Source organism: Streptomyces sp. CS113, from assembly GCF_002188365.1.
Lineage (GTDB): Bacteria > Actinomycetota > Actinomycetes > Streptomycetales > Streptomycetaceae > Streptomyces > Streptomyces tendae.
Genome location: NZ_KZ195574.1, coordinates 5,155,641 through 5,210,861, shown reverse-complemented (window position 1 = coordinate 5,210,861; position 55,221 = coordinate 5,155,641). Strand labels below are relative to the sequence as shown.

Below are 55,221 nucleotides of genomic sequence, written 5' to 3'. Positions count from 1 at the left end.
GGCGGGCGTACGGCCGGTGGGGTTCGGCACGGTGTGGACCCGGGGGTCCTCGCGGACGAGTTCGGCGGCGATCTCTTCCGTACGGTCCGTGGAGGGACCGACGGCGATCACGACCTCCATCTCGCCGGCGTACTCCTGGGCGAGGATGGCGCGGACGGCGCCGCGCAGGTGCCGCTCCTCGTTGAGGACGGGCATGATCACGGAAACGGCGGGCAGCCGCACGTCGGACTTGGCGTTCATCGGTGCTCACGTTACCGCGAACGGGGGACACGGGTGCGCGCCGCGGGGGTCACAGCCCCGGGCAGCAGATCGTATGGGCCTACGGTGCTCACGAATCCCACGTACGGCCTCACGCTCCACGCCCAGGGCCCCGTCCCCGCGGAGGTGTTCCCTTGCCCACGCCGCCCCGCTCGTCCCGGGTCCCGGCCTCGACCGACCGGGGCGGCCCCCCGCCGCAGCGCGGCGGCGCTCGTCCGTCCGGGCGCTTGCCGAGGCCCCCCGTACGGCGGAGGAAGCCGCGCTGGGCCATGCGGACGGTGACCGCGCTGTCGGTGGTGGTGCTCGCCTCGGCCGGGATCGGGCACGCGGTGCTCTCGGGTCTGGACTCGGACATCTCGCGGTTCGACGCGTTCAAGGACATGAAGAACCGGCCGCGGGCGGGCGACGGCATGAACGTCCTGATGGTCGGCACCGACGGCCGGGACGAGATCACCGAGGAGGAGCGGCGCAAGTACCGGCTGGGCGGCGCCCCCTGCCACTGCACCGACACCATCATGATCGTGCACATCTCGGAGGACCGGGAGCGCGCGAGCGTGGTCAGCCTGCCGCGCGACTCGTACGCCGAGACGCCCGGCCACACCGACCGCACCACCGGTGAGCACCACAAGGGGCACCCGCTCAAGCTGAACGCGGCCTACGCCGAGGGCGGCGCGCAGTTGACGATCCGCACCGTGGAGAACATGACCCGGGTGAAGATCGACCACTATCTGGAGGTCGACTTCACCAGCTTCATGAAGACCGTGGACATCCTCGGCGGTGTGAAAATCTGCACGGTCCAGCCGCTCAAGGACAGCTACACCGGACTCGACCTGCCGGCCGGCACCCACACCCTGAAGGGCGGGCAGGCGTTGCAGTACGTGCGGGCCCGGCACCTCGACGGCGCCTCGGACCTGAGCCGGATGAAGCGCCAGCAGCGCTTCCTGGCCGCCCTGATCGAGCGGGCCACCTCCTCGGGGATCCTGCTGAATCCGCTGAAGTTCCGCGACGTCACCCGGGCCGTGCTCGGCTCGGTCCGGGCCGACCAGGGCTTCGGCACCGACGAGCTGCTGACGCTCGGGCGGGCGATGCGGAACTTCTCGCCGTCGTCCTCCGAGTTCACCACCGTGCCGATCGGGCAGATGGGCTACGCGGTCAAGGGCGTCGGTTCGACCCTGAAGTGGGACCCGGCGAAGTCCGAGCGGCTCTTCGACGCCCTGCGCGAGGACAAGCCGCTGGCCGCGCCGAAACCGAGGCCGAAGGGCCCGGCGCCGGTGCGGGTCCCGGTGGACCCGAAGCAGATCCGCGTGCAGGTGGAGAACGGCACCCGCACCTCCGGGCTCGGCAAGCGGGTGGACGACGCGCTGGCCGCGACCGGGTTCCGCACCACCAAGGCCCCGCGCAATGCCAGGGACCGGGCGGTCGAGCGGACCGTCGTCGCCTACGACCCGCGCTGGGACCAGTCGGCGAAGTCGCTGGCCGCCGCGCTGCCCGGCAGCGAGCTGAAGCCGGTCAAGGGGCAGGGCGCCACGCTGAAGGTGATCGCGGGCGCCGACTTCGAGAAGGTGGCGAAGGTACGGCCGGCCGACCCGCCGCAGGAGTCGGGCACGGTGGTGCGGGGCGACGAGGTGGTCTGCGGCGACCAGTGAGGGGCCGGGGCCGGCCGGCCCCCCGCTCAGTTGCCGGAGACGGTGACCTTCTCGTCGTTCTTCAGCTCCTCGACGAGCTTCTTGACCTTGGCGTCGTCCCACTTGAGGTTGCCGCCGACGCTGCCCGAGATCGGCATGTTCATCGAGGTGCCCTCGCCGCCGCTGACGCTCTTCATCGCCCAGAACATGCTCGCCAGGTCGAACAGGCCCATGTCCTTGTCGACGATGAGGGAGTCCAGACCGGCGCCCATGGTCGGGTAGAGCTTGAAGGGGTTGAGGACCGTCGACGGGGTGGCCACCTGGCTCGCCAGTGCCGACAGGAACTTCTGCTGGTTCTTGGTGCGGTCCAGGTCGGAGCCGGCCAGCGCGTACCGGGTGCGGACGAAGGCGAGGGCCTCCTCGCCGTTCAGGGTCTGCTTGCCCTTCTGGAAGTCGGCGCCGGACTTCTTGTCCTTGATGTCCTGCGGGATGTCCATCTCGACGCCGCCGACCGCGTCCACGATGTTCGCGAAGCCGGCGAAGCCGATCTCCACGTAGTGGTCCAGGCGCAGCCCGGTGTTGTGCTCGATGGTGCGCACCAGCAGCTCGGGGCCGTCCTCGGCGTAGGCGGCGTTCAGCTTGGTGTGCCGGCCGGTGCCCGGGTACTTCTTGCCGGACTCGGAGCCGACGAAGCTCGGGATCTCCACGTCCGAGTCACGGGGCAGGGAGATCAGCGTCGACCCGTTGTCCCCGGTGTGCAGGATCATCATGGAGTCGGTGCGCTTGCCCTCGGCGGAGCCGGTGTGCAGGTCCTTCTTCTGCTCGTCGGTCATGCCCTCGCGGCTGTCGGAACCGACGATCAGGTAGTTGGTGCCCTCGCCCGCCTCGGGCCGCTCGATGACCTTGGACAGGTCGACGTCGCGGTGGAGCTTGGAGTCGGCCCAGAAGTAGGTGCCGACGGTGGTGACGACCAGCACGGTCACCACCGTGATGGCGGTCCACTTGATCCGGCGGCGCCAGTTCGGCGCGGGCCGGTCCCGGACCTGTCGGCCGGGGCCCTGGCCGCCGCCACCGCCGCCGTAGACCTGGCCGGTGTTGTAGCCGCTGTCGTACCCGTCGCCGCCGTGTCCCTGGCCGTCGGAGTACGACGGCTGCTGGGGCACCCCGGCGCCGTACGGCGGGGCCGACGGGCCCGGGCCGGGCGGCGGTGTCGCGCCGCGGCGGACCTGGCGCATCACGCGGGCGCTCTCCGGCCGTGCGCTCGCGCTGCCGCGTCCGTATCCGCTGCCGCGGTTGTCACCGGACCATCCCTCGGGCCAATCATTCATGCGCACCAGTGTGCAGGCCCGCACTGCGGGGGTTACAAGGTTCGTCGGAAAATCAGGGCAGTGCTGTTGCGAACCCGACACAAAACCACGTCGGTGTAGCCCCGGCATAAGGTGGAGGGCATGACAGACCAGGCAGAACAGGCCTCGGCCGCGCCGTCGGCGCCCCCGGAGATCCCGGGCAAGCCGACCTCGGCCTCCCGCACCACGCTCAGCCACATCATGACCCACAGCGACACCAACCTTCTGGGCACGGTGCACGGCGGTGTGATCATGAAGCTCGTCGACGACGCGGCGGGCGCCGTGGCCGGACGGCACTCCGGCGGGCCCGCCGTCACCGCGTCCATGGACGAGATGGCGTTCCTCGAACCGGTCCGCGTCGGCGACCTCGTCCATGTGAAGGCACAGGTCAACTGGACCGGCCGCAGCTCCATGGAGGTGGGTGTCCGGGTGATGGCCGAGCGCTGGAACGAGTCCGCCCCGGCCACCCAGGTCGGCTCGGCCTATCTGGTCTTCGCCGCCGTGGACGCCGACGGCAAGCCGCGCACGGTGCCGCCGGTCCTCCCCGAGACCGAGAAGGACAAGCGGCGCTACCAGGAGGCCCAGATCCGCCGCACCCACCGCCTGGCCCGCCGCCGCGCGATCATGGAACTGCGCGAGCGGCGGGTGGCGGAGGGGTACCAGGACTGACCCCCGGCCGCGGCGCCGACCTGGGCGCCGGCGAGGTCAGAGCATGAGCAGGAGCCGGGTGTTCGCCACGAGCTTCCGGTTCACGCTCGTGCTCTGCACGAAGATCGTGAAGTCGTCGTTGTGGTCGGGCCTGATGCGGACCTCGACGTCCGGCAGGCCGAGCAGGGCGCGGGCCTCGGGCCCCGTGTACACCCGGTCCGTCTTCTTCTCCAGCACCGATATCTGCTTCTTCGGCTGGACCTTCTCCGACTTGCTCAGCTGGTAGAACGCACCGCCGGTGCGGTAGGTGTGCCCGCGCTCGACGACCCAGTCCCGGATCGGCACGTCGCGGGTCACGTCGATCAGCGCGTACGCCGACGCCTCCACCGGGGTGAGGCCGGCCGCCTTGATCGTCTCCTTGTTGACGGCGTCCGCGCCGGTGGAGAACACGGCCCGCGACCCGCGGATGCCCTTGGTGCGACCCACCATGAACTTCTCGGTGGCCTCCTGGATGACCTGTCCGGCCTCCTCCAGGCCCTGGGTGCTGGTGGCGTCCCAGATGGCGATGTTGTCCTTGGGGAAGCCGTACTGCATGGCCTCGCGCTTGCCCATCTGGTCCGGCACGAGCACGGCCAGCGTCCAGTTGTCCGCCTGGGTCTCGATCATCGTGGACACGCCCTCGACCAGTGCGCGGGGGTCCCGGGCGGGGGCGTCCGGGCAGCGGTGGCTCACGTTCTCCTGGCCGTCCGTGAGGACGAACGTCAGGAAGCTGTGGTCGCCGTACAGCTGGGCGGTCTGCGCCAGCTCCCGCTGCGACTTGAGCGTGGCCGCCAGCAGCGCCGTCATGCCGCCGACCCGGTACATCTGCTTCAGCGACGGCATCCGCAGCACGTCCTTGTCGTAGATGACGCACTCCACCTGGTCGGCGAAGACGTACACCGTGACGCGGGTCTCCTGGTCCAGCTCCTGCGACCGGCGGGCCAGGTAGGCGATCTGCTGGTCGGCGACCTCGACCACCTTGTGGCTCAGGCGGCGCATGGACGAACTGGCGTCCAGGACGAGAGCGACGTGGTTGATGTAGTTCTGGCTCTTGGACATGGCGGATCCCCCTCTTACCGACTGCCGATTGCCGTCGACCGCTCGGCGGCCTCCCGACTCGATGGATCCACCGTCTCATCCACCACTGACAATCGATCAGACGAGCGAGGGGCGCCCGGCCCGCGGACGCCCCTCGCCGAACGGACCGCGGCCGCTACGGCAGGTTGCGCGCCATGACGATGCGCTGGACCTGGTTGGTGCCCTCGTAGATCTGCGTGATCTTGGCGTCGCGCATCATGCGCTCCACCGGGTAGTCACGGGTGTAGCCGTAGCCGCCGAGCAGCTGGACGGCGTCCGTGGTGACCTCCATGGCCACGTCGGAGGCGAAGCACTTGGCGGCGGCCCCCTGGAAGGTGAGGTCGCTGTCCCCGCGCTGGGACTTGGCGGCCGCCGCGTACGTCAGCTGACGGGCGGCCTCGATCTTCATGGCCATGTCGGCGAGCATGAACTGGATGCCCTGGAAGTCGGCGATCGGCTTGCCGAACTGCTTGCGCTCCTTGACGTAGCCCTTGGCGTAGTCGAGGGCGCCCTGGGCGATGCCGAGGGCCTGGGCGGCGATGGTGATGCGGGTGTGGTCCAGCGTCTTCATGGCGGTGGCGAAGCCGGTGCCCTCCGCGCCGATCATGCGGTCGGCGGGGATGCGGACGTTGTCGAGGTAGACCTCGCGGGTCGGGGAGCCCTTGATGCCGAGCTTCTTCTCCGGGGCGCCGAAGGAGACGCCCTCGTCGGACTTCTCCACGACGAAGGCGGAGATGCCCTTGGAGCGCTTGTCGGGGTCGGTGACGGCCATCACCGTGTAGTACTCGCTGACGCCCGCGTTGGTGATCCAGCGCTTGACGCCGTTGAGCACCCAGAAGTCGCCGTCGCGCACGGCCTTGGTCTTCATGCCGGCCGCGTCGGAGCCCGCGTCGGGCTCGGAGAGGCAGTAGGAGAACATGCCGTCGCCCTTGGCGAGCGGGGTCATGTACTTCTTCTTCAGCTCCTCGGAGCCGGAGAGGATCACCGGCAGCGAGCCGAGCTTGTTGACCGCCGGGATGAGGGAGGAGCTGGCGCAGGCGCGGGCGACCTCCTCGATGACGATCACCGTGGCGAGCGCGTCGGCGCCCGCGCCGCCGTACTCCTCGGGGACGTGCACCGCGTGCAGGTCGTTCGCGGTGAGGGCGTCCAGGGCCTCCTGCGGGAAGCGGGCCTCCTCGTCCACCGCTGCGGCGTACGGCGCGATCTTCGCCTCGGCCAGCGAGCGGACGGCGTCCCGGAGCATGTCGTGCTCCTCGGACGGGCGGTACAGGTCGAAGTCAGCCGATCCGGCCAAGGTGTCTCACGCTCCAAAACGCTGTGATGCTGGGCACGCTAACTACCGTTAAGTAACCCAAATTTTAGAGCCCCGGCCGGGCCGGTGGATAGGTGAGCTTGACGACAGCCGACCGGAGGGCCTTCGCCGCGTCCCGGATATGCTCGGGCGCGACCCGTGCCGTACACCTCTGGAGCACCCATGGCCCTGAAGATCACCGTGATCGGTACCGGCTATCTCGGCGCCACCCACGCGGCGGCCATGGCCGAGCTGGGTTTCGAGGTGCTGGGTCTCGACGTGGTGCCCGAGAAGATCGAGACGCTCCAGCGGGGCGAGGTCCCGATGTACGAGCCGGGTCTCCAGGAGCTGCTGCGCAAGCACGTGGTCGGCATCGAGGGCGCCAGCGGGCGGCTGCGCTTCACCACCGACTTCGCCGAGGCCGCGGCCTTCGGCGACGTGCACTTCCTGTGCGTGAACACCCCGCAGAAGCACGGCGAGTACGCCTGCGACATGTCGTACGTCGACTCCGCGCTGGCCTCGCTGGCGCCGCACCTCACCGGCCCGGCGCTGGTCGTCGGCAAGTCGACCGTGCCGGTGGGCTCCGCCGACCGGCTGGCCGCCTACCTGGCCGAGCACGCGCCGGCGGGCGACGAGGCCGAGCTGGCCTGGAACCCGGAGTTCCTGCGCGAGGGCTTCGCCGTCGAGGACACCCTGCACCCCGACCGGCTCGTGGTCGGCGTGCGCAGCGAGCGGGCCGAGCGGCTGCTGCGCGAGGTGTACGCGACGCCGATCGCGGAGGGCTCGCCGTTCGTCGTCACGGATTTCCCGACGGCCGAGCTGGTGAAGACCGCCGCGAACTCCTTCCTCGCCACCAAGATCTCCTTCATCAACGCGATGGCGGAGGTCTGCGAGGCGGCCGGCGGCGACGTCGCCAAGCTGGCGGAGGCGATCGGGTACGACGACCGGATCGGCAAGAAGTTCCTGCGGGCCGGGATCGGCTTCGGCGGCGGCTGCCTGCCGAAGGACATCCGCGCCTTCATGGCCCGAGCCGGTGAGCTGGGCGCCGACCAGGCGCTGACCTTCCTGCGCGAGATCGACTCGATCAACATGCGCCAGCGCGGCCAGATGGTGGAGCTGACCCGGCAGGCGCTGGGCGGCGGCCCCTTCCTCGGCAAGCGGATCGCGGTGCTCGGCGCGACCTTCAAGCCGGACTCGGACGACGTGCGCGACTCCCCCGCGCTGAACGTCGCCGGGCAGGTGCACCTCCAGGGCGCCCAGGTGACCGTGTACGACCCCAAGGGCATGGCGAACGCCCGGCGACTCTTCCCGACCCTCGGCTACGCCGACTCGGCCCTGGAGGCGGTGCGGGGCGCGGACGTGGTCCTGCACCTCACCGAGTGGCGGGAGTTCCGCGAGCTGGACCCGGAGGCGCTGGGCGAGGCGGCGGCGGCCCGGGTGATCCTGGACGGGCGCAACGCCCTGGACCCGACGCTGTGGCGCAAGGCCGGCTGGACGTACCGGGCGATGGGCCGCCCGACCGCCTAGTGCGCCCAGGACGGCACGGGTGACGCCGGTTCGGCCGAGGCTCAGTCGGCCGAACCGGCGTCCGTCCGCATTCTGCCGCAGGGCGCGGCGGACGACCGGTGAAACGGACGGTGTTTACGACTCCTTGGCCCGGTACCGGCGCATCTTGGCGCGGGCCCCGCACACCTGCATGGAGCACCAGCGGCCGCGTCCGGCCGGGCTGCGGTCGTAGTACGCCCAGTGGCAGTCGGCGGCCTCGCACGCCTTGAAGCGGCTCCAGGTGCCTGCCACCAGCGCCTCGGCGACGGCGGCGGCGACCCGGGCGGTCAGGGAGCCCTCCCGGGCCGGTGCGAGGGTGGCGGAGCCGTCGGCCGGGTCGACGGTGACGACCAGCGGGGCGGCGGCCAGCAGCTCGCCCAGCGGGGTCACCGTGCGGTGCGGCGGGTGCCCAGCGTGCGCGAGCAGGGTCGCGCGCAGGGACTCGCGCAGCTCGCGGGCCGCGGGTACGTCGTCCTGCGCCAGACCGAGCCGCGCCCGGCCCTCCTCGGTGTCCAGCGAGTCGGCGCCCGTCTCGACATCCAGCGTGTTCACCAGGGTCTCGACCAGGCCCAGGCCGCCCGGCGCGGGCGATCTCTCACTCATGCTTGCGACGTTACCTCCAATACGGCAGCATGCAGTAACCGTTACCGGTTACTCGCCCCTTGCAGGTAACCGCAGACCGCGTGCTTCAAGGAGGAAGTCATGGCTGTCGCCGAACTGGGCGTCGTCGTCCTGGACTGTCCCGATCCCCGTGCCCTGGCCCGTTTCTACGCCGACGTGCTCGGCGGCACCGTCGAGGGCGAGGGCGACTGGGTCGACCTGAGGCTGCCGGACGGACGGGCGCTGGCGTTCCAGGCCGCCCCCGGGTTCGTGCCGCCGAAGTGGCCCGCCCCCGACGACTCGCAGCAGTTCCACCTCGACCTGACCGTCCCGGACCTGGACGCGGCGGAGAAGGCGGTGCTGGAGCTGGGCGCGCGTCCGCTGGACGCGGAGGACCGCACCCGTACGTTCCGGGTTTACGCCGACCCGGCCGGGCACCCGTTCTGCCTCTGCGCCTGCTGAGCGCCGGTCCGCCGATCCGCCCCGCCGATCCCGGGAGGTACCCGTATGGCACCCGCGGCACGTTTCCGTTCCGTCGTCGTCGACTGCCCCGAGCCCCGTGAGCTGGCCCGCTTCTACGCGGCGGTCGGCGGCGGCACACCCGACGAGGCGGACCCGGACTGGGTCGTCCTCCAGGTGCCCGGCGGTCCCCGCCTGTCCTTCCAGCGTGCGCCGGACCTCACCCCGCCCGAGTGGCCGCGCTCCGACCGCAACGCCCAGCAGTTCCACCTCGACTTCGACGGCGGGGCGACCTGGGCGGAGATGGACGCCGCGCACGAGAAGGTGCTCGCGCTGGGCGCCCGGCCGCTGGACCTGGAGGACCGGGAGGAGAAGGGTTTCATGGTGTACGCCGATCCGGCGGGGCATCCGTTCTGCCTGTGCCGGATCGAGCACACCTGACGCTCGCGCGGGCCCCCGCTCTCGCTGACTACCCGTCCAGGTCGGCGATGGTCGCCGTGGACGGCTCGCGGCGCAGCTGGGCCGCCTTGGCGGTGAAGGCTGCGGCGCGCAGCACGCGCTGGACGTTGCCCCAGGTCAGCAGGGCCACGTCGGCCTCGTCCCAGCCGCGTCGGAGCAGTTCGGCGATGAGCCGGGGGTAGCAGGAGGGGTCGCCCAGCTCCAGCGGGTGGGCGGTGCCGGTGTCGTAGGTGCCGGACAGGCCGACGCTCTGCGGCCCGGCCACCGTGCGAACGTGGTCGAGGTGGTCGGCGACGTCCCGGACGGTCGGGCCGGTCTGCTCGGCGGTCAGCGGCACCATGCACAGACCGCCGGCCGCGCCCAGCTCCACCAGCAGGTCGTCGGGGAGGTTGGCGGGGTGCGGGCGCAGCGCGCGGGCGGCGGAGCGGGTGCACAGCGCCGGCGCCTTGGACACCGCGAAGGTACGGCGGATGGTCTCCGTGGAGGCGCCGGAGAGGTCGGCGACGACACCGAGGCGGTTCATCTCCCGGACGACCTCCTCGCCGAAGCGGGTCAGTCCCGCCTCGCTCGCCCAGCTCACCCCGGACAGCGTCAGGGCGCGCAGGCCGAGGGCGTGCAGGGAGCGCAGGATGCCGAGGCAGTCGCCGAGGGCGGCGGCGCCCGCGGGGCCGGGCAGCACGGCGATCCGGCCGCAGTTGCGGGCGTCGATGGCCTGCCCCGCGTCGTAGGCCAGGCGCAGCCCCTCCGGGTGGGCCCGTACGACCGTCTTGACCAGGTCGAGCTGCTCCAGCGTGGCGCCGACCGCGTGCTCCCCGTCGAGGGACTCGGGCAGGTGCAGCGACCACAGCAGCGCACCCACGTGCCCCTCGCGCAGCCGCGGCACGTCGGTGTCGACGGCGCTCTCGCCCAGCTCCAGGTCGTACCAGGGCAGGTGCTTGAGGGCCCAGGGCAGGCCGCTGCATCCGTCGGCGACGGGGTGGGCGGCCAGCACGGCGAGCGCCCGGGTCAGCGGCTCGTCGTCGGGGTCGGACACGGGCGCGTAGGGCTCCGGCGGAAAGGCCTCCGCGGCGAGCGGCACGGGCAGGTCGTCGAGCCCACCGGCCTCGGTACCGGGGTGCAGGTCGTCCTGGAGGTCTGCCATGACGGGCTCCGTACGGTCGTCGTGAGGTACGGCCACCGTCGCACGGCGGGGAAAGGGCTTCCTGGTGGGTGGAGCGTTCGGGGGTACGCGGCTCAGCCCCCGGCCGCGTCGATCACCTCGTCGAGGGTGTCCCGGGAACGGAGCAGGTCGGAGATCATCCGGTCGATGCGGGCGCGCTCCGCGGTGAGGTCGGCGACCAGCCTCGGGGTGGCGACGGCCGAGGGACCGCCGTCCCCGTCCCGCATGCAGGGCAGCAGCTCGGCGATCTTGCTGCTGCATAGCCCGGCCGCGTACAGCTCCTGGATCCGGACGACCCGGTCGACGGCCGCTTCCGGGTACTCGCGGTGCCCGCCGGGCGTGCGCTCGGCCGCGAGCAGTCCCTGCTTCTCGTAGTAGCGCAGCGAGCGTTCGCTGACGCCCGTGCGCCGGGCCAGTGCACCGATCCGCATTCCCGTACCTCTCGACGCCGGACTTGATTCTGACACTGGTGTCAAGTTTTAGCGTACGAGCATGTCGCACACAACAGACCTCTTCGCGTCCGCCCCGCTCGGCCCGCTCACGCTTCCCAACCGTCTCGTGATGGCCCCGCTCACCCGCAACCGGGCCGAGGCCGACGGCACTCCGACCCCGCTCATGGCCACGTACTACGCCCAGCGCGCGACCGCCGGGCTGATCGTCGCCGAGGCCGCGACGCCGAACGCGGTCGGGCAGACCTATCCCGACATCACCGCGGTACACAGCGCCCGGCACGTGGCGGGCTGGCGGCGGGTCACCGAGGCCGTGCGGGAGGCGGGCGGCCGGATGTTCCTCCAGCTCCAGCACGGCGGGCGGGTCGGGCATCCGGCGACGAGCGGGCTGACGCCGGTCGCGCCGTCACCGGTGCCGCTGCCCGGGACCATCTTCACGCCCGGCGGGCACCGGCCGGCCGTCGTCCCCAGGGAGATGAGCTCCGAGGACATCCTGACCACCGTCGCCGACTTCGCACGGGCGGCGCGCAACGCGCTCGACGCCGGGTTCGAGGGGGTGGAGGTGCACTCCGCCAACGGCCACCTGCTGCACCAGTTCCTGGCCGCCAACACCAACCTGCGCACCGACGGCTACGGCGGTTCCGTCGCCGCCCGGATCCGGTTCGCGGCCGAGGTGACGGAGGCCGTCGCCGCCGAGATCGGCGCCGAGCGGGTCGGGCTGCGGGTCTCCCCCGCCAGCACCGTCAACGGCATCGCGGAGGGCGAGACCGACGCGCTGTATCCGGCCCTGGTGGAGCGTCTCGGCGGGCTGGGCCTCGCCTACCTGCACCTCGTGCACGCCGACCCCGGCGCCCCGCTGTTCGGGCGGCTCCGCGCCGGATGGCCCGGCGTGCTGATCGCCAATCCGGTCCTGGGCGACACCCTCACCACGGACGCCGTGCGTCGGGCCTCCGCGCGGCTGCTGGCCGCCGGGGCCGATCTGATCGCGCTGGGCCGGCCGTTCCTCGCCAACCCCGACCTGGTCGCGCGGCTGCGGCTCGGGGCGCCGCTGAACCCGGTGCGGGACCGGTACCTGATGTACGTGGGCGGGGCGACCGGATACACCGACTACCCCGCCCTCGACGAGACGACGGCTCAGCCGTCCAGCTCCTCCAGCGAGGCGTTGGACGGTCCCCGCGTCGCCTGAAGCCCGCGGGCCACGTCCTCGGCCGCGTCGAGCACGCGGACCGCGTTCTTCCAGGTCAGCTTGGCCAGGTCGGACTGGGACCAGCCGCGGTCGAGCAGTTCGGCGATCAGGTTCGGGTAGCCGGAGACGTCGCCGAGCCCGTCCGGGGTGAAGGGCGTGCCGTCGTAGTCGCCGCCGATGCCCAGGTGGTCGACGCCGGCGACCTCGCGCATGTGGTCGAGGTGGTCGGCGACCGTCGACACGGTGGCGACGGGACGGGGGACGCGCTCCTCGAAGGCGGCGTGCACCTTCATCGCCTCGGGGCTGGAGTCGAGGTGGTGGAAGCCGTGCGCGCGCATGTTCTCGTCGGCCTCGGCGGTCCAGTCCACGGCCGCCTGGAGCACGAACTTCGGCACGAACGTCACCATCGCCATGCCGCCGTTCGCGGGCAGCCGCTCCAGGACGTCGTCCGGGATGTTGCGCGGGTGGTCGCAGACCGCGCGGGCGGACGAGTGCGAGAAGATCACCGGCGCGGTGGAGGTGTCCAGCGCGTCGCGCATCGTCGTCGCCGCGACGTGCGAGAGGTCGACCAGCATGCCCTCGCGGTTCATCTCCCGCACGACCTCGCGGCCGAAGGCCGACAGGCCGCCGGCGCGGGGCTCGTCGGTCGCCGAGTCCGCCCACGCGACGTTGTCGTTGTGGGTGAGGGTCATGTAGCGCACGCCGAGCGCGTACAGGGCGCGGAGCGTGGCCAGCGAATCGTCGATGGAGTGGCCGCCCTCGGCGCCCATGAGGGAGGCGATCCGGCCCTCGGCGCGGGCCGCCTCCATGTCGGCGGCGGTCAGCGCGGCCCGCAGCTCGCCGGAGTGGCGGTCGATCAGCCGCCGTACGCAGTCGATCTGCTCCAGCGTCGCCGTGACCGCGCCCGGCAGGTCGGAGCGGACGTACACCGACCAGTACTGCGCGCCGACGCCGCCGGAGCGCAGCCGCGCCAGGTCGGTGTGCAGGTGGGCGGACTGGTCGGCGGCGATGTCGCGGGCGTCGAGGTCGTAGCGGACCTGTTCGCGCAGCGCCCAGGGCAGGTCGTTGTGCCCGTCGACGACCGGGAACTCGCGCAGCAGTTCCCGGGCCCGGTCCAGCGAGGTCATCCGCGTCCCCTCCGTCACTTTCCGAATCCGAAGCCGGCCGCCGAGCCCGCGACCTTGTTGCGCAGTCGCTTGCCCTTCTCGGTGGCCTGGTCGTTCAGCTCCTGCTGGAAGTCGCGCATCCGGCCGAGCAGCTCCTCGTCGTGGGCGGCGAGGATGCGGGCGGCCAGCAGACCGGCGTTGCGGGCGCCGCCCACGGAGACGGTGGCGACGGGAACACCGGCCGGCATCTGCACGATGGACAGCAGGCTGTCCATGCCGTCCAGGTACTTCAGCGGCACCGGGACGCCGATGACCGGCAGCGGGGTGACGGAGGCGAGCATGCCGGGCAGGTGGGCGGCGCCCCCGGCCCCGGCAACGATCGCCTTCAGGCCCCGTCCGGCGGCCTGCTCGCCGTACGCGATCATCTCGTGCGGCATGCGGTGCGCGGAGACGACGTCGACCTCGTAGGGGATCTCGAACTCGTCGAGGGCCTTGGCGGCTGCCTCCATGACGGGCCAGTCGCTGTCCGACCCCATGACGATGCCGACGACTGGACTGGCCGGGCTGGCCTGGCTCATTCGGTGATCGTCCCTCTCAGGTAGCCGGCAGCGTGACGGGCGCGCTCCAGCACGTCGTCCAGGTCGTCGCCGTAGGTGTTGACGTGGCCGACCTTGCGGCCGGGCTTCACGTCCTTGCCGTACATGTGGATCTTGAGCTGCGGGTCGCGGGCCATGCAGTGCAGGTACGCCGAGTACATGTCCGGGTAGTCGCCGCCGAGGACGTTGACCATGACCGTCCACTTGGCGCGCGGACGCGGGTCGCCGAGCGGGAGGTCGAGGACGGCGCGGACGTGGTTGGCGAACTGCGAGGTGATCGCGCCGTCCATCGTCCAGTGGCCGGAGTTGTGCGGGCGCATCGCCAGTTCGTTGACGAGGACGCGGCCGTCGCGGGTCTGGAACAGCTCGACGGCGAGGTGGCCGACGACGCCCAGCTCCTTGGCGATGCCGAGCGCCATCTCCTCGGCGCGCAGGGCCAGCGCCTCGTCGAGGTCGGGCGCCGGGGCGATCACCGTGTCGCAGACGCCGTTCACCTGCTGGGACTCGACGACGGGGTAGGCCACCGCCTGGCCGTGCGGGGAGCGGACCACGTTGGCGGCCAGCTCGCGGACGAAGTCGACCTTCTCCTCCGCCAGCACGGGCACTCCCGCGCGGAAGGGCTCGGCCGCCTCCTCGACAGAGTCCACGACCCACACGCCCTTGCCGTCGTATCCGCCGCGGACCGTCTTGAGGACGACGGGGAAGCCGTCGCCCCCGGCGGCGCCTTCCGCGACGCCTTCCGCCGCGAAGGCGGCCACGTCGGCCGGATCGCGCACGATCCGGTGCCGCGGGCAGGGCACGCCGATCGCGACGAGCTTCGCGCGCATCACGCCCTTGTCCTGGGCGTGCACGAGCGCCTCGGGACCGGGGCGGACGGGGATGCCGTCCGCCTCCAGGGCCTTGAGGTGCCCGGTCGGCACGTGTTCGTGATCGAAGGTGATCACGTCACAGCCGCGCGCGAACTCGCGCAACGTGTCCAGATCGCGATAGTCGCCGACGACGACTTCGTTCACGACCTGCGCCGCAGAGTCCTGAGGAGTGTCACTGAGAAGCTTGAACCTGATGCCCAACGGGATGCCCGCCTCGTGTGTCATACGAGCGAGCTGGCCACCGCCGACCATGCCGACTACGGGGAACGTCACACCCCTAGCGTATCGGCCGCGCGGAGCCCACCTGTTTACCGGCCGTTTCCGGCCGGTCCAGGCGCCCGTTCCGACTCCCGTGCGTCCGTCCGCAGGAAGATCGCGCGTCCGGGTGGTTAGCATGAACGGATTGACGCCAACCCTGGACGGGGGCCTGCACGACCATGGGACATGGTTCCTCGGGTGCTCACCCGGCTCCCTCCGCGCCCGACGCGTCCCGTGCCGGAATGCGGGAGCGGATCGGCCGGCTCGTGCGGGAGGTCGTGAAGTTCGGCGCCGTGGGCGGGGCGGGTGTGCTGGTCAACCTCCTCGTCTTCAACTTCGTACGGCACACGACCGACCTCCAGGTGGTGCGGGCCAGCATCATCGCCACGGTCGTCGCGATCGCCTTCAACTACGTGGGCTTCCGCTACTTCACGTACCGCGACCGCGACAAGAGCGGCCGGACCCGCGAGATGTCGCTGTTCCTGCTGTTCAGCGCGGTCGGGCTGGTGATCGAGAACGGCGTGCTCTACACCGCGACCTACGGGTTCGGCTGGGACAGCCCGTTGCAGAGCAACATCTTCAAGTTCCTCGGCATCGGCATCGGCACGCTGTTCCGCTTCTGGTCGTACCGCAGCTGGGTCTTCCGCGCGCTGCCCGCCCGTGAGCCGCTGACGCAGGCGGAGACCTTCCTGGAGCACGAGCACCCGACCGCGGTCCCCCGCGCGGACGGCGCCCCCGCCGGCCGCCGCTGACCGGTTCTCCTCACCCGGGCGCGCTCAGCGCACCGTCGGGTCGCCGTCCCCCGCGGACTTCTTCGAGGGCGGCGTACGGGACAGGAACAGTCCGAAGACCGGTGGGCGCCCCTGGAGCAGCTCCAGGCGGCCGCCGTCCGCCTCGGCCAGGTCGCGGGCGACGGCGAGGCCGATGCCGGTCGAATTGCGTCCGCTGATCGCGCGCTCGAAGATCCGCGCCCCCAGGTCGCCCGGGACGCCGGGACCCTCGTCGGTGACCTCGACCACGGCCTGGTTGCCGGTCACCCGGGTCCGCAGGGCCACCGTGCCGCCGCCGTGCATCAGGGAGTTCTCGATCAGCGCGGCCAGCACCTGCGCCACGGCGCCCGGGGTGCCCACGGCCGTCAGATGGCGCTTGCCGGAGCTGACGATGGCCCGGCCCTCACTCCGGTAGGCCGGGCGCCACTCGGCGATCTGCTGCTGGATGACGTCGTCCAGCTCGAAGGTGACGGCGGAGCCGCTGCGCGGGTCGCGGGAGTTGGTGAGCAGCCGGTCCACGACGTCGGTCAGCCGCTCCACCTGCGACAGCGCGATCGTCGCCTCCTCCTTCACCGTCTCCGGCTCGTCGGTGAGGGTGATCTCTTCCAGCCGCATCGACAGCGCGGTCAGCGGCGTACGCAGCTGGTGCGAGGCGTCCGCGGCCAGCCGCCGCTCGGCGGTGAGCATCCGGGCGATGCGCTCCGCGGAGGAGTCCAGCACGTCCGCGACCCGGTCCAGCTCGGGGACGCCGTAGCGCTTGTGCCGGGGGCGCGGGTCGCCGGAGCCGAGGCGTTCGGCGGTCTCGGCGAGGTCGGTGAGCGGGGAGGCGAGGCGGTTGGCCTGCCGGATCGCCAGCAGTACGGCGGCGATCACCGCGAGCAGCGCCACCAGGCCGATGATCAGCAGGGTCCGCCCGACCTCCCGGGTGACCGAGGAGCTGGGCTCCTCGACGAGGACCGTCTCGCCCTCCTCACCGGTGGCCTTGCCCTGGAGCACGTCTCCGGACGGCTTGCTGCCGACCTCGATGACCGGTTCGCCGGGGATGCGGATCACGGCGTAGCGGGCGTCGCGGATCTGCTCGCGCAGGAACCGCTCGTCCACGGAGCCGGTGCCGATCAGCCGACTGTCGACGATGCTGGCCAGCCGCACCGCCTCCAGGTCGACCCGCTCCTGGGCGGTGCTGCTGATGGTCCGGGTCTCGACGATGACGAGGGAGACGCCGAAGACGGCGATCACGACGAGCACCACGGCGAGCGTGGACTGGATCAGTCGACGGCGCATGTCCTCTTACCCGCGAGGCCCCCTCGGGGCTCGCTCAGTTCTTCTCGAAACGGAAGCCCACCCCGCGCACGGTGGCGATGTAACGGGGGTTGGCCGCGTCGTCCCCCAGCTTCTTGCGCAGCCAGGAGATGTGCATGTCGAGGGTCTTGGTCGACGACCACCACGTGGTGTCCCACACCTCGCGCATCAGCTGGTCGCGGGTGACGACCCGGCCGGCGTCGCGCACCAGGACCCGCAGCAGGTCGAACTCCTTCGCGGTGAGCTGGAGCTCCTCCTCGCCCATCCAGGCCCGGTGCGACTCGACGTCGATGCGCACGCCGTGGGTGGCGGGCGGCTGCGGGGGCTCGACGGCGCCGCGCCGCAGCAGGGCCCGGACCCGGGCGAGCAGCTCGGCGAGACGGAAGGGCTTGGTGACGTAGTCGTCGGCGCCCGCGTCCAGGCCGACCACGGTGTCCACCTCGTCGGCGCGGGCGGTCAGGATCAGGATCGGCACGGCGTGGCCCTCGGACCGCAGCCGGCGGGCGACCTCCAGCCCGTCCATCCCCGGCAGGCCCAGGTCCAGCACGACCAGGTCGATGCCGCCTTGCAGCCCGGCGTCCAGTGCGGTGGGTCCGTCCTCACGCACCTCGACCTCGTACCCTTCCCTGCGCAGTGCGCGGGCCAGCGGCTCCGAGATGGACGCGTCGTCCTCGGCGAGCAGTACACGGGTCATGGGCTGATGGTAGACCGCTCGGAGCAACGCCCGGGGCAAGATCGCCCCGAGGGCCCGCCCCGCCCCACCACCCCCGCGGCCGAACCTGCGGCTGTGGGGTGCCATCCTGGGTAGAACCTTCGAAAGATCGTTCGCGGTTCCACAATCACCTGTGATCCGCGTCTCAAGTCCTTCCATACCGGGCAGTGTCCTGCCGTATGGTGAATCAGCGCCTGTAGCACCCAGCGGACCTTTGGCGACAGTTCGACGCTGAAGGTCTCTTTTGTGTGCGGGCCGGCCCTCACGGCCGGCCTTGAAAGGAATGACCTGGGGCCGGGCCTCGTCGCGTGCACTGACGCGCGCGGAGGCGTGGATCCCGGTGGCCGCCGCCCACCGCTTCGCAATCCGGAGCGGAATCCCTCAGGCGTGGGACGGGCGGGAAGGCCGCCGGTGCCGGCCGCCCCCCACCGGGCGCGCATCGCCTCATGAGCGCGTCCCGACCAGCAAGGATCGACCATGGCGTCCAGCCTGACGAAGGACTCGGTCACCCCGGGCACCCCCGGCACCGAGAAGACCTTCTTCGGCCACCCCCGCGGACTGGCCACACTCTTCATGACCGAGATGTGGGAGAGGTTCTCCTACTACGGCATGAGGGCTCTGCTCCCGCTGTACCTCGTCGCCCCGGGTGGTCTCGGCCTCGGCGCCGGCACCGCGACCGCGATCTACTCCGTGTACCTCTCGCTGGTGTACCTGCTCACGATGCCGGGCGGCTGGTTCGGCGACCGCGTCTGGGGCCCGCGCAAGACCGTCGCCATCGCTGGCGGCGTGATCATGCTCGGCCACCTCACGCTGGCGCTGCCGTCCTCCGGCACGTTCTACGCGGGCCTCGGTCTGGTCGCGATCGGCTCGGGTCTGCTGAAGGCCAACATCTCCACGATGGTCGGCCAGCTCTACGACGGCCCCGACGACCCGCGCCGCGACGGTGGCTTCACCGTCTTCTACATGGGCATCAACCTCGGTGCCTTCGCCGCGCCGCTGACCATCGGCACCATCGGCGAGAACGTCAACTGGCACCTGGGCTTCGCGCTCGCCGCGGTCGGCATGGGCCTGGGCGTGCTCCAGTTCCTCATCGGCAGCCGCCACCTGGCCCCGCACTCCAGCGCGGTCCCGAAGCCGCTGTCCGTCGAGGAGAAGACCTCGACGCTGCGCAAGGCCGCGTTCTGGGCCGCGCTGGCCGTCGTCTTCTACGCGATCGTCGGCTTCTCCGGCCACTACACCCTGAACTGGATCCTGGTCCCGCTGACCCTGCTCGGCGTGATCATCCCGGTGCTGGTGCTGACCAACATCAAGCGCGACAAGTCCCTGGACCGCGCCGAGCAGTCCAAGATGTCGGCGTACATCTGGTTCTTCGTCGCCGCCGCCGTGTTCTGGATGATCTACGACCAGGGCGGCTCGACCCTGTCGCTCTTCGCCGACTCCTCGGCGAACAACAGCGTCTTCGGCTGGGACTTCCCGGTCTCCTGGTACCAGTCGGTCAACCCGGTCATCATCATGGCCCTGGCCCCGGTCTTCGCCACGCTGTGGCTGGCGCTGAACCGCCGCGGCAAGGAGCCGAGCACGGTCGTCAAGTTCTGCGGCGGTCTGGTGCTGGTCGGCGCGTCCTTCTTCCTCTTCCTGGCCCCGCTGGGCATCGCGGAGGGCGGCCACAAGGCGGCGGCGATGTGGCTGGTGGCGATCTACTTCGTCCAGACCTGCGGTGAGCTGATGCTCTCCCCGGTCGGCCTGTCGGTGACGACGAAGATGGCGCCGGTGAAGTACGCCTCGCAGATGATGGGCGTCTGGTTCCTGGCCGTCACCGCCGGTGACGCCACGACCGGCCTGCTCTCCATCGCCGGGGTCGACCTCAACAAGACGGGCATCGTCGCCGCGGAGGCGACCCTCGCGGTGGTCGCGGGCATCGCGATCTGGATGTACCGCAAGCGCGTCAGGGAACTCATGGGCGACGTCCGCTGACCCCGGCGAACACCCGTCCCGCACGGAGGGCCGCCTCATCCGACCCGGATGAGGCGGCCCTCCCGCCTTCACGACACCGGGAACCGAACCACGACCGCACCCGAACAACGACGAACCCCGCGCAGGAGACGCGACCCCCGCCGCGCGCGGGCTGCGCGGCTCAGGCAGGGGTGCGGGGAACACAGTCCCCGCCGTGTGCGGGCTGCGCGGCTCAGGCAAGGGTGCGGGAGACGGAGCCGCCGCGGGGGCATCAGGCGGGGCCCCGAGAACGGTGCAGGAGACGCAGTCCCCGCCGGGCCCCGAGGCGGAGCGCCTGAGAGGGGCACAGGGGCCGAGGCCCCCGCCGGAGCCTCAGGCGGGGGCCTCGGGCGGGTGCAGGAAGACGCAGTCCCCGCCGCGTGCGGGCTGCGCGGCTCAGGCAAGGGTGCAGGAGCGGAGCCACCGCCGGGGCATCAGGCAGGGCGCCTGAGAGGGGTACAGGAGACGGAGCCCCTCACCGGGGTCTCAGGCGGAGCCGCAAAGCGGGGTGCAGGGGACGCAGTCCCCGCGCGGGCGGGGGCGTGACCCAGAGTGGGGTGCAGGGGGCGGGGCCTGCAACGGGGTCCGGGGCGGAGCCCCGGGGGCGGCGACCTCTTGGCCGACCGAGACGGGTGGGCGGGTGGGCAAAAAGACCCGCACAAGCGCCGCAGGCCTACGCCGGGGCCCCCAGCTCCGCCCACACCCGCTTGCCCGCGACCCCCGGCGTCCGCACGACGCCCCAGTCCAGGCACAGCCGCTGCACGATGAACATCCCGTGACCGCCGGGACGCCCCGCGCGGTGCGGGGTCCGCGGCGCCGGCTGCCCCGTACCGCGGTCGGAGACCTCCAGCCGGATCACCTTCTTCTCGCAGGTGATCGACAGCTCGTCCGGGCCCTCCGCATGGAGACACGCGTTGGTCACCAGCTCGGAGACCACGAGCAGGACATCCTCGGCGGCGGCCCGCTGGTCCGCGGTGGCGGACGGCAGCCAGCCCCAGGCGTACAGCGCCTCGCGGGTGAAGTCACGGGCCAGCGGGACGACCCCGCTCGCGTCCTCGAAGCTCAGCCTGCGGGCCTGCCGCCCGCCACTCTCCCCGGGCACGGCGGCGGGCGCGGACGGCGGCACCCCGGAAGCGCCGCCGGGCTCCGGACCGCGGTCGCCCGGCGAATAGGGCCGGGTGGTGCTCATCAGCGCTTCACCTCACCGATTCACCAGTTCACATTTCAAAGTCGTACACAGCAAAGTCGTAGACAGCCGGTTCAGGGTCTCTCCTGCCCGACCGGGCCGTACGAACACCCCTGTATCGCGCACGAAACCCGCCGCGGGGCGAAAACACCCGTCCCGGGATGCGCACGCGCCCCTCCGCCGGCCGGACAAGGACGGCTCAGTCGGACGCGTCGGCCAGGGCGGCCGCAAGCGTGTCATGAAGGGTGAAGACCGCTTCGGCCCCCGTGATCTCGAACACGCGCGCCACCACCGGCTGCATGGCCACCAAATGCACTCCGCCCCCCGCGGCCTCCGCCTTCAACCTCGCTCCGAGCAGGACGTTGAGCCCCGTGGAGTCGCAGAACTCCAGCCGTGAGCAGTCCACGACGAGCCGGTTGAATCCCTTGGCGAGACAGTCCTCCAGCGGCTCGCGCAACAGATCGGCGGTGTGGTGATCCAGCTCACCCGCCGGTGTCACGACGGCACTGGGGCCCTCTTCCCGTACTTCGACCAGAAGCCGGCCCGACTGGGCACTGCCGACCGTCCCGCGGTCCATGCCGTTTCTCTCTCCCGAGGTCGTGACTGCTTGCTGACGCCCTCGAACACTACGCCTTCCCGCCGCACTCCGACACCCGAACAACCGCACACAAACGGACATACCCGCACAGAACACACTTGCGGTCAGCTCGGTAAACCCGGTAGGGCTAGTAAGACACGTAAACCGACACGGCCGGCTTTGGAGGCGCCGCACACCGCAGTGCACGTATTTGGCTTCGGCAGCCGTATGCCGAGAACGATGGAGGACATCATGTCACCCCGGCTCGACGGATCGCGTACCCACCAAGCGACGTCGACACTCCCTCCGGAACATCTGGATCCCATCGAGCACCACGACGCCGTCGTCGGCCACGACGACGCCCTCGCCGGGCTTCCGGACATCCCCGCGTACGACGAGGTCGCTCCGGCGGACGCCAGGGCCCTGTCCAAGACCCTCTTCGAGCGGCTGGAGTCGCTGGAGGAAGGCACGCACGAGCACGCGTACGTACGCAACACGCTCGTCGAGCTGAACCTCGCGCTGGTCAAGTTCGCCGCCTCCCGCTTCCGCTCGCGCAGCGAGCCGATGGAGGACATCATCCAGGTCGGCACCATCGGCCTGATCAAGGCGATCGACCGCTTCGAGCTGTCGCGCGGTGTGGAGTTCCCCACGTTCGCGATGCCGACCATCATCGGCGAGATCAAGCGCTTCTTCCGTGACACCTCGTGGTCCGTGCGCGTTCCGCGCCGGCTCCAGGAGCTGCGGCTCGACCTGGCGAAGGCCGGCGACGAGCTGGCCCAGCGCCTCGACCGCGCCCCCACGGTGACCGAGCTGGCCGAGCACCTGGGCCTGTCCAAGGACGAGGTCGTCGAGGGCATGGCGGCGTCCAACGCCTACACCGCCTCCTCGCTGGACGCCCAGCCCGAGGAGGACGACGCGGAGGGCGCGCTCGCCGACCGCATCGGCTACGAGGACCACGGGCTCGAGGGCATCGAGTACGTCGAGTCGCTGAAGCCGCTGATCGCCGAGCTGCCCGCCCGGGACCGGAAGATCCTCTCCCTGCGTTTCGTCGCCGGCATGACCCAGTCGGAGATCGGCGAGGAGCTGGGGATCTCCCAGATGCACGTCTCGCGTCTGCTGTCGCGGACCCTCGTACGACTGCGCAAGGGGCTCACGGTCGAGGAGTAGTCGTCAGGCCCTGACCGGGTGTCGCTTGCCCTCAAGGGGGGTGGTCCGAAGCCGGGCCGCCCCCCTTCGGGCTGCCGCCTCCGCTCGGACCGCCGCCCGGCTCAGTCGGACCGCCGCCCGGCTCAGGGGGAGTTGGCGATCAGTGCCGCCGTCGGCAGCAGCGGGGCGAGCCCGCTCAGGAGCCAGTACGTGCGCGGCGCCAGGGACGTCCGGCGCCGCAGCGGCGCGTTGACCAGCCACCAGAGCAGCGCGAAGAGCGCCACCACGGGGACGACGATCACCAGCCAGAGCGCCATGCCGTCGTTCTCCGTCGGCTCGCGCACGGTCCAGCCGAGTTCGGCCAGTGGCCAGTTGGCCACCAGGTACCACACGAGCCAGAACGGCACGACGCCCGGAATGCCGAGCAGCACGTTCACCAGGAACGGCGTCCACCAGTACTTGGCCATCCGTTCCCCGCTCCCCCGCCGTCCGGCTCACATGCTGCTCACACCCTACGCACTCCCCGCCGCCACACCCCCGCGACCAGCGGCACCCCCGGCCGGTAGGCCAGGTGGACGTGGCTCGGGGCGTCCAGGAGCGTCAGGTCGGCGTACGCGCCCGGGACGAGCCGGCCGACGTCGTCGCGGCGCAGGGCCGCGGCGCCGCCCGCGGTGGCCGACCAGACCGCCTCGTCCGGCGTCATCCCCATGTCCCGTACCGCGAGCGCGATACAGAAGGGCACGGAGGACGTGAAGGAGGAGCCGGGGTTGCAGTCGGTGGAGAGGGCCACCGTGGCACCGGCGTCGATCAGGCGCCGGGCGTCCGGCCACTGGGCGCGGGTGGAGAACTCGGCCCCGGGGAGGAGGGTCGCGACCGTGCGGCTGCCCGCGAGGGCGTCGACGTCGGCGTCGGTGAGGTGGGTGCAGTGGTCGGCGCTGGCGGCGTCGAGTTCGACGGCGAGCCGGACGCCGGGGCCGTAGGAGAGCTGGTTGGCGTGGATGCGGGGGTGCAGGCCCTTCGCCCTGCCCGCGGTGAGGATGGCGCGGGCCTGGTCGCCGTCGAAGGCGCCCTTCTCGCAGAACACGTCGATCCAGCGGGCGTGCGGGGCGCAGGCGTCGAGCATGTCGCCGGTGACCAGGTCGACGTAGGCGGCGGGGTCGTCGGCGAGTTCGGGGGCGACGATGTGGGCGCCGAGGAAGGTGACCTCGTCGGTGTGGCGGGCGGCGACGCGCAGGGCGCGGGACTCGTCTTCGGTGGTCAGGCCGTAGCCGGACTTGGTCTCGAAGGTGGTGGTGCCCTGGCGCAGGGCCTCGGCGAGGTAGCGGGTGAGACCGGCCTCCAGTTCCGCGTCGCTCGCGGCCCGGGTGGCGGCGACGGTGGTGCGGATGCCGCCCGCGCTGTAGGGGCGGCCGGACATACGGGCGTTGAACTCCTCGGTGCGGTCGCCCGCGAAGAGGAGGTGGGAGTGGGAGTCCACGAAGCCGGGGAGGACCGCCCGGCCGGCGGCGTCGACCCGATTGTCAGTGGCGGGTGCTTTGCTTGATTCACCGGTCCACGCGACCCGTTCGCCCTCGATGACGACGGCCGCGTCCCAGACCAGACCGAGCGGGGAGTGGTCGCCGAGGGAGGGGTCGTTGGTGACGAGTGCGGCGATGTTGGTGATGACGGTGCTGCTGCTCATGGGGTCCCTGGTGTCCTCGTGGGGGCTGGGGCGTGGGGCGGGCCGCGGGCGGGCGCCGGTGGTCAGGCGCGCAGGGCTTCGACGGCCCGCGCCAGGGCCTGCGGCACATCCGGTACGAGGGCGTGCGCCCCGTCGCGTACGACGTGCCGTCCGCCCACGACCGTGTGCCGTACGTCCGCTGCCGTCGCGGCGAATACGGCCGTCTCGGCGCCGAGCCTGGGCAGTGGCCCCGCCGTCCTGACCGAGTCCAGCGCGATCGTGGCGAGGTCGGCGCGGGCTCCGGCCTCGATGCGGCCGGTGTCGTTCCAGCCGAGGGCGGCGTGGCCGTCGGCGGAGGCGGCGCGCAGCAGGGCGGCGGCGGTCCAGTGGCCGCGGGTGCGGGTGCGCAGCCGCTCGTTCAGCTCCATGGCGCGCGCCTCTTCCAGCAGGTCGACGACGGCGTGGCTGTCCGAGCCGAGGGAGAGGGCCGAGCCCGCCCGCTGGAGGGCGGGTGCGGGTCCGATGCCGTCGGCGAGGTCCCGTTCCGTGGTGGGGCACATGCAGGTGCCGGTGCGGCTGTCGCCGAGCAGGGCGATGTCCTCGTCGGTCAGGTGGGTGTTGTGGACGCCGGTGGTTCGGGGTCCGAGCACGCCGTGGTCGGCGAGGAGGCGGGTCGGGGTGCATCCGTGGGCCCGGCGGCAGGCGTCGTTCTCGGCGGTCTGCTCGGACAGGTGCACATGCAGCGGGGCCCGCCGCTCCTCGGCCCACCGCGCCACCGTCGCCAACTGGTCCGCGGGCACGGCCCGTACGGAGTGGATCGCGGCCCCGATCCGTGCGTGATCCCGTTCCTTGAGAACTGAACAGCGTTCGGCCCAGGCCTGAGCCGTGCCGTCGGAGAAACGCAGCTGGTGGGTGCCCGGGGGGTCGCCGAAGCCGGAGGACAGGTAGCAGGTGTCGAGGAGGGTGATGCGGACACCGGCTTCGGCGGCGGCCTCGATCAGGGCCTCGCCCATCGCGTTGGGGTCGGCGTAGGGGGTGCCGCCGGGCGCGTGGTGCACGTAGTGGAACTCGCCGACGGCGGTGATGCCGGCCAGCGCCATCTCGGCGTACACGGCGCGGGCGAGGGCGTGGTAGGTGTCCGGGGTCAGCCGGTCGGCGACGGAGTACATCACCTCGCGCCAGGTCCAGAAGGTGCCGGAGCCGACCTGGACGGTGCCGCGCAGGGCGCGGTGGAAGGCGTGCGAGTGCGCGTTCGCCAGCCCCGGCAGGGTCAGTCCGCGCAGGATCTCGGCGCCGGGCGGCGGGGTGGCGACGCCCTGGTGAACGGCGGTGATGCGGCCGTCCCGGACGTCCAGAGCGACACCCGGTTCGACATGGGTGCCGAGCCACGCGTGTTCCAGCCAGTACGTGCGGGTCCGCTCGGAGGAGGTCACGTGCAGGCCAGCCCTTCCAGTACGTCGGCGAGTGCGTTCACCCCGGCCACGCAGTCGTCCTCGGCGGCGTACTCGGCCGGGGAGTGCGAGACGCCGGTGGGGTTGCGCACGAACAGCATGGCGGTCGGGATGCGGTCGGAGAGGATTCCGGCGTCGTGTCCGGCGCCGGTGCCGAGGACGGGCACCTTCAGCTCCGTCTCCGTGCCCAGGATGCGGGCGAGTTCGTCGCGCAGGGCGTGGTCGAAGTCGACGACCGGCGTGAAGGACTCGCGGACCACGTCGAGGTCCACGCCGTGCGCGGCGGCGTACTCGCGGGCGGCCTCCTCGATGCCGGTGACCACGGTGTCCAGGCTCTCCTGGTCGGCGGCGCGGGAGTCGAGCCAGCCGCGCACCAGGGAGGGGATGGCGTTGACGCCGTTGGGTTCGACGCCGATCTTGCCGAAGGTGGCGACGGCACCGGCGCGTTCGGCCTCGCGGCGGGCGGCGAGGACGGTCTCGGCGTACGACAGCATCGGGTCGTGCCGGTCGGCGAGGCGGGTGGTGCCGGCGTGGTTGGCCTCGCCCCGGAAGTCGAACCGCCAGCGTCCGTGCGGCCAGATGGCGGAAGCGATGCCGATCTGGTCGCCGGACAAGTCGAGGGCCCGGCCCTGCTCGACGTGGAGTTCGACGAAGGCGCCGATGCGGGCGAGCCGTTCGGGGTCGGGGCCGAGGGTGTCCGGGTCGTACCCGGCGGTTTCCATGGCCTGCGGGAGGGTGATGCCGTCGCCGTCGGTGAGGCGGTGGGCCTGCTCGACGGTGAGCGCGCCGGCGGTGAGCCGGGAGCCGACGCAGGCGAGGCCGAAGCGGGCGCCCTCCTCGTCGCCGAAGTTGACGATGCCCAGCGGCCGGGTGGGCCGCGCTCCCCGCTCGCGCAGTTCGTCCAGGGCGGCGAAGGCGGAGACGACGCCGAGCGGGCCGTCGAAGGCGCCGCCGTCGGGCACGGAGTCCAGGTGGGACCCGGTGACGACGGCGTTCCCGGCCGCCGGGTCGCCGAGCCAGGCCCACTGGTTGCCGTTGCGGTCGGTCTCGTGGGCGAGTCCGCGTGCCTCGGCCTGCTCCCGGAACCAGGTCCGGCAGTCGGTGTCGGCGCCGGTCCAGGCGTAGCGCCGGTAGCCGCCGGAGGCGGAGCTGCGGCCGACCGGCAGCAGCTCCGCCCACATGCTGTGGAAACTCACGCGCCGTCACCCTCGTGCGTCACGTCATCCTCGTGCGTCACGTCACCCTCGCGCATGGGCACCCGCACGCCCCGCTCCGCGGCGACGGACTCGGCGATGTCGTACCCGGCGTCGACGTGCCGGATGACGCCCATGCCGGGGTCGTTGGTGAGGACCCGGCGGATCTTCTCCCCGGCGAGCGGGGTGCCGTCGGCGACGGTGACCTGCCCGGCGTGGATGGAGCGGCCCATGCCGACGCCGCCGCCGTGGTGGAGGGAGACCCAGGAGGCGCCGGAGGCCACGTTGACCATGGCGTTGAGCAGCGGCCAGTCGGCGATGGCGTCGGAGCCGTCGAGCATGGCCTCGGTCTCGCGGTACGGGGAGGCGACGGAGCCGCAGTCGAGGTGGTCGCGGCCGATGACGATCGGGGCGGCCAGCTCGCCGCTCGCGACCATGTCGTTGAACCGCTCACCGGCCTTGTCGCGCTCGCCGTAGCCGAGCCAGCAGATGCGGGCGGGCAGGCCCTGGAAGTGGACCCGCTCCCCCGCCATCTTGATCCAGCGGGCCAGCGACTCGTTCTCCGGGAAGAGGTCGAGGATCGCCTTGTCGGTCTTGGCGATGTCGGCGGGGTCGCCGGACAGGGCGGCCCAGCGGAAGGGGCCCTTGCCCTCGCAGAACAGCGGGCGGATGTAGGCGGGGACGAAGCCGGGGAAGGCGAAGGCCCGGTCGTATCCGGCGAGCTGGGCCTCGCCGCGGATGGAGTTGCCGTAGTCGAAGACCTCGGCACCGGCGTCCTGGAAGCCGACCATGGCCTCGACGTGCCGGGCCATGGACTCGCGGGCCCGGGTGGTGAAGCCGGCCGGGTCCTTGGCGGCGGCGTCGGCCATGTCCTCGAAGGCGATGCCGGTGGGCAGGTAGGCCAGCGGGTCGTGGGCCGAGGTCTGGTCGGTGACGATGTCGATCGGGGCGCCCATGGCGAGCAGCTGCGGGACCAGCTCGGCGGCGTTGCCGAGGACGCCGATGGACAGCGGCTTGCGCCGGTCCCGTGCCTCGGTGGCCAGCTGGAGGGCGTGGTCGAGGGAGTCGGCCTTGACGTCGAGGTAGCGGTGCTCGATGCGGCGCTCGATGGCGCGCGGGTCGCAGTCGACGCAGATGACGACGCCGTCGTTCATGGTGACCGCGAGGGGCTGGGCGCCGCCCATGCCGCCGAGGCCGGCGGTGAGGGTGATGGTCCCCGCCAGCGTGCCGCCGAACTTCTTGGCGGCGACGGCGGCGAAGGTCTCGTAGGTGCCCTGGAGGATGCCCTGGGTGCCGATGTAGATCCAGGAGCCGGCGGTCATCTGCCCGTACATGGTCAGGCCGAGGGCCTCCAGGCGGCGGAACTCCTCCCAGTTGGCCCAGTCGCCGACGAGGTTGGAGTTGGCGATGAGGACGCGCGGGGCCCACTCGTGGGTCTGCATGACGCCGACCGGGCGGCCGGACTGGACGAGCATCGTCTCGTCCTGCTTGAGGGTCCGCAGGGTGCGGACCATGGCGTCGAAGGAGCGCCAGTCGCGGGCCGCCTTGCCCGTGCCGCCGTAGACGACGAGCTTGTCGGGGTGCTCGGCGACCTCCGGGTCGAGGTTGTTCTGCAGCATCCGCAGGGCGGCCTCCTGCTGCCAGCCCAGGGCGCTCGGCTCGGTACCGCGTGGCGCTCGGACAGGACGAGGTCCGGACATGGTCTGCCTCCTGGTGGCTTGCTCCCGGCGGATTGTTGCTACGGATATTCATATCCTCACCTCCTGAATAGAGCTAGTCAACAGGGTCGTGTCCGTGCGGCGCGCATACGAGTGCGGGGCCCCCGGTCGGGGGCCCCGCAGTAGGACTGCTGGACGTCGGCGCAGACGGGAGCGCGCGGTCGTCGTCGTGGTCGGTCGCGCTCAGACCGTCGCCGGCGTCTTCCGGCGCGCTCCACCCGGTGCCGCGTCGCCCGCCGCGATGCCCGTGCTGCGGTAGGCCTTGACCGCCTTGCCCGCGGGGCGGCCGGCGTTGGCGGCGAGCCAGTCCACGCGGACCCACAGCAGGGCGTTGCCGGACTCTTCGCGGCGGCCGAGCCAGGCGGACTTGAGCCACAGCCCGGCGCCGCAGCCGGCCAGCAGCAGCCCACCCGCGGCGGGCACGGCGAAGGCGCTGCCGAGGGCGGCGAGGAAGGCGAGGAGCAGCCACCAGCGGTGGCCCCGGCGCCAGTTGCGCACGGTGACCCCGCGGTCCTGGAGCACGTCGTGCTTGCCCGCGCGGGCGGCCGAGCCGGAAAGGGCGGTGTAGCGCCGTCGGCGCACCCACGCCACGACGGCCGTGGCGACGATGAAGAGCGCGGCACCGGCCAGCACCCCGATCCGGCGTCCGGTGAGCCCCGGCACCAGCACGCCGATGCCCGCCGCGAAAACGCCCAGCCACCACAAGGGTGCGGCGCCCGCCCGTACGACGACGGCGACCCGAGCCAGCCCCACCTGTCCTCCGCGCGCCACGTCCCGCCTCCTGTTCCGTCCGGCCCGGACGATGCGTCCGGTGCGATGCGTGCGATGCGTCTGAAGGGTGTGTCAGGCGCCGCACTGTAACGGGGCAAGCTGAGACGATTCTGAGAACCCGTCCGCCGTCCGGGTCACCTCGGGGGTGCTCCCTGGTCGGCCGGGCCACCTCGGGGATGCTCCCGGGCCGGCCGGGCCAGTCGGGCCGATCGGGTCAGCCGGGCCGATCGGGTCAGTCCACGAACAGTCCCCGCGCCACGGCCTTGGCGTCGAACTCCTCCAGCCGGGCCTGCGCGTCCGGCAGGTCGTCGCACATCGCCTCGAGCAGCACCCGGCCGAGCAGCATCGGCGCGCAGGCGGTGTCGAAGGCGAGCCCGGTGCCGACGGCGGCGGGCAGCAGCAGGTCGGACACCTTGGCGACCGGCGCGAAGGCGGAGTCGGCGACCGTCACCACGGTGAGCCCCGCCTCCTTGGCATGGGCCAGCGCCTCGACGACCTCGCGCGGGTGCCGGGGCAGGGCGAAGCAGAGCAGCGTGTCCGCCCCGGCCCGGACGGCGGCGTCGATGCGGTCGCGGAGCATCGTGCCGCCCTCGCCGAGGAGCCGGACGTCCGGGTGGACCTTGGCGGCGAAGTAGGCGAAGCCGTGCGCCTGGGCGGCGGCGGCCCGCAGTCCGAGCACCGGCAGCGGCCGGCTCCCGGCGAGCAGGCGGCCCGCCTCCCGCACCGGTCCCGGATCGGCCAGCACCTCCGCGAGGTGCCGCAGGTTCTCGATCTCGGCCGCCACGGCCTGCTGGTACTCGTTGACGGCACCGGTGTCCGCGACCGGCTCCGCGGGCGCGACCTCGCGCAGGTGACGGCGGAGCGCCGGGTAGCCGTCGAAGCCGAGGGCGACGGCGAAGCGGGTCACGGACGGCTGGCTGACCCCCGCCAGCTCGGCCAGCTCCACGCTCGACAGGAAGGGCACGTCGGAAGCGCGGCGCACCATGCTGTGCGCGATGCGCCGCTGGGTCGGCGTCAGCCGGTGCCCCTCGAAGAGCGTCTGCAACCGCGCGGCCGGACCGTCGGTCCCGCTCGCCCCGCTGGTGCCGCCGGTCCCGTTCATGACGTGGCCCCCTCGACCTATTCACGCGCCCCGACTTCTGCATACCTTTATACAGCGAGGCGGCGCCGCAGGCCGACCCCTACCGGCCCGCCCCCGCCGGAAACGGGGGTTGTCCCCAGTGCCGACGGCGCCCCGGATCCCTACCGTGGGTCGCATGACGGGAATGGACGCACGCGACGCCGACCTGAAGAAGGAACTCGACGCCACCCTGCGGACCCGCAGGGAGCTCGGCGAGGAGTACGAGTCCGCCCTGGTCGACTCGTTCCTGGAGAAGGTCGACCAGCGCATCGACGGGGCGGTGGAGCGCCGGGTGCGCCGGCAGCTCGCCGAGCAGCAGATGACGGCGGCCCGGGACAGCCGGTCGCCGCGGCCCACGGACTCCTTCGGCGAGCGCTTCGGCTTCGGCATCGTCTCGCTGGTGCTCGCGATCCCGCTGTCCGCGATCGGGGGCGGGGTCGCGAACCTGCCCGGGATGCTGGTCGCCTGGGCGGGCATCGTCGGCGTCAACGTCGTCCAGGTCGCCCGCACCAATCCCGGCCTGTTCGGGCACCGCCGCCGCCGCGCCGAGCGGGACGACGGCTGGGAGGACTGAGCACAGCACGCCGCCCGGGGAGACCGGGCAAAGGGGGAAGACTGCGCGGGGACCGCCGCACCCCCATCGCTGGGGGGCGGGACGACGGCGGTCCCCGCGGGGGACGCGCGCGGTGCCGGGCCTCTCGGCCGGGGCGGCGCGTCCGTGGCGTCGTAGGAGGTCCGGGAGCCGCTCCGGAAGGTCCGTGACGCCGTTCGGCGCCGGCGGAACCGGGGAGCCTCCCCCAGGGCTGCACGCCTGGGAGGTACCTCCACCCGTCCCTGCCGACATCCCTTACTCTGCCGGTCCCGTGTTAAGCGACTGCTGCGCGCACATGACGTGCGCGTACCACTTCCGCGAAGTCCACGAAGATCACCAGCCGGATCGCGGGTCCCGCCTGCCCTGCTGCCCGTACCCGGCGACCTCTACTTGCCCTTGGCGAGGAAGGACAGCAGGTCCTGCCGGCTCACCACACCGGTCGGCTTGCCCTCGACGAGGACGATCGCCGCGTCGGCGCCGCCGAGCACCGACATCAGGTCCGCGACGGGCTCGCCGGAGCCGACCTGGGGCAGCGGGGCGGACATGTGCTTCTCCAGCGGGTCCTCCAGCGAGGCGCGCTTGGCGAACAGCGCGTCAAGGAGCTCGCGCTCCACGACCGAGCCGACGACCTCGGCGGCCATCACGTCCGGGTGGCCGGCGCCGGGCTTGACGATCGGCATCTGCGAGACGCCGTACTCGCGCAGCACGTCGATGGCCTGGCCGACGGTCTCGTCCGGGTGCATGTGGACGAGGGAGGGGATGTGGCCGCCCTCCTTGTGGTTCAGCACCTCGGCGACGCGGGCGCTGGGCCCGGCGTCCTCCAGGAAGCCGTAGTCGGCCATCCACTCGTCGTTGAAGATCTTGCTGAGGTAGCCGCGCCCGCTGTCCGGCAGCAGCACGACCACCACGTCGTCCTCGCCGAGCCGCGCCGCCACCTCGAGGGCCGCGACGACCGCCATGCCGCAGGAGCCGCCCACCAGCAGTCCCTCCTCCTTGGCGAGGCGGCGGGTCATCTGGAAGGAGTCCTTGTCGGAGACGGCGACGATCTCGTCGGCGACCTCGCGGTCGTACGCCGTCGGCCAGAAGTCCTCGCCGACGCCCTCGACCAGGTAGGGGCGCCCGGAGCCGCCGGAGTAGACGGAGCCCTCGGGGTCGGCGCCGATCACCTTGACCGCGCCGTCACTGGCGTCCTTCAGGTACCGGCCGGTGCCGGAGATGGTGCCGCCGGTGCCGACGCCGGCCACGAAGTGGGTGATCCTCCCCTCGGTCTGCTCCCACAGCTCGGGGCCCGTGGAGTGGTAGTGCGAGAGCGGGTTGTTCGGGTTGGAGTACTGGTCCGGCTTCCAGGCGCCCGGCGTCTCGCGGACCAGCCGGTCGGAGACGTTGTAGTACGAGTCGGGGTGCTCGGGGTCGACCGCGGTCGGGCAGACGACGACCTCGGCGCCGTACGCGCGCAGGACGTTGATCTTGTCGGTGGACACCTTGTCGGGGCAGACGAAGATGCACTTGTAGCCCTTCTGCTGGGCCACGATGGCGAGACCGACGCCGGTGTTGCCGCTGGTCGGCTCGACGATGGTGCCGCCCGGCCGCAGTTCTCCGCTCTTCTCCGCGGCCTCGATCATGCGCAGGGCGATGCGGTCCTTCACCGAGCCGCCCGGGTTGAAGTACTCCACCTTGGCCAGGACGGTGGCCCTGATCCCCTTGGTCACGTTGTTGAGCCGCACCAGCGGGGTGTTGCCGACGAGGCTGATCATCGAGTCGTGGAATTGCACCGTGGTCTCCGGATGCCGCAAAGGAAGGGTCGATATCGGTCCCGCCAGCCTATGGCCTGCGGACCTGCGGACGCCCCGTGACGGTCGTTCACCCTGCGTTGAGATTGGGCGACCGTCCGTACGGGGCAAGGAGTGGGTGTACGGGTTGAGGAGGTGGCGGCGACGCATGACGAGCATGTCGAGGGCGAGGGTGGCCCGGCGGATCGCGGCCGGCGCGGCATACGGCGGCGGCGGTATCGGGCTGGCGGGGGCGGCGGCGGTCGGTCTGGTGGTGGCGGAGGTGCAGCTGGCCAGACGCCGGGTGGGCGTGGGCCCGCCGACCCGGGTGCCGAACGCGCAGGGGCTGTACGGCGGCACCCTGCCCACGGCCGGTGACCCACCGCTGCGGCTGGTGATGCTGGGCGACTCCACGGCCGCCGGCCAGGGCGTCCACCGGGCCGGGCAGACGCCGGGCGCGCTCCTGGCGTCGGGGCTGGCGGCGGTGGCGGAGCGGCCGGTGCGGCTGGGGTCGGTCGCGCAGCCGGGGGCGTGCTCGGACGACCTGGACCGGCAGGTGGCGCTGGTGCTCGCGGACCCGGACCGGGTGCCGGACATCTGCGTGATCATGGTCGGCGCCAACGACGTCACCCACCGGATGCCGGCGACCCGCTCGGTGCGGCACCTGGCGGGGGCGGTACGGCGGCTGCGCACGGCCGGCGCGGAGGTGGTGGTCGGCACCTGCCCGGACCTGGGCACGATCGAGCGGGTGCGGCAACCGCTGCGCTGGCTGGCCCGGCGGGCCTCGCGGCAGCTGGCGGCGGCGCAGACCATCGGCGTCGTCGAGCAGGGCGGGCGCACGGTGTCGCTGGGCGATCTGCTGGGCCCGGAGTTCGCGCAGAACCCGCGGGAGCTGTTCGGCCCCGACAACTACCACCCGTCCGCCGAGGGGTACGCCACGGCCGCGATGGCGGTACTGCCGTCGGTGTGTGCCGCGCTGGGCCTGTGGCCGGCCGAGGAGGAGCACCCGGACGCGCTGCGCCGCGAGGGTTTCCTGCCGGTGGCGCGTGCGGCGGCGGAGGCGGCGTCCGAGGCGGGCACGGAGGTCGCCGCCGCGATGCCCACGGGGCCCCGGGGTCCCCGGGGGCCTTGGGCGCTGCTGAAGCGCCGGAGGCGGCGCCGGGTGTCGGAGGCGGAGCCCACGCCTTCACCGTCGGGGCAGGCCGGGTAGCGGCGGGGCGCCGACCGGGCGCCCGCCCGGTGCCGCTGCGCCCACCCGTGCCGCCTGGGGGTACCACCCAGGCGGTTCAGGCACGGGGGGAGGCACGACTGCCCGCAGCTACGGAGGGAGGAGGGAGGGAGGGAGGAGGGAGGCAGGCGCCAAGCAAGCGCTTAGACAGTTGCGGTCCATGTCACACCGCCGCAGGCGTGACCCGGGCCATACGGCCGGGTAACTTCCCCAGCAGCCGCCCGATTACTTCGCCTCGCCACTGGAGCCGTGATGCCCGAAGCCGTGATCGTCTCTGCCGCCCGTTCCCCCATCGGCCGCGCCTTCAAGGGCTCCCTCAAGGACCTGCGCCCCGACGACCTGGCCGCCACGATCATCCAGGCGGCCCTCGCGAAGGTCCCCGAGCTGGACCCGCGGGACATCGACGACCTGATGCTCGGCTGCGGCCTGCCCGGCGGCGAGCAGGGCAACAACCTCGGCCGGATCGTCGCCGTCGAGATGGGCATGGACCACCTGCCCGGCTGCACCGTCACCCGGTACTGCTCCTCGTCGCTTCAGACCTCCCGCATGGCCCTGCACGCCATCAAGGCCGGTGAGGGCGACGTCTTCATCTCGGCCGGCGTCGAGATGGTCTCCCGGTTCGCCAAGGGCAACTCGGACAGCCTGCCGGACACCCGCAACCCGCTGTTCGCCGAGGCCGAGGCCCGCACCGCCGAGGTCGCCCAGCAGGAGGGCACCACCTGGCACGACCCGCGCGAGGACGGCCTCGTCCCCGACCCGTACATCGCGATGGGCCAGACCGCGGAGAACCTCGCCCGCGCCAAGGGCATCACCCGGCAGGACATGGACGAGTTCGGCGTCCGGTCGCAGAACCTCGCCGAGGAAGCCATCAAGAACGGCTTCTGGGAGCGCGAGATCACCCCGGTCACGCTGCCCGACGGCACGGTCGTCTCGAAGGACGACGGCCCCCGCGCCGGCGTCACCCTGGAGGGCGTGGCGGGCCTCAAGCCCGTCTTCCGCCCCGACGGCCTGGTCACCGCCGGCAACTGCTGCCCGCTCAACGACGGCGCCGCCGCCCTGGTGATCATGAGCGACACCAAGGCCCGCGAGCTGGGCCTGACGCCGCTGGCCCGCATCGTCTCCACCGGCGTCTCCGGCCTCTCCCCCGAGATCATGGGCCTCGGCCCGGTCGAGGCCAGCAAGCAGGCGCTCTCCCGCGCCGGACTGTCCGTCGGCGACATCGACCTGGTCGAGATCAACGAGGCGTTCGCCGCGCAGGTCATCCCGTCCTACCGGGACCTGGGCATCCCGCTGGAGAAGCTGAACGTCAACGGCGGCGCCATCGCCGTCGGCCACCCCTTCGGCATGACCGGCGCCCGCATCACCGGCACGCTGATCAACTCCCTCCAGACGCACGACAAGCAGTTCGGTCTGGAGACCATGTGCGTCGGCGGCGGCCAGGGCATGGCCATGGTCATCGAGCGCCTGAGCTGACCCCCGCCGAGGGCCGTCACCGAGGGCACTGAGGGACCGTCAGTAGCGCCCGGCGGACCCAGCGTGACGAGGCGGCCCGGGAGCCTGTTCACCGCAGGGTTCTGGGCCGTTTTGTGACCCAAACTCCCCCAGGATGTGACCTACCTCTCTCGCCCCCTGGATTTACGCAGGTCAGACCCGTCCCACCCGCCCCGTCCGGGCCCAAAGTCCTGTCCGTTTCGTGACGTTACGCACTGACAGACGGTTAGTCCTCCCTTCAAGCTGATGTAGGAAGTCGGGGGTCGACTTTGAACCGGGAGTACGTCAGTGAGCGCCATGCCGATCGCCCTGCTGCTCACCACGGCCGCCACCGGCGCCGTGGGCGTCGCCGTCCTGCGCAGCATCCTGGTGCTGCGCCGGCAGGTGACCGCCTTGCGCGCCGAGCTGGCCGAGAGCCGGGCCACCGCCACGCGGGGCCGGGTGCCCGCCGCCCGCACCACCGCCGATGCCGAGGAGATACGCGCCGCCGTCGCGGAGGCGCTCGCCGAGGAGCGCGAGCGGGAACTCGCCGAGGCGCGGGCCTTCTGGGCCGCCCAGGAGACCCGCGACGCCTCCGACGCACCCCTGCTGCTCGGCCTCTCCGACAGTGAGCTGTTCCTGCCCCGCCAGGCGGACCTGGTGGGCCTGGAGCCGGTGACCGAGCCGGTCGCGGACACCGACGAGCCGTCCGCGCAGGACGCGGGCCACACCGGTCCCGGGGAGTCCGCCGAGCTGGCCGCCGCCCGCCGCCGGCACCCCTCGCACCCGGACTTCGTGCCGAACCCGTCCCCGGCCGTCAACGACCACGACCGCACCGTGGCGACCCTGGAGGAGCTGGCCGGGTCGAGCGTCGCGCTGGCGGACGTCCGGCCGGGTCCGCTGGGCACCCTCGACGTGTACGTCTTCGCCGACGGCACCACCCTGTGCATGACCCCGGGGCACCGCGAGACCGCGGAGCGCCTGGCCGCCGCGCTGGGCGCGGGCCAGACGCCGTACCTCCTCGGCGGCTCCGGCATCTCCGGCGCCTACACGCTGACCTTCGCCTGCGGCGAGGAGAACGTCTACATCCTGGCGGACCGCGTCATCGCGTCCCTGTAGTCCCGCCGGTCACGCCGGTCACGCCGGTTCCGCCGGTCCCGCCGGTCGGGCGGGTCCCGCCGGCCGCGTCAGACCCCGGCCCGTTTGCGCGCCTCCTCCACCAGCGCCGCCGCTTCTTCCACCTGGCCCTCGTCCTCCAGTACGAGGGCCAAGTCGTGTGCGGCGACGGCGATCTGGTCGGCGGCGGCGAACATGCCCGCGTCCGGCATCTGCCGGGGCTCGGCCCCGGGTTCCTCCACGAGCTGGGCCCGCCGGGCCAACTCCCTGGCCAGCTCCAGCGCCTCGGCGGCGGCGCCGCGCTGGAGCCTGCTCTGCGGGGCGGCCCGCAGCCGGTCGGCGAAGTCGTCCACGGCACGGGTCAAAGGCGTCGTATCAACCACGGCGCGAGCGTACGCGGCCGTCCGGGACTGTTGCCAACGGGCGAACGCTCAGGCACGGTGACCTGAAGGACCGGCTTACATCCCCTTTCGCCCGGAGGCGCCGATGTCCCAAGTCTTCTCCGAGGAGACCCATCGCAACCTGCTCGCCCGTATCCCCCAGTGCACCGGCCGTGAGATCTCCGACTGGCTGCGCGCCGTCGAGGACGGCCCCGCCCTCTTCCGCTTCGAGGAGAAGGTCAGCTGGCTCCGCCACGAACACAACCTCGCGTACGGCCACGCGAAGGCGATCGTCCACGAGTACGACCTGAGAAGGGCCGCGCGCAACCTGCGGTGAGCAGGCGCGCCGGCCCCACGACGACGAAGGGCCCCGGGCACGAAGCCCGGGGCCCTTCCTCTGCTGGGTGCTCCTAGTCGTTGCTGTTCAAGATCGCGATCAGGCGCAGGAACTCCAGGTAGATCCAGACCAGCGTCAGCGTGAGGCCGAAAGCGGCGAACCAGGCCTCCTCGCGCGGGGCGCCGTAGGCCAGCCCGTCCTCGACCTGCTTGAAGTCGAGGGCGAGGAAGCAGGCACCGAGGATGATGCCGACGATGCCGAAGACGACACCGAGCGCACCGCTGCGGAAGCCGAGGCCGTCACCGCCGCCGAAGACGGCGAACAGCAGGTTCACCATCATCAGGAAGACGAAGCCGAGCGCGGCCGCCATGACGAAGCCGTAGAAGCGTCGGTTGACGCGGATCCAGCCCGCCTTGTAGGCGATCAGCACACCGGCGAAGACCGCCATCGTGCCGATCACGGCCTGCATCGCCGCGCCGTCCGCGATGCGGTTGTCGACGACGCTGGAGACGACGCCGAGGAAGACACCCTCGAACGCCGCGTAGGACAGGATCAGCGCCGGCGTGGGCTTGCGCTTGAACGACTGGACGAGCGCCAGGACCATGCCGATCAGCGCGGCACCGATACCGATGCCGTACGAGCGGCTGATGTTGGCGTCGTCCACCGGCAGCAGCGCCCACGCGAGCGCGGCCGTCACCACGAGCACGCCGAGCGTGCTCGCCGTGCGGATGACGACGTCGTCCATCGTCATCCGGCCGGCGGTGGCGGGCGCCTGCGGCGGCGCGCCGAACTGCTGGTCCGGCTGGGCGTACGGGTTCTGCGCGTACGGGTTGCCGGCGGGCTGCTGGGCGTACGGGTTGCCCTGGGTGCCCTGCGCGTACGGGTTGGCCTGCGTGGCGACGGCGGGTCCCCCGGCCTGCGGCGCGGCGTTGAAGCCCGCGTAGCCGTTGTCGCGGCTGAACCCCCGTCGCGAGAAGACCGGGTTTCTGCTCCTCATTTCACTCCTCCATGGCCACACGGCGCAGCCTTGGCTCAAGAGTAATAGAACGGCAAAGGAATGACCCTACTGCTTGGGGAGGATCTTTCCCTCGCCTTGCGACTCAACACGCTACGCCGATCAGTGATTCCCCTCACGGCCGGGGTGCCCGGGCCGCCCGGCCCCCGCTCACCCGATCGGGAACCCGGTGTAGGCCTCGGCGAGGTCGGTCTCGGCGGCGCGGGAAGAGGCGATCCGGTCGAGGCGGGCCAGCTGGAGCCGGTCCTCGAAGGGGGTGGCGCCCGGGGCGGTGTGCAGCAGGGTCGTCATGTCGTACGAGAACCGCTCGGCCTGCCAGACGCGGCGCAGGCAGGTCGCGGAGTAGGCGTCGAGGAGGTCGTCGGAGCCGGTCGCCGTGCGGTGGGTCAGCGCGCGGGCGAAGGTGACGACGTCCCCGACGGCGAGGTTGAGGCCCTTGGCGCCGGTGGGCGGCACGATGTGCGCGGCGTCGCCGGCCAGGAAGAGCCGGCCGTGCCGCATGGGCTCGTGGACGTAGGACCGCATCGGCGTGACCGACTTCTGGGTGATGGGGCCGCGCCGCAGGCTCCAGTCGTCGTCGGTCTCGAAGCGGCGCTCCAGCTCGTCCCAGATCCGCTCGTCGCTCCAGCTGTCGGCGTCCGTGTCCGCGGGGACCTGGAGGTAGAGGCGGGAGACGGACGGGGAGCGCATGGACAGCAGGGCGAAGCCGCGGTCGTGGCGGGCGTAGACCAGCTCGTCGTGCGAGGGGGCGACGTCGGCGAGGATGCCGAGCCAGCCGAAGGGATACGTCCGTTCGAAGGTGCGCCCGTCCGGGACCGCGCTCCGGGCCACGCCCCAGTAGCCGTCGCAGCCGACGACGTAGTCGCACTCCAGGACGTCCTCGACACCCTCGCGGCGGAAGCGGACCCGCGGCCGTTCCGTGTCGGCGCCCTCCACGGCCAGCGCCTCGGTCTCGAACATCAGCGGGCCGCCCTCCTTGAGCTGGAGGGCGATGAGGTCCTTGCAGACCTCGGTCTGGGCGTAGACCATGACGGACCTGCCGCCGGTGAGCGCGGGGAAGTCGACGCGGTGGCGGCGCCGGGCGAACCGCAGCTCGATGCCGTCGTGGCGCAGCCCCTCGCGGTCCATCCGCTCCCCGGCCCCGGCCTCGCGCAGTACGTCCACCGTGCCCTGCTCCAGGATCCCGGCGCGCTGCCTGCGCTCGACGTAGGCACGGTCGCGGCTCTCCAGGACGACCGAGTCGATCCCGGCGTTGTGGAGCAGCCGGGCGAGCAGGAGCCCGGCGGGGCCTGCCCCGATGATGCCGACGGTGGTGCGCATCGGTCGTTCCCTTCGATCGGCGTCGTTGCCTTGCTCGAGCCGGCAGTTGTCCGCGTCGCGTTGTCGCCTTGTCGCGTTGCCGTTTGTTCGCGTGGTGAAAATTCCTTCACCATCAACTGCGCCGAGTCTCGGCCTCCCGCGCGCCACTGTCAACGGGCGAACCGGACATCCTCAGGGGAGAGCCCTCCCGGTCCGCCCCCGCCGCCCCCGCCGCCCCCGGGGGGCCGCCGGAGACGTGTGGGTCATGGTGGGGGTGCTCTCGACCGTCGCCGTCCTGGCCACCTTGCTCGTGCGCACCCTGCGCATGAGCGGGCCGGGCAGCTGCTTCGTCCTCCTGGTCGCCGCCCTCGGCGACCGTAACTGCTCGTCCCGCGATCACGACAGGAGTGTCATGGCACGGTAACCGCGCTTCCCGCAGGTCACCGCGACGTTCAGGATGGTGATCGGCAAGGCAGAGAGCCGGCCGGAACGACCAATCCGGCCATCACCATCACACCAGGGGGAGACCCACCATGCTTCGCACTCACCGCCGCAAGTCCGTCCTCGCCGCCGCAGCCCTGGTGGCCACGACGATGCTGCTGACCGCCTGTCAGGGAGGGGCCACCGAGGACGGCGGCAAGTCGACCGGGGCCACGGCCTCGGACTCGGCCGCCAAGGGGAAGTCCGACGACGGTGGTACCGGTACCGGTACCGGCGGCCAGGCCCAGTCGGTCTCGAAGGGCTCGAAGAGCGGCATGGTGTCGGGCAAGTGGACCGGCACGGTCGCCTACCTCGCCCCCGGCAAGTACACCGTCACGGACGCCAACGGTGCGGAGCAGGCGTTCTTCACCGCCGAGGACACCGACATCGAGGGCGCGGGCAAGATCTGCGGTGACGCGGACGGCCAGGCCGCCACGCCGTGCACCGAGGAAGAGCTCGAGGCCGCGGCCAAGCAGGGGTTCGGAGCGACGGTGGACGTCAAGGACGGAGTGGCCGTCAGCATCATCGAGGACCACACCGACAGTGGCAACGGCAACGGCAACGGCATGGGAGAGGGCGAGAGGTCAGGGCTCTTCTCGGGCACGCTCGGCTACCTGGCCCCGGGCAAGTACACCCTCAGCCGCGACGGTGACGAGCGTGCGTTCTTCACCGCCACCGACACCGTCATCAACGGCGCCGGCTGGATCTGCGGTGACGCGCAGACCGTCACGCCCTGCACCGAGGAAGACCTCGAAGCCGCGGCCAAGAAGGGCGGCGTCGCCGTCGCCGTCCAGGTCGAGGACGGCGTCGCCGTCACCATCGACGAAGAGCACAACTGATCGCGGAACCGCCCCGGATCTCCCCGCACCCGATCATGTGGGTTCGAGGACGCCCGAAACGACGAGAGCCGGCCCTCCTCCCCCCATGGCGCGTACCCGTACTTCGGTTGATGTACGGCGTCCCGTCGCCGGTCGGGGGTGGAGTCGTGGACCGTGTGGGCATCGCCGCATGGGCATGGCAGACCGGTCTCGCACCGGCCGATCAGGCACAGACGTCACGATGGTGCCGCGTAACAGCGGACGGCCACCGTCTGGTGCGGGCTCCACTGCTGCTCGACGGTGGCCATCAGCTCCCAGCCCAGCCGCTCGTACAGGGCTGCCGCCGCGGTATCGGATGCGACGACGTCGAGCACCGGATGCAGGCCGCGACGCCGCGCTTCCGCCACCGCCCGGCCGACCAGCAGTGCGCCGATCCGGCGTCCCCTCGCCCACGGGGCGACGAACAGCCTGCTGACCACGGCGGTCGTACCCGCCGTCGCGCCGTTCCGCTCGCTCCACAGCGTCGGGGCCAGATCGCCTTCGCCGCCTTGCGACAGACCGACATGCCCGACCAGGCCGCCTTCGAGTTCGGCAACCCAGGAGCCCAGCAGGGAGCCGCGTGACAGCCACTCGCCGGGCTGGTCCGGCCAGTTCACCGGATAGCCGTCGCGCGCGTGGACCTCCGCGAGGACCCGCACGCACTCCTCGGCATCGCCATCGGCCCTCTGCCGGACCCAGGGGCTCGGTCGCCCGTCGGGCGCCCCGGGGCCGTCGATGTTCATCCGGACATGGAAACACGGGCCACGGAGTCGCAACCAGTCACGGACCGGAGCAATGGCTTGCCCCGTGAAACCTTCGCCGATGGTCACGCAGCGTGACAGTGATGTTGATGGTGCCCGGAGCCGGACTTGAACCGGCACGCCCTCGAAGGGGCAGCGAGGTTTAAGCTCGCCGTGTCTGCATTCCACCATCCGGGCAGGCCATGGGCTCCGCGTCGCGCGCCTTGAGCCTATCGGGACGCACCTCCCGGGCCTCGGGCGGGACGACCGATGTTGTCTTATTTTATTGATGCCTGAGGGTCCATCAGATGTGGGGGTCAGGCCATCAGCACATGCCAACAGCCTTGCGTGCGACGCTCCGCGCCGTATGCGGAATGACGGGATTTCACCGTCACGACGAGGGCGCCCGCCCTGTTCCCGCGCCGCCCCCGCACCACCCCCGCGCCACCCCCCGCTCCCCGGGCACGTCGCCGGTGCCGTCGGGGTCGGCCGTCATCCGCAGGTATGACACCGGCCCGCCCCGTCCGACCGAAGTCGCCCCCCTGAACCGGAACAGCGGCTGACTACACGGCGCCGTTCGGCCGGGACGATGGATGAAGTCCCCGAGCACACACCGTGCCGGCCGCACCCGCCGTGCCCACCGCACAGGCCGTGCCCACCGCACGCACCGTGCCGGCCGCACCCGCCGTACCGACAGGAGCGCCCTTCCCGTGACCACCGCACCCATCGCCGACCGGTCCACCCTCGTGGCCGCGCGCGCCACGGAGCTTTCCAAGATCTACGGCCAGGGCGAGACCCAGGTGGTCGCCCTGGACCGGGTCTCCATCGACTTCCGCCAGGCCGAGCTCACCGCGATCATGGGCCCCTCCGGCTCCGGCAAGTCCACGCTGATGCACTGCGTCGCGGGCCTGGACACCTTCTCGTCCGGCTCGGTGCGCATCGGCGAGACCGAGCTGGGCTCGCTCAAGGACAAGCAGCTCACCAAGTTGCGCCGGGACAAGATCGGCTTCATCTTCCAGGCGTTCAACCTGCTGCCGACGCTGACCGCGCTGGAGAACATCACCCTCCCGATGGACATCGCGGGCCGCAAGCCGGACAAGCAGTGGGTGGACTCCGTGATCGAGATGGTCGGGCTGTCCGGACGCCTCGGGCACCGGCCCGCCCAGCTCTCCGGCGGGCAGCAGCAGCGGGTCGCCGTGGCGCGGGCGCTGGCCTCCCGCCCGGAGATCATCTTCGGTGACGAGCCGACCGGAAACCTCGACTCCCGCTCCGGCGCCGAGGTGCTGGGCTTCCTGCGCAACTCGGTGCGGGAACTGGGCCAGACCGTGGTGATGGTGACCCACGACCCGGTGGCCGCCGCCTACGCGGACCGGGTGGTCTTCCTCGCGGACGGACGCATCGTCGACGAGGTGTACGGGCCGACGGCCGACTCGGTGCTCGACCGCATGAAGCGGTTCGACGCCAAGGGCCGCACCAGCTGACGTTCCCCGTCCGCGCCGTCCGCCCGTCCGCGCACCCCTCTGCACCTGGTCCGCGCCCCCGTCCGCGACCCGTCCGCCCCCGCCCCGTACCCCGTACGCCCGTACGTCTGGACAGAGAAGACCCCCATGTTCCGTACCGCCTTGCGCAACGTCTTCGCGCACAAGGCCAGGCTGTTGATGACCGTGCTCGCCGTGATGCTCGGCGTGGCGTTCGTGTCGGGCACCCTGGTCTTCGCCGACACCCTCTCCAACGCCTTCCGCAACCAGTCGGCGAAGAGCTACGACGACGTCGCCGTCGCCGTCACCTCGCACGCCGACCCGGACGACCCCAAGGTGGAGCCCGGCCTCTCCGGCGAGGTCCTCGACAAGATCTCCGCCGTGGACGGCGTCGCCGGGGTCTACGGCCGCGTGGAGGGCTTCGCCGGTGTCGCCGACCCCGACGGGAAGCTCATCGGCGTCGGCTGGTCCAACAAGGGCTCCAACTTCGCCCCCGGCAAGGACGGCAAGGACGCCGCCTACACCTTCACCGACGGCTCGGGCCCGGTGAAGGACGGCCAGATCGCCCTGGACGAGGAGTCCGCCGCCAAGGGCGAGTACCAGGTCGGCGACCGGGTGCGCGTCGCGACCAACGGCCCGGTGAAGGAGTACACCCTCAGCGGTGTGTTCACCACCGAGGACGGCGCCGTCAACGCGGGCGGCAGCCTCGTCCTGTTCGACACCGCCGTCGCCCAGAAGCAGTACCTCGCCCCGGGCTACTTCGAGGACGCCACCGTCACCGCGGCCCCCGGCGCCGACGACGCCAAGGTCCTGGCCGCGGTCGAGCCGCTGCTGCCGGACAGCGCCGAGGCCCGGACCGGCAAGGCGCTCGCCGACGAGCAGGCCGACCAGATCGAACAGGGCCTGGGCAACCTCAAGCAGGTCCTGCTCGGCTTCGCCGGCATCGCGCTGTTCGTCGGCATCTTCCTGATCTCCAACACCTTCACGATGCTGGTCGCCCAGCGCACCAAGGAGATCGCCCTGATGCGCGCCGTCGGCGCGTCCCGCAGGCAGATCACCCGCTCGGTGCTGGCCGAGGCCGCGCTGGTGGGCCTGGTGGCCTCGGCCGTCGGCTTCGCCCTCGGCGTCGGTCTGGCCGTCGGGCTGCGCTCCGGCATGGCCGCGGCCGACATGAAGATGCCGGACGGTCCGCTGGTCCTGTCCGCCACGCCGGTGGTCGCGGCGTTCGCGGTGGGCGTGCTGATCACGGTGTTCGCCGCCTGGCTGCCCGGCCGCCGGGCCGCGAAGATCCCGCCGGTGGCGGCCATGAACAGCGTCCACGCGGTGGCCACCACCAAGTCGCTGGTGGTGCGCAACTCCATCGGAGCGGCCATCACCGCCGCCGGTGCGGCGGGCATCGTGGCGGGCGCCTCGACCGGCGGCGACGACGGCCGGATGTACATCGGCGCGGGCGCGTTCCTCGCCCTGATCGGCGTGATCGTCCTGATCCCGCTGCTGTCCCGGCCCGTGATCGCTCTCGTCCGTCCGCTGCTCGCCGGGCCGTTCGGGGTGGCCGGCAAGCTGGCCGGCCAGAACGCGGTCCGCAACCCGCGCCGCACCGGCGCCACCGCTTCGGCGCTGGCGATCGGACTGACCCTGGTGACCGGCCTGTCGGTGCTCGGCGTCACGGTCGGCACGGCCATCGACAAGATGACCACGGACAACATCAAGGCCGACTACATGGTCTCGATGGCCAACGGCGGCGACCTCGACCGGTCCGCGCTGGCCGCACTGGAGAAGGCCGACGGCGTGTCCGCGGTGTCGCCGCAGCAGGACGCCTACTTCCGGGTCGACGGCGAGTACGTGTCCGCCTCCGCCGTCACCCCGGGCGACATCGAGAAGGTCCTGAACGTCGACGTCGTCAGCGGCAGCGCGGGCTCGCTCGCCGAGGGCCGGATCGCGGTCGCCGAGAAGACGGCCGAGAACAGGGGCTGGAAGCCCGGCGACACCGTCCCGGTCACCTTCGACGACGACGAGAAGGCGACGCTGACGGTCGGCGCCGTCTACAAGGACAGCGAGTTCCTCTCGCCCGTCCTCGTCGACCGGAAGGTCGTGGACCGGCACGAGGCGAAGCCGTCGATCCGGCAGATCTTCGTGAAGGTCGACGGCGGCCAGTCCGCGGCGAACGAGAAGGTCCTCGTCGACGCGCTCGGCGACAACCCCGCGATCACCGTGATGGACCGGCAGGACATCCGCGACGAGTTCGGCGGCGCCATCAACACCCTGCTGAACGTCATGTACGGCCTGCTGGCGATGGCCCTGATCATCGCGGTGCTCGGCGTCGTCAACACCCTCGCGATGTCCGTCTTCGAACGGCAGCAGGAGATCGGCATGCTGCGCGCGATCGGTCTGGACCGGCGCCGGGTGAAGCGGATGGTGCGGCTGGAGGCCGTCGTCATCTCGGTGTTCGGCGCGGTGGTCGGCATCGGTCTCGGCACGTTCCTCGGCTGGGCGATCGGCGAGACCGTCGCCGAGGAGATCCCGGGCTACGCACTGGTCCTGCCCTGGGACCGGATCGGGATCTTCGTGGTGCTGGCCGGCCTGGTGGGCGTCCTGGCCGCGATGTGGCCGGCCCGCAACGCCGCCCGCCTGAACATGCTGAACGCGATCAAGGCCGAGTGACCCCGCCGCGCCGCGGAACACCGAAGGGCCGGGCTCCCCGCACGGGGGTCCGGCCCTTCGGGTCGTGCGGGTCAGGCCTGGCCGGGCGCGCCCCACACGCGGGCCCGCAACGGCATCCCGGAGGCGCCCGAGTCGGGCGTCTTCACGGCGAGGACCTGGTTGACGCCGATCCGGTTGCGCTCGAAGGCGAGCGCGGAGGCGGCCATGTACAGCTGCCAGACCCGGGCGCGGCCGGGGCTGACGAGGCGGGTGGCCGTCGCCCAGTCGGACTCCAGGTTGGCGACCCAGCGGCGCAGCGTGAGCGCGTAGTGCTCGCGGATCGACTCCACGTCGCGCACCTCGAACCCGGCGCGTTCCAGCTGGGTGACGGTGGTGCCGACGGGGGCCAGTTCGCCGTCGGGGAAGACATAGGCGTCGATGAACGCGTCGACGCTGTAGGCGGACTCGTCCCGCTGGGGGCGGCGGGCGATCTGGTGGTTCAGCAGCCGTCCGCCGGGCTTGAGGAGCCGGTGCAGGTCGGTGGCGTACTCCAGGTAGCGCTCAGCGCCGACGTGTTCGGCCATGCCGATGGAGGAGATGGCGTCGTACGGCCCGTCCGCGACGTCCCGGTAGTCCTGGACGCGGATCTCCACCCGGTCGGTGAGGCCCTCGTCGGCGACGCGCTTGCGGGCGTAGGCGGCCTGCTCCTGGGAGAGGGTCACGCCGACGACGCTCACGCCGTGCTCGCGGGCCGCGTGGATCGCCATGGAGCCCCAGCCGCAGCCGACGTCGAGGAGGCGCTGACCGGGGCTCAGGTCCAGCTTGCGGCTGACGAGTTCGAGCTTGTCGCGCTGGGCGTCCTCCAGCGTGCCGCCCTCGGCCGGCGGGGCGGGCCAGTAGGCGCAGGAGTACACCATGGAGGGGCCGAGGACGAGTTCGTAGAAGTCGTTGCCGACGTCGTAGTGGTGGCTGATGGCCCGCTTGTCGCTGCGCTTGGTGTGCAGGTGGCCGCGGGCCCGGCGGACCTCCTCGGGCGGCGGGGCGGGCGGCAGCGGCGGGCCGGCGAGCTTCACCAGACCGCGTACGGCGGCCCGGACCTCCGGGTCGCGCAGCGCCTCGACCAGTCCGCGGGCGTCCTCGCCGCGCTCCCAGATGAGGCCGGCCATCAGGCCGAGGGCGGTGTAGAGGTCTCCGTCGACGTCGATGTCGCCGGCCACCCAGGCGCGGGCCAGGCCCAGTTCGCCCGGTTTGAACAGCAGGCGGCGCAGGGCCCTGCGGTTGCGGACGACGAGGGTCGGCGCGCCCGGCGGACCCGCCTGCGAACCGTCCCAGGCGCGGATGCGCACCGGGAGAGGTGCTCCCAGCAACTGTTCGAAGAGGTTCTGCAGCCGCAGCGCGGCGTCAGCCATGGCGTCCTCCGTGACGAGCGATCCCGGAATGTCCAACACCACGTAAACACCTGGGAGCCCGCCGTACAGTCCCCGGCGCGCGTTACGACTCGGCAAAATAGCTGTACACACCAACGGCCTTGTCGCCCGGGCGGCGCGGCACGCACGCGGCACGCACGCGGCACGCACGCAGCACGCACGCAGCACGAAGGGGCCGCCCGCACCACGGATGGCGGACGGCCCCTTCGGGGGTACTGCTGAGTACTGCTGCGGCCGGGAGCGGCGGGAGGTCAGGAGGCCTTGGCCTCGGTCTTCTCCTGCTTCGCGGCCTTCTCGCCCTGGTCGGCGGCCTTCGCCGCGGCGGGCTTCGGGGTCGGCTTGGCGGCCTCGTAGAACTCCTCGCGCGGGGTCTCCATCGCGCCGAGGGAGACGACCTCGCGCTTGAGGAACATGCCGAGCGTCCAGTCCGCGAAGACGCGGATCTTGCGGTTGAAGGTCGGCATCGCCATGCCGTGGTAGCCGCGGTGCATGTACCAGGCGAGGCGGCCCTTGAGCTTGATCTTCATCTTGCCCATGACGATCATCGCGACGCCCTTGTGCAGGCCGAGGCCCGCCACCGCGCCCTTGTTGGCGTGGCTGTACTCCTTCTGCGGGAAGCCCCGCATGCCGGAGATCACGTTGTCGCCGAGGACCTTGGCCTGGCGCAGCGCGTGCTGGGCGTTCGGCGGGCACCAGGCGTTCTCGTTGCCCGCCTTGCGGCCGACGAGGTCCGGCACCTGGGCGTTGTCGCCCGCGGCCCAGATGTAGTCGGTGCCCTGGACCTGGAGGGTCGCCTGGGTGTCGACGTGGCCTCGGGGGCCGAGCGGCAGGCCGAAGCGGGCCAGCGCCGGGTTGGGCTTGACGCCGGCCGTCCACACGATGGTGTTGGAGTCGACCTCCAGCCCGTTCTTCAGCACCACGTGGCCGTCGACGCAGGAGTCCATGGAGGTGGACAGGTAGACCTCGACACCGCGTCCCTCGAGGTGCTCCTTGCCGTACTGGCCGAGCTTGGGGCCGACCTCGGGGAGGATCTTGTCGGCGGCGTCCACGAGGATGAAGCGCATGTCCTCGCGGGAGACGTTGTTGTAGTACTTGGCCGCGTCGCGGGCCATGTCCTCGACCTCACCGATGGTCTCCGCGCCGGCGAAGCCGCCGCCGACGAAGACGAAGGTGAGCGCCTTGCGGCGGATCTCCTCGTCGGTGGTGGAGTCGGCCTTGTCCAGCTGCTCCAGGACGTGGTTGCGCAGGCCGATGGACTCCTCGATGCCCTTCATGCCGATGCCCTGCTCGGCGAGGCCGGGGATCGGGAAGGTGCGGGAGACCGCGCCCATCGCGATGACCAGGTAGTCGAAGGGCAGCTCGTACGCCTCGCCCACCAGGGGGGCGATCGTGGCGACCTTGCGGTCCTGGTCGATGGTGGTGACCCGGCCGGTGAGGACCTCCGCCTTCGGAAGCACGCGCCGCAGGGGGACGACGACGTGCCGCGGGGAGATGCTGCCGGCGGCGGCTTCGGGGAGGAAGGGCTGGTAGGTCATGTACGACCGCGGGTCGACGACGGTGACGGTCGCCTCGCCGTAACGCATCTTCTTCTGGATGCGTCGAGCTGCGTACAGGCCTACGTACCCACCGCCTACTACGAGGATCCTGGGACGCTCCGTGGTGCTCATGCCATCGAGTATCCACCCGGCTGAGGGGGGTGGTTCGTGCGCCCCTTCACAAGGTTCGGTGGAGGCTGTGCTACTATCCGCCGCCGACGTGACGGAGATCATGGCGGCCGGAGGAACCAGCGTGTAGGGCACCCCGTTGTCAATGCCGCGTGAGCTGCACCTCCGCGCCTCCGGGACGGTGGACCACCGGTCCGCGAGGGCCCTGTGGGACCCCTTCGCGACACCGACCTGAACACGTTCAAAGGGCAGTTGAAACCCCAAAAGGGTCAACGCACGCGCTTTTGTCGTCCGTCAGGGCCCAATTCCTTGTGAAGAACTTCACGAACTTTCCCGGCGGGGTCTCGCCGAGGGGCCCCGCCGGGCCCCCCGGCACCCGCTCAATCGTCGTCCGTCCTGCTCAGACCACTACCGCGCGCCCACCGCAGAGCGCCGCGCCGCCCGCGCGAGGGGGCTACGCGATCGACCAGGCGATCCCGTCGAGGATGTCGTGCTCGCTCACGACGACCTCCTCCGCGCCCGTCCGCTCCATGATCGCCAGCAGCGTCAGGGCCCCGGCCGCGATCACGTCGACCCGGCCCGGGTGCAGGGAGGGGACCGCCGCGCGCTCGGCGTGGGTGGAGGCCAGCAGCCAGTCGGTGATCTCCCGGACCCGGTCGCGGGAGACACGGGAGTGGTGGATGGCGGCCGAGTCGTACTCCGGCAGCTCCTGCGCGATCGCGGACACCGACGTCACCGACCCCGCGAGACCCACCAGCGTGCGCGCCTCGCGCAGCGGCACCGTCCGCTCGGCCAGGTCCAGGGCCGCCTCGATGTCGGCCCGCATCGCGGCGACCTGCTCCGCGGTGGGCGGGTCGGTCACCGCGCCGTCGCGCACCAGGTGCCGCTCGGTCATCCGCACGCAGCCGACGTCCACGGAGCGGGCGGCGCGCACGCGGTCGTCGCCGACGACGAACTCGGTGGAGCCGCCGCCGATGTCGACGACCAGGTACGGCTTGTCCAGATGGTCCCGCCCCGCCAGCTCCCGGGTGGCGCCGGTGAAGGAGAACTCGGCCTCCTGGTCGCCCGAGATGACCTCCGGCTCCACACCCAGGATGTCCAGCACGCCGCGCACGAAGTCGTCCCGGTTCTCCGCGTCGCGGGAGGCGGAGGTGGCCACGAAGCGCAGCCGCTCGGCGCCGTGCGCCTTGATGATCCCGGCGTACTCCCGGCAGGCGGCGAAGGTCCGCTCCAGCGCCTCGGGCGCCAGCCGTCCGGTGCGGTCGACGCCCTGGCCGAGCCGCACGATGGTCATACGGCGGTCCAGGTCGGTCAGCTCGGCCGTGGCCCCCGCGCCGGAGGCGCTGTCGGACACGGTGGCGTCGGCCACCAGGAGCCGGATGGAGTTCGTACCGCAGTCGACGGCGGCGACCCGGGTCACTGGGCGTCCTCCTGGCCGCTCTGGCCGCTCTGGCCGCTCTGGTCGGTGGGCGTCACGCACGGGCCCTTGCGCCACCACTCGGGCAGCATCGCGATCGCCTCGTCGCCCAGCGGGTTGACGCCGGGGCCGGCCGCCAGCGAGTGGGCGACCAGCACGTGCAGGCACTTCACCCGGTCCGGCATGCCGCCGGCGCTCGGGAAGCCGGTCAGCTCCTCGATCTCGTCGCGGCGCCGGACGTAGTCCTCGTGCGCCGCGCGGTAGGCGGCCGCCAGCTCCGGGTCGGTGGCCAGGCGCTCGGTCATCTCCTTCATCACGCCGTTCGCCTCCAGCGTGCCGATGGCGGAGGCCGCCTTCGGGCACGTCAGGTAGTACAGCGTGGGGAAGGGCGTGCCGTCGGGCAGCCGCGGCGCCGTCTCCACCACGTCGGGCTGCCCGCACGGGCAGCGGTGGGCGATGGCGCGCAGACCGCGCGGAGGGCGGCCGAGCTGCTGCTTGAAGGCCGCCACGTCCGCGTCGGTCGGCTCGGTGCGCGGGGTGGTCGGCGGGGGAGTCTGCATGACTGTCTTCTGCTGGTCTTCCTGTTGAGTCACTGCCGGAGCGGTCTGCGCCGCCGGTCCGGTCGGCGCGGCCGGTTCACTGCCGGCGGGCGGCGGCGTCGGCCTTGTCGACCCCGTCCCACACGTTCCGGTACCAGGGGCGGTCGGCGGCGCCGGCCTCGGCACGGGCCTGCTTGGCGGCGTCCGGGTCGACGACGACGAACCCCGTCTCCCCCGGCATCACGTAGTGCAGCCGCAGCCGGACCTGCTGCTCGGCGTAGGCGTCGTCCTGCCAGCGTGCCTTGAGGTCGCGCAGGTCCTCGACCCGCTGCCGGGTCTCCCGCTGCTCCCGCCGGAGATCGGCGATCTCGGCGCGCTGGGCGACGTACTGCCGTATCGGGTAGGCGAGCGCCACCACGAGCGAGCAGAGCACCATCGCGAGCAGCGCGGCCCGGCCGGTCAGCCGGGAGCGCCGGGCCTGGCGCTTGGTCTGCGAGCGGTAGACCCGGGCCGCGGTCTGCTCCCCGATGATCCGGATCCTGGTCGCGGTGGAGAAACGGTCCCGGTCCTTCACCGCCATGTGCCGCCTCCGTCTTCGTGCGTCGTCCTGCGCGCGTGGTCCGTGCTACGTGCGTACGTCCCCGCACACGGTACGGGACCGAGTACGGGGACGTACGTACGACGCTGCCTCTTACGGGGCCTTACCGGGTGGCGCTCAGCCCTTGAAGCGGGGGAAGGCGCTGCGGCCGGCGTACACCGCGGCGTCGTCGAGGATCTCCTCGATGCGCAGCAGCTGGTTGTACTTGGCGACGCGCTCGGAGCGGGCCGGGGCGCCGGTCTTGATCTGGCCGCAGTTGGTGGCGACGGCCAGGTCGGCGATGGTGACGTCCTCGGTCTCGCCGGAGCGGTGGGACATCATGCACTTGAAGCCGTTGCGCTGGGCCAGCTCGACGGCGTCCAGGGTCTCGGTCAGCGAACCGATCTGGTTGACCTTGACCAGCAGGGCGTTGGCCGAGTTCTCCTCGATGCCGCGGGCCAGGCGCTCCGGGTTGGTGACGAACAGGTCGTCGCCGACGAGCTGGACCTTGTCGCCGAGCTTGGCGGTGATGGTCTTCCAGCCGTCCCAGTCGTCCTCGAACAGCGGGTCCTCGATGGAGACCAGCGGGTACGCCTCGACCAGCTCGGCGTAGTACTCGGTCATCTCGGCGGCGGTGCGCTCCTTGCCCTCGAAGGTGTAGGAGCCGTCCTTGTAGAACTCGGACGCGGCGACGTCGAGCGCGAGGGCGATCTGCTCGCCGGGGGTGTAGCCGGCCTCCTTGACCGCCTCCAGGATGAGGTCGAGGGCCTCGCGGTTGGAGCCGAGGTTCGGGGCGAAGCCGCCCTCGTCGCCGAGGCCGGTGGCCAGGCCCTTCTTCTTCAGGACCTTCTTGAGGGTGTGGTAGACCTCGGCGCCCCAGCGCAGGGCCTCGGAGAAGGACTCCGCGCCGATCGGGGCGATCATGAACTCCTGGATGTCCACGTTGGAGTCGGCGTGCGAGCCGCCGTTCAGGATGTTCATCATCGGCACCGGCAGCAGGTGCGCGTTCGGGCCGCCCAGGTAGCGGAACAGCGGCAGGTCGCTGGCCTCGGAGGCGGCGTGGGCGACGGCGAGGGAGACGCCGAGGATGGCGTTGGCGCCGAGCGAGCCCTTGTTGTCGGTGGCGTCCAGGTCGAACATGGCCTGGTCGATCAGGCGCTGCTCGGTGGCGTCGTAGCCGACCAGCTCCGGGCCGATCTGCTCGATGACGGCGAGCACGGCCTTCTCGACGCCCTTGCCGAGGTAACGGCTCGCGTCGCCGTCGCGGAGTTCGATGGCCTCGAAGGCACCGGTGGAGGCGCCGGACGGAACGGCGGCACGACCCGTGCTGCCGTCGTCGAGGCCGACCTCGACCTCGACCGTGGGGTTGCCTCGGGAGTCCAGGATTTCCCGGGCTACGACGACGTCGATGGACGGCACGAGCATCTCCTTCTTCAATGTGACGCTTCGGTGTGACGCGCGGGTCCCGCGGGACCCGCGGCGGCTCTGCGGGACCGAGCCTAACCGGCTCCGGGCGATCGGCCAGCCGATCGCCCACCCGCTGGACAGAACCGAGAGTAAATTGTTTCCGAACGGAACAAAGGCGGAATGTGAAAATCCCGCCCCGGTGCGTACGGGGGAACACGCACCGGGGCGGGAGTCGCGGGGGCCGCCGCCGCTTACTTCAGGTGCAGCTGCTGGCCCGGGTAGATCAGGTCGGCGTCGTCGACGATGTCGTCGTTCAGCTTGAACAGCTTGGCCCAGCCGCCCTTGACGTCGTGCTCGTCGGCGATCGAGCTGAGGGTGTCGCCCTTGACGACCTTGTACTCGCCGTCGCCCTTCTCGACCTTCTTGCCGGTCGGGGTGGTGACGGTCTTCTTGGCGGGCTTCTCGGCCTTCGGCTCGGCGGCCGGACGCTCGGAGGAGCGGGAGGCCTTCTGCTCGGTGGAGCGCTCGGCGGTGGAGCCGCCGCTCTGGCTCTGCGAGCTCTCGGAGCTGCCGGAACCGCTGTCCTCGGAGCCGCCGCCGGTGTACGCGGCGCCCGACAGGCCGGTGCCGCAGACCGGCCAGGCACCCTTGCCCTGGCCCGCGAGCACCTTCTCGGCGATCTGGATCTGCTGGGACTTGCTCGCCTGGTCGGCGGTGGAGGCGTACTGCGTACCGCCGTAGGCGGCCCAGGTGGAGGCGGAGAACTGCAGACCGCCGTAGTAACCGTTGCCGGTGTTGATGGACCAGTTGCCGCCGGACTCGCACTGGGCGACGGCGTCCCACTCGGACGCGGTGGCGGCGGAGGCGTTGCCGGCCGCCATCAGCGGGGCGGCGACGGCGGCACCGGTGACGCCGGCGACGGCGATGACGCGGGTGGCCTTGGACGGACGACGGTGCTTGCCCTTGCCGGAAAACAGCATGGTTGATCCCCTCACCGACGCCTGCGAGGTGAGCTGTCGGGTTCGGGCCGGTTGAGTTGCCCGGCCGGGTTCCTCGCGGAACTCGGCTCCACCCCTAGCCGCTCCGGCTCAACTGCCCGGTGCGGCACTTACCTTGGGTCCCCCGCTCCTGCCTTCGGCGCTTGACGCGACGACTGTTCCCGTACGGCCGCTGGCAGGATTCGGCGTTGCGGCTGTCGGGGCCCGCGGTGGCGAGCGGTCATGACCGTAGACACGCGCTCCGCGGATTTTCAAAGACGATCACGGCTTCTGAGACCTATCTCTCACGAGATCCAAAAGGGACATACAGTCTCTAACCGTGACGCGAACTCCCCCTACTTTTCGCCCGATTCGCCCGTGACCGTGAGCGTCTGACCGGGCAGGATGTGGTCGGGGTCGGCGCCGACGACGGTCTCGTTGTCGGCGTACAGCGCGTGCCACCCGCCGTCGACCTCAAGGGAGTCGGCGATGGCCCAGAGAGTGTCGCCGGTGCGGACGACGTAACGGCCGTCCCCGGCCTCCCGCTCGTCACCGTCGCGCGAGGCGTGCCGGCCCGTCGCCGAGTCCGTACGGCCCTCTCCCGTCGCACCCTCGTCCGCACTGCCGCCGCGGTGCTTGCCGGAGCCGGACGAGCCCTCGGTGCCCTGCGGTTCGGCGCTGACGGAGGGGTCGGATTCGGCCGAAGTGTCCGGCTTGGCGGTTTGGTCCGCACCCTCGGACGAGGCGTCAGGCGACGCCGAGGAAGAGGCAGAAGAAGAGGGCGAAGGGGACGAAGAGGACGCTCCGGACGTCGACTCCGACGTGTCGGCCGCACCGGACGAGCCGGTCGATTCGGGCGTTTTGGTGGTCGTGGGCGTTTTGGACGACTTGGTGGTGTCCGTCTCCCCCGAGGCGTCCGTACCCTCCGACGCCCCGTCACCGGCCGCGTCCGAGCCGCCGCCCGCGACCCCGGAGTCGTTGCCCAGGCCGGCGAGCAGACCGCAGGTCGGCCAGGCGGCGATGCCCTGGTCCGCGTGCATCTTCTCGGCGATTCTTATCTGCTGGGAACGACTGGCCCGGTCGGCACTGGGGGCGTAGTCCAGGCCGCCGTACTGCTCCCAGGCCTCCTGGGACAGTTGCAGGCCGCCGTAGTAGCCGTTGCCGCTGTTCTGGCTCCAGGCGCCGCCGGTCTCGCACTCGGCCACCTGGTCCCAGGCCGCCGAGCCGGCCGCGTGGGCGCCGGTCGC

52 protein-coding genes, 1 tRNA gene and 1 riboswitch (2 of these 54 running past the window's edge) are annotated in these 55,221 nt (G+C 71.8%); of the genes, 18 read left to right on the top strand and 35 right to left on the bottom strand.

Annotated features, from left to right (window positions below; all coding sequences use genetic code 11):
* Positions 1 to 240, bottom strand: partial view of a glycosyltransferase family 2 protein gene (locus tag B9W62_RS23300; protein WP_087808994.1) — the 5' end (the start) only. It extends 843 nt beyond the left edge of the window; the window shows 240 of its 1,083 coding nt (coding positions 1–240); its start codon is at positions 238 to 240; its stop codon lies off the left edge, out of view.
* A gap of 287 nt (positions 241 to 527) precedes the next feature.
* Here B9W62_RS23300 and B9W62_RS23295 point away from each other — a divergent pair, with 287 nt between their 5' ends.
* Positions 528 to 1,904, top strand: a complete 1,377-nt coding sequence (locus tag B9W62_RS23295; RefSeq protein WP_087808993.1) for an LCP family protein — start codon at positions 528 to 530, stop codon at positions 1,902 to 1,904.
* Positions 1,905 to 1,930: 26 nt separating this feature from the next.
* Here the strand turns inward: B9W62_RS23295 and B9W62_RS23290 are convergent, their stop codons facing one another.
* Complete coding sequence (locus B9W62_RS23290) at positions 1,931 to 3,211, bottom strand: LCP family protein (protein WP_179235619.1); 1,281 nt, start codon at positions 3,209 to 3,211, stop codon at positions 1,931 to 1,933.
* A 120-nt stretch (positions 3,212 to 3,331) separates the two neighbouring features.
* Between B9W62_RS23290 and B9W62_RS23285 the strand changes: the two genes are divergently transcribed.
* On the top strand, positions 3,332 to 3,898 hold the full coding sequence (locus tag B9W62_RS23285; protein WP_087808991.1) for an acyl-CoA thioesterase: 567 nt from the start codon (positions 3,332 to 3,334) through the stop codon (positions 3,896 to 3,898).
* Between the two features lie 36 nt (positions 3,899 to 3,934).
* On the opposite strand, the gene B9W62_RS23280 is transcribed toward B9W62_RS23285, so the two are convergent.
* Both B9W62_RS23280 and B9W62_RS23275 read right to left on the bottom strand, forming a co-directional pair.
* Positions 3,935 to 4,975, bottom strand: coding sequence for a vWA domain-containing protein (locus B9W62_RS23280; protein WP_087808990.1), 1,041 nt, complete (start codon positions 4,973 to 4,975; stop codon positions 3,935 to 3,937).
* 154 nt (positions 4,976 to 5,129) lie between these two features.
* Complete coding sequence (locus B9W62_RS23275; RefSeq protein WP_087808989.1) at positions 5,130 to 6,287, bottom strand: acyl-CoA dehydrogenase; 1,158 nt, start codon at positions 6,285 to 6,287, stop codon at positions 5,130 to 5,132.
* 180 nt (positions 6,288 to 6,467) lie between these two features.
* On the opposite strand from B9W62_RS23275, the gene B9W62_RS23270 reads away from it, so the two are divergent.
* Entirely contained in the window at positions 6,468 to 7,811 is a 1,344-nt protein-coding gene (locus B9W62_RS23270; RefSeq protein WP_087808988.1) for a UDP-glucose dehydrogenase family protein, read from the top strand.
* A gap of 114 nt (positions 7,812 to 7,925) precedes the next feature.
* On the opposite strand, the gene B9W62_RS23265 is transcribed toward B9W62_RS23270, so the two are convergent.
* Positions 7,926 to 8,432: a CGNR zinc finger domain-containing protein gene (locus tag B9W62_RS23265; protein ID WP_087808987.1), complete on the bottom strand. Its 507-nt coding sequence runs from the start codon at positions 8,430 to 8,432 to the stop codon at positions 7,926 to 7,928.
* A 99-nt stretch (positions 8,433 to 8,531) separates the two neighbouring features.
* Between B9W62_RS23265 and B9W62_RS23260 the strand changes: the two genes are divergently transcribed.
* Both B9W62_RS23260 and B9W62_RS23255 read left to right on the top strand, forming a co-directional pair.
* Positions 8,532 to 8,891: a VOC family protein gene (locus B9W62_RS23260; RefSeq protein ID WP_087808986.1), complete on the top strand. Its 360-nt coding sequence runs from the start codon at positions 8,532 to 8,534 to the stop codon at positions 8,889 to 8,891.
* A gap of 45 nt (positions 8,892 to 8,936) precedes the next feature.
* Positions 8,937 to 9,329 (top strand): VOC family protein, encoded by a 393-nt coding sequence (locus B9W62_RS23255; protein WP_087808985.1) that lies wholly within the window; start codon positions 8,937 to 8,939, stop codon positions 9,327 to 9,329.
* Positions 9,330 to 9,357: 28 nt separating this feature from the next.
* On the opposite strand, the gene B9W62_RS23250 is transcribed toward B9W62_RS23255, so the two are convergent.
* Together B9W62_RS23250 and B9W62_RS23245 are read right to left on the bottom strand one after the other, a co-directional pair.
* A complete protein-coding gene (locus B9W62_RS23250; RefSeq protein ID WP_087808984.1) occupies positions 9,358 to 10,488 on the bottom strand; it encodes a dipeptidase in 1,131 nt (376 codons plus the stop codon).
* A 92-nt stretch (positions 10,489 to 10,580) separates the two neighbouring features.
* Positions 10,581 to 10,937 carry a MerR family transcriptional regulator gene (locus B9W62_RS23245; protein WP_087808983.1) on the bottom strand — a complete coding sequence of 119 codons (357 nt, stop codon included), beginning with the start codon at positions 10,935 to 10,937 and terminating at the stop codon, positions 10,581 to 10,583.
* Between the two features lie 61 nt (positions 10,938 to 10,998).
* Here B9W62_RS23245 and B9W62_RS23240 point away from each other — a divergent pair, with 61 nt between their 5' ends.
* Positions 10,999 to 12,141, top strand: coding sequence for an alkene reductase (locus tag B9W62_RS23240; protein ID WP_087808982.1), 1,143 nt, complete (start codon positions 10,999 to 11,001; stop codon positions 12,139 to 12,141).
* Here B9W62_RS23240 and B9W62_RS23235 read toward each other — a convergent pair.
* From B9W62_RS23235 to B9W62_RS23225, 3 genes are read right to left on the bottom strand one after another with little or no spacing between them, the layout of a single operon-like run.
* Positions 12,090 to 13,268 carry a dipeptidase gene (locus tag B9W62_RS23235; RefSeq protein WP_087808981.1) on the bottom strand — a complete coding sequence of 393 codons (1,179 nt, stop codon included), beginning with the start codon at positions 13,266 to 13,268 and terminating at the stop codon, positions 12,090 to 12,092. The genes B9W62_RS23240 and B9W62_RS23235 overlap by 52 nt on opposite strands.
* Positions 13,269 to 13,282: 14 nt before the next feature.
* Positions 13,283 to 13,825, bottom strand: coding sequence for a 5-(carboxyamino)imidazole ribonucleotide mutase (gene purE, locus B9W62_RS23230; RefSeq protein WP_087808980.1), 543 nt, complete (start codon positions 13,823 to 13,825; stop codon positions 13,283 to 13,285).
* Positions 13,822 to 14,985 (bottom strand): 5-(carboxyamino)imidazole ribonucleotide synthase, encoded by a 1,164-nt coding sequence (locus B9W62_RS23225; RefSeq protein ID WP_087808979.1) that lies wholly within the window; start codon positions 14,983 to 14,985, stop codon positions 13,822 to 13,824. Before B9W62_RS23225 ends, purE begins: the two co-directional genes overlap by 4 nt.
* A 164-nt stretch (positions 14,986 to 15,149) precedes the next feature.
* On the opposite strand from B9W62_RS23225, the gene B9W62_RS23220 reads away from it, so the two are divergent.
* A complete protein-coding gene (locus B9W62_RS23220) occupies positions 15,150 to 15,722 on the top strand; it encodes a GtrA family protein (protein WP_087808978.1) in 573 nt (190 codons plus the stop codon).
* 24 nt (positions 15,723 to 15,746) lie between these two features.
* Here the strand turns inward: B9W62_RS23220 and draK are convergent, their stop codons facing one another.
* Entirely contained in the window at positions 15,747 to 17,021 is a 1,275-nt protein-coding gene (gene draK / locus B9W62_RS23215; protein WP_087808977.1) for a two-component system sensor histidine kinase DraK, read from the bottom strand.
* A 34-nt stretch (positions 17,022 to 17,055) separates the two neighbouring features.
* Entirely contained in the window at positions 17,056 to 17,733 is a 678-nt protein-coding gene (locus tag B9W62_RS23210; protein WP_030191398.1) for a response regulator transcription factor, read from the bottom strand.
* 495 nt (positions 17,734 to 18,228) lie between these two features.
* Between B9W62_RS23210 and B9W62_RS23205 the strand changes: the two genes are divergently transcribed.
* Positions 18,229 to 19,725 carry an MFS transporter gene (locus B9W62_RS23205; protein ID WP_087808976.1) on the top strand — a complete coding sequence of 499 codons (1,497 nt, stop codon included), beginning with the start codon at positions 18,229 to 18,231 and terminating at the stop codon, positions 19,723 to 19,725.
* 691 nt (positions 19,726 to 20,416) lie between these two features.
* Here B9W62_RS23205 and B9W62_RS23200 read toward each other — a convergent pair.
* Together B9W62_RS23200 and B9W62_RS23195 are read right to left on the bottom strand one after the other, a co-directional pair.
* Entirely contained in the window at positions 20,417 to 20,932 is a 516-nt protein-coding gene (locus B9W62_RS23200; protein WP_087808975.1) for an ATP-binding protein, read from the bottom strand.
* A 196-nt stretch (positions 20,933 to 21,128) separates the two neighbouring features.
* Positions 21,129 to 21,506, bottom strand: coding sequence for an STAS domain-containing protein (locus B9W62_RS23195; protein WP_059302090.1), 378 nt, complete (start codon positions 21,504 to 21,506; stop codon positions 21,129 to 21,131).
* Positions 21,507 to 21,746: 240 nt separating this feature from the next.
* On the opposite strand from B9W62_RS23195, the gene B9W62_RS23190 reads away from it, so the two are divergent.
* Positions 21,747 to 22,673 (top strand): RNA polymerase sigma factor SigF, encoded by a 927-nt coding sequence (locus B9W62_RS23190; protein WP_179235618.1) that lies wholly within the window; start codon positions 21,747 to 21,749, stop codon positions 22,671 to 22,673.
* Positions 22,674 to 22,795: 122 nt separating this feature from the next.
* On the opposite strand, the gene B9W62_RS23185 is transcribed toward B9W62_RS23190, so the two are convergent.
* The 7 genes from B9W62_RS23185 to B9W62_RS23155 form a co-directional block, all read right to left on the bottom strand.
* Positions 22,796 to 23,119, bottom strand: a complete 324-nt coding sequence (locus tag B9W62_RS23185; protein WP_087808974.1) for a hypothetical protein — start codon at positions 23,117 to 23,119, stop codon at positions 22,796 to 22,798.
* A gap of 38 nt (positions 23,120 to 23,157) precedes the next feature.
* A complete protein-coding gene (hutI, locus tag B9W62_RS23180) occupies positions 23,158 to 24,333 on the bottom strand; it encodes an imidazolonepropionase (RefSeq protein ID WP_087808973.1) in 1,176 nt (391 codons plus the stop codon).
* A gap of 62 nt (positions 24,334 to 24,395) precedes the next feature.
* Entirely contained in the window at positions 24,396 to 25,745 is a 1,350-nt protein-coding gene (locus tag B9W62_RS23175) for a formimidoylglutamate deiminase (protein WP_087808972.1), read from the bottom strand.
* On the bottom strand, positions 25,742 to 26,959 hold the full coding sequence (locus B9W62_RS23170; protein ID WP_087808971.1) for an allantoate amidohydrolase: 1,218 nt from the start codon (positions 26,957 to 26,959) through the stop codon (positions 25,742 to 25,744). Before B9W62_RS23170 ends, B9W62_RS23175 begins: the two co-directional genes overlap by 4 nt.
* Positions 26,956 to 28,656: a urocanate hydratase gene (gene hutU, locus B9W62_RS23165; RefSeq protein ID WP_087808970.1), complete on the bottom strand. Its 1,701-nt coding sequence runs from the start codon at positions 28,654 to 28,656 to the stop codon at positions 26,956 to 26,958. Before hutU ends, B9W62_RS23170 begins: the two co-directional genes overlap by 4 nt.
* A 201-nt stretch (positions 28,657 to 28,857) precedes the next feature.
* A complete protein-coding gene (locus B9W62_RS23160) occupies positions 28,858 to 29,445 on the bottom strand; it encodes a hypothetical protein (RefSeq protein WP_087808969.1) in 588 nt (195 codons plus the stop codon).
* 232 nt (positions 29,446 to 29,677) lie between these two features.
* Complete coding sequence (locus B9W62_RS23155; RefSeq protein WP_087808968.1) at positions 29,678 to 30,547, bottom strand: MurR/RpiR family transcriptional regulator; 870 nt, start codon at positions 30,545 to 30,547, stop codon at positions 29,678 to 29,680.
* 163 nt (positions 30,548 to 30,710) lie between these two features.
* Here B9W62_RS23155 and B9W62_RS23150 point away from each other — a divergent pair, with 163 nt between their 5' ends.
* Positions 30,711 to 31,139 (top strand): hypothetical protein, encoded by a 429-nt coding sequence (locus B9W62_RS23150; RefSeq protein WP_179236086.1) that lies wholly within the window; start codon positions 30,711 to 30,713, stop codon positions 31,137 to 31,139.
* 404 nt (positions 31,140 to 31,543) lie between these two features.
* Here B9W62_RS23150 and B9W62_RS23145 read toward each other — a convergent pair whose 3' ends face one another.
* Positions 31,544 to 32,929, bottom strand: a complete 1,386-nt coding sequence (locus tag B9W62_RS23145; protein WP_087808966.1) for a cystathionine beta-synthase — start codon at positions 32,927 to 32,929, stop codon at positions 31,544 to 31,546.
* Between the two features lie 166 nt (positions 32,930 to 33,095).
* Between B9W62_RS23145 and B9W62_RS23140 the strand changes: the two genes are divergently transcribed.
* From B9W62_RS23140 to B9W62_RS23130, 3 genes are all read left to right on the top strand, one after another.
* Positions 33,096 to 34,136, top strand: a complete 1,041-nt coding sequence (locus B9W62_RS23140; protein WP_087808965.1) for an SGNH/GDSL hydrolase family protein — start codon at positions 33,096 to 33,098, stop codon at positions 34,134 to 34,136.
* Positions 34,137 to 34,406: 270 nt separating this feature from the next.
* On the top strand, positions 34,407 to 35,627 hold the full coding sequence (locus tag B9W62_RS23135) for an acetyl-CoA C-acetyltransferase (RefSeq protein WP_087808964.1): 1,221 nt from the start codon (positions 34,407 to 34,409) through the stop codon (positions 35,625 to 35,627).
* A 306-nt stretch (positions 35,628 to 35,933) separates the two neighbouring features.
* Entirely contained in the window at positions 35,934 to 36,743 is an 810-nt protein-coding gene (locus tag B9W62_RS23130; RefSeq protein ID WP_087808963.1) for a hypothetical protein, read from the top strand.
* A 68-nt stretch (positions 36,744 to 36,811) separates the two neighbouring features.
* Here the strand turns inward: B9W62_RS23130 and B9W62_RS23125 are convergent, their stop codons facing one another.
* The gene (locus tag B9W62_RS23125) at positions 36,812 to 37,123 is read right to left on the bottom strand and encodes a hypothetical protein (protein WP_229892354.1); all 312 of its coding nucleotides are present in this window, start codon (positions 37,121 to 37,123) and stop codon (positions 36,812 to 36,814) included.
* Positions 37,124 to 37,226: 103 nt separating this feature from the next.
* On the opposite strand from B9W62_RS23125, the gene B9W62_RS23120 reads away from it, so the two are divergent.
* Entirely contained in the window at positions 37,227 to 37,457 is a 231-nt protein-coding gene (locus tag B9W62_RS23120) for a DUF4287 domain-containing protein (protein WP_087808961.1), read from the top strand.
* A gap of 73 nt (positions 37,458 to 37,530) precedes the next feature.
* Here the strand turns inward: B9W62_RS23120 and B9W62_RS23115 are convergent, their stop codons facing one another.
* Both B9W62_RS23115 and B9W62_RS23110 read right to left on the bottom strand, forming a co-directional pair.
* Positions 37,531 to 38,454: a Bax inhibitor-1/YccA family protein gene (locus B9W62_RS23115; RefSeq protein WP_087808960.1), complete on the bottom strand. Its 924-nt coding sequence runs from the start codon at positions 38,452 to 38,454 to the stop codon at positions 37,531 to 37,533.
* 168 nt (positions 38,455 to 38,622) lie between these two features.
* Positions 38,623 to 39,792: a 4-hydroxybenzoate 3-monooxygenase gene (locus tag B9W62_RS23110; RefSeq protein ID WP_087808959.1), complete on the bottom strand. Its 1,170-nt coding sequence runs from the start codon at positions 39,790 to 39,792 to the stop codon at positions 38,623 to 38,625.
* Between the two features lie 244 nt (positions 39,793 to 40,036).
* Between B9W62_RS23110 and B9W62_RS40270 the strand changes: the two genes are divergently transcribed.
* Together B9W62_RS40270 and B9W62_RS23105 are read left to right on the top strand one after the other, a co-directional pair.
* Complete coding sequence (locus B9W62_RS40270; RefSeq protein WP_179235617.1) at positions 40,037 to 40,195, top strand: hypothetical protein; 159 nt, start codon at positions 40,037 to 40,039, stop codon at positions 40,193 to 40,195.
* A gap of 109 nt (positions 40,196 to 40,304) precedes the next feature.
* On the top strand, positions 40,305 to 41,090 hold the full coding sequence (locus tag B9W62_RS23105; RefSeq protein WP_087808958.1) for a hypothetical protein: 786 nt from the start codon (positions 40,305 to 40,307) through the stop codon (positions 41,088 to 41,090).
* Between the two features lie 215 nt (positions 41,091 to 41,305).
* Here B9W62_RS23105 and B9W62_RS23100 read toward each other — a convergent pair whose 3' ends face one another.
* Both B9W62_RS23100 and B9W62_RS23095 read right to left on the bottom strand, forming a co-directional pair.
* Positions 41,306 to 41,851 (bottom strand): GNAT family N-acetyltransferase, encoded by a 546-nt coding sequence (locus tag B9W62_RS23100; RefSeq protein WP_256976557.1) that lies wholly within the window; start codon positions 41,849 to 41,851, stop codon positions 41,306 to 41,308.
* A 108-nt stretch (positions 41,852 to 41,959) separates the two neighbouring features.
* Positions 41,960 to 42,046 (bottom strand) — tRNA-Leu (locus B9W62_RS23095).
* Positions 42,047 to 42,558: 512 nt separating this feature from the next.
* On the opposite strand from B9W62_RS23095, the gene B9W62_RS23085 reads away from it, so the two are divergent.
* Together B9W62_RS23085 and B9W62_RS23080 are read left to right on the top strand one after the other, a co-directional pair.
* On the top strand, positions 42,559 to 43,329 hold the full coding sequence (locus tag B9W62_RS23085) for an ABC transporter ATP-binding protein (protein ID WP_087808956.1): 771 nt from the start codon (positions 42,559 to 42,561) through the stop codon (positions 43,327 to 43,329).
* Positions 43,330 to 43,455: 126 nt separating this feature from the next.
* Positions 43,456 to 45,987, top strand: a complete 2,532-nt coding sequence (locus B9W62_RS23080; protein WP_087808955.1) for an ABC transporter permease — start codon at positions 43,456 to 43,458, stop codon at positions 45,985 to 45,987.
* 71 nt (positions 45,988 to 46,058) lie between these two features.
* Here B9W62_RS23080 and B9W62_RS23075 read toward each other — a convergent pair whose 3' ends face one another.
* The 8 genes from B9W62_RS23075 to B9W62_RS23040 all read right to left on the bottom strand — a co-directional run.
* Positions 46,059 to 47,375 carry an SAM-dependent methyltransferase gene (locus B9W62_RS23075; protein WP_087808954.1) on the bottom strand — a complete coding sequence of 439 codons (1,317 nt, stop codon included), beginning with the start codon at positions 47,373 to 47,375 and terminating at the stop codon, positions 46,059 to 46,061.
* Between the two features lie 269 nt (positions 47,376 to 47,644).
* Positions 47,645 to 49,060 carry an NAD(P)/FAD-dependent oxidoreductase gene (locus B9W62_RS23070; protein ID WP_087808953.1) on the bottom strand — a complete coding sequence of 472 codons (1,416 nt, stop codon included), beginning with the start codon at positions 49,058 to 49,060 and terminating at the stop codon, positions 47,645 to 47,647.
* Positions 49,061 to 49,511: 451 nt separating this feature from the next.
* Positions 49,512 to 50,477 carry a Ppx/GppA phosphatase family protein gene (locus B9W62_RS23065; RefSeq protein WP_087808952.1) on the bottom strand — a complete coding sequence of 322 codons (966 nt, stop codon included), beginning with the start codon at positions 50,475 to 50,477 and terminating at the stop codon, positions 49,512 to 49,514.
* The gene (locus tag B9W62_RS23060; RefSeq protein WP_087808951.1) at positions 50,474 to 51,034 is read right to left on the bottom strand and encodes a DUF501 domain-containing protein; all 561 of its coding nucleotides are present in this window, start codon (positions 51,032 to 51,034) and stop codon (positions 50,474 to 50,476) included. Before B9W62_RS23060 ends, B9W62_RS23065 begins: the two co-directional genes overlap by 4 nt.
* A 76-nt stretch (positions 51,035 to 51,110) precedes the next feature.
* Entirely contained in the window at positions 51,111 to 51,593 is a 483-nt protein-coding gene (divIC, locus tag B9W62_RS23055; RefSeq protein ID WP_087808950.1) for a cell division protein DivIC, read from the bottom strand.
* 135 nt (positions 51,594 to 51,728) lie between these two features.
* Entirely contained in the window at positions 51,729 to 53,009 is a 1,281-nt protein-coding gene (gene eno, locus B9W62_RS23050; protein WP_087812048.1) for a phosphopyruvate hydratase, read from the bottom strand.
* Between the two features lie 239 nt (positions 53,010 to 53,248).
* The gene (gene rpfA, locus B9W62_RS23045) at positions 53,249 to 53,977 is read right to left on the bottom strand and encodes a resuscitation-promoting factor protein RpfA (RefSeq protein ID WP_087808949.1); all 729 of its coding nucleotides are present in this window, start codon (positions 53,975 to 53,977) and stop codon (positions 53,249 to 53,251) included.
* A 3-nt stretch (positions 53,978 to 53,980) separates the two neighbouring features.
* A riboswitch (cyclic di-AMP (ydaO/yuaA leader) is annotated at positions 53,981 to 54,147 on the bottom strand.
* A 183-nt stretch (positions 54,148 to 54,330) separates the two neighbouring features.
* A protein-coding gene (locus B9W62_RS23040; RefSeq protein WP_087808948.1) for a transglycosylase family protein crosses the window boundary here: on the bottom strand, positions 54,331 to 55,221 show its 3' portion. The gene runs 102 nt beyond the window's last position; the window shows 891 of its 993 coding nt (coding positions 103–993); its start codon lies off the right edge, out of view; it ends in the stop codon at positions 54,331 to 54,333.

Excerpts from the sequence above, each read along its gene's own strand:
- B9W62_RS23155 (WP_087808968.1), bottom strand. The coding sequence starts at position 30,547 with ATGAACGGGACCGGCGGCACCAGCGGGGCGAGCGGGACCGACGGTCCG.
- B9W62_RS23270 (WP_087808988.1), top strand. The coding sequence starts at position 6,468 with ATGGCCCTGAAGATCACCGTGATCGGTACCGGCTATCTCGGCGCCACC.
- B9W62_RS23245 (WP_087808983.1), bottom strand. The coding sequence starts at position 10,937 with ATGCGGATCGGTGCACTGGCCCGGCGCACGGGCGTCAGCGAACGCTCG.
- B9W62_RS23235 (WP_087808981.1), bottom strand. The coding sequence starts at position 13,268 with ATGACCTCGCTGGACCGGGCCCGGGAACTGCTGCGCGAGTTCCCGGTC.
- B9W62_RS23210 (WP_030191398.1), bottom strand. The coding sequence starts at position 17,733 with ATGACCCGTGTACTGCTCGCCGAGGACGACGCGTCCATCTCGGAGCCG.
- B9W62_RS23295 (WP_087808993.1), top strand. The coding sequence starts at position 528 with ATGCGGACGGTGACCGCGCTGTCGGTGGTGGTGCTCGCCTCGGCCGGG.
- B9W62_RS23185 (WP_087808974.1), bottom strand. The coding sequence starts at position 23,119 with ATGGCCAAGTACTGGTGGACGCCGTTCCTGGTGAACGTGCTGCTCGGC.
- B9W62_RS23280 (WP_087808990.1), bottom strand. The coding sequence starts at position 4,975 with ATGTCCAAGAGCCAGAACTACATCAACCACGTCGCTCTCGTCCTGGAC.
- B9W62_RS23100 (WP_256976557.1), bottom strand. The coding sequence starts at position 41,851 with ATGAACATCGACGGCCCCGGGGCGCCCGACGGGCGACCGAGCCCCTGG.
- B9W62_RS23115 (WP_087808960.1), bottom strand. The coding sequence starts at position 38,454 with ATGAGGAGCAGAAACCCGGTCTTCTCGCGACGGGGGTTCAGCCGCGAC.
- B9W62_RS23285 (WP_087808991.1), top strand. The coding sequence starts at position 3,332 with ATGACAGACCAGGCAGAACAGGCCTCGGCCGCGCCGTCGGCGCCCCCG.
- B9W62_RS23105 (WP_087808958.1), top strand. The coding sequence starts at position 40,305 with ATGCTTCGCACTCACCGCCGCAAGTCCGTCCTCGCCGCCGCAGCCCTG.
- B9W62_RS23260 (WP_087808986.1), top strand. The coding sequence starts at position 8,532 with ATGGCTGTCGCCGAACTGGGCGTCGTCGTCCTGGACTGTCCCGATCCC.
- B9W62_RS23080 (WP_087808955.1), top strand. The coding sequence starts at position 43,456 with ATGTTCCGTACCGCCTTGCGCAACGTCTTCGCGCACAAGGCCAGGCTG.
- B9W62_RS23135 (WP_087808964.1), top strand. The coding sequence starts at position 34,407 with ATGCCCGAAGCCGTGATCGTCTCTGCCGCCCGTTCCCCCATCGGCCGC.
- B9W62_RS23140 (WP_087808965.1), top strand. The coding sequence starts at position 33,096 with ATGACGAGCATGTCGAGGGCGAGGGTGGCCCGGCGGATCGCGGCCGGC.
- B9W62_RS23255 (WP_087808985.1), top strand. The coding sequence starts at position 8,937 with ATGGCACCCGCGGCACGTTTCCGTTCCGTCGTCGTCGACTGCCCCGAG.
- B9W62_RS23240 (WP_087808982.1), top strand. The coding sequence starts at position 10,999 with ATGTCGCACACAACAGACCTCTTCGCGTCCGCCCCGCTCGGCCCGCTC.
- B9W62_RS23205 (WP_087808976.1), top strand. The coding sequence starts at position 18,229 with ATGGCGTCCAGCCTGACGAAGGACTCGGTCACCCCGGGCACCCCCGGC.
- hutI (WP_087808973.1), bottom strand. The coding sequence starts at position 24,333 with ATGAGCAGCAGCACCGTCATCACCAACATCGCCGCACTCGTCACCAAC.
- divIC (WP_087808950.1), bottom strand. The coding sequence starts at position 51,593 with ATGGCGGTGAAGGACCGGGACCGTTTCTCCACCGCGACCAGGATCCGG.
- B9W62_RS23070 (WP_087808953.1), bottom strand. The coding sequence starts at position 49,060 with ATGAGCACCACGGAGCGTCCCAGGATCCTCGTAGTAGGCGGTGGGTAC.
- B9W62_RS23250 (WP_087808984.1), bottom strand. The coding sequence starts at position 10,488 with ATGGCAGACCTCCAGGACGACCTGCACCCCGGTACCGAGGCCGGTGGG.
- B9W62_RS23060 (WP_087808951.1), bottom strand. The coding sequence starts at position 51,034 with ATGCAGACTCCCCCGCCGACCACCCCGCGCACCGAGCCGACCGACGCG.
- purE (WP_087808980.1), bottom strand. The coding sequence starts at position 13,825 with ATGAGCCAGGCCAGCCCGGCCAGTCCAGTCGTCGGCATCGTCATGGGG.
- B9W62_RS23290 (WP_179235619.1), bottom strand. The coding sequence starts at position 3,211 with ATGAATGATTGGCCCGAGGGATGGTCCGGTGACAACCGCGGCAGCGGA.
- B9W62_RS23220 (WP_087808978.1), top strand. The coding sequence starts at position 15,150 with ATGGGACATGGTTCCTCGGGTGCTCACCCGGCTCCCTCCGCGCCCGAC.
- rpfA (WP_087808949.1), bottom strand. The coding sequence starts at position 53,977 with ATGCTGTTTTCCGGCAAGGGCAAGCACCGTCGTCCGTCCAAGGCCACC.
- B9W62_RS23190 (WP_179235618.1), top strand. The coding sequence starts at position 21,747 with ATGGAGGACATCATGTCACCCCGGCTCGACGGATCGCGTACCCACCAA.
- hutU (WP_087808970.1), bottom strand. The coding sequence starts at position 28,656 with ATGTCCGGACCTCGTCCTGTCCGAGCGCCACGCGGTACCGAGCCGAGC.
- B9W62_RS23110 (WP_087808959.1), bottom strand. The coding sequence starts at position 39,792 with ATGCGCACCACCGTCGGCATCATCGGGGCAGGCCCCGCCGGGCTCCTG.
- B9W62_RS23200 (WP_087808975.1), bottom strand. The coding sequence starts at position 20,932 with ATGAGCACCACCCGGCCCTATTCGCCGGGCGACCGCGGTCCGGAGCCC.
- B9W62_RS23150 (WP_179236086.1), top strand. The coding sequence starts at position 30,711 with ATGGACGCACGCGACGCCGACCTGAAGAAGGAACTCGACGCCACCCTG.
- B9W62_RS23195 (WP_059302090.1), bottom strand. The coding sequence starts at position 21,506 with ATGGACCGCGGGACGGTCGGCAGTGCCCAGTCGGGCCGGCTTCTGGTC.
- B9W62_RS23120 (WP_087808961.1), top strand. The coding sequence starts at position 37,227 with ATGTCCCAAGTCTTCTCCGAGGAGACCCATCGCAACCTGCTCGCCCGT.
- B9W62_RS23075 (WP_087808954.1), bottom strand. The coding sequence starts at position 47,375 with ATGGCTGACGCCGCGCTGCGGCTGCAGAACCTCTTCGAACAGTTGCTG.
- B9W62_RS40270 (WP_179235617.1), top strand. The coding sequence starts at position 40,037 with ATGGTGGGGGTGCTCTCGACCGTCGCCGTCCTGGCCACCTTGCTCGTG.
- B9W62_RS23265 (WP_087808987.1), bottom strand. The coding sequence starts at position 8,432 with ATGAGTGAGAGATCGCCCGCGCCGGGCGGCCTGGGCCTGGTCGAGACC.
- draK (WP_087808977.1), bottom strand. The coding sequence starts at position 17,021 with ATGCGCCGTCGACTGATCCAGTCCACGCTCGCCGTGGTGCTCGTCGTG.